The 54,781-nt window shown below is 45.5% G+C and carries 57 protein-coding genes, 2 tRNA genes and 1 rRNA gene; 1 reads left to right on the plus strand and 59 read right to left on the minus strand.

The genetic code is table 11. From position 1 onward, the window contains the following. From AS030_RS22370 to metG, 49 genes are all read right to left on the minus strand, one after another. Positions 1-483: ribosomal RNA gene (locus tag AS030_RS22370) — 16S ribosomal RNA — on the minus strand; the annotation flags it as partial. A gap of 372 nt (positions 484-855) precedes the next feature. Continuing rightward, the gene (gene lysS / locus AS030_RS22375) at positions 856-2,349 is read right to left on the minus strand and encodes a lysine--tRNA ligase (protein ID WP_061975900.1); all 1,494 of its coding nucleotides are present in this window, start codon (positions 2,347-2,349) and stop codon (positions 856-858) included. Positions 2,350-2,358: 9 nt separating this feature from the next. After that, positions 2,359-2,781: a GreA/GreB family elongation factor gene (locus AS030_RS22380; RefSeq protein ID WP_061975902.1), complete on the minus strand. Its 423-nt coding sequence runs from the start codon at positions 2,779-2,781 to the stop codon at positions 2,359-2,361. Positions 2,782-2,911: 130 nt separating this feature from the next. After that, on the minus strand, positions 2,912-3,907 hold the full coding sequence (dusB, locus tag AS030_RS22385) for a tRNA dihydrouridine synthase DusB (RefSeq protein WP_061975904.1): 996 nt from the start codon (positions 3,905-3,907) through the stop codon (positions 2,912-2,914). 15 nt (positions 3,908-3,922) lie between these two features. After that, on the minus strand, positions 3,923-4,138 hold the full coding sequence (locus AS030_RS22390; RefSeq protein ID WP_061975906.1) for a helix-turn-helix domain-containing protein: 216 nt from the start codon (positions 4,136-4,138) through the stop codon (positions 3,923-3,925). Further along, positions 4,090-4,620 carry a 2-amino-4-hydroxy-6-hydroxymethyldihydropteridine diphosphokinase gene (folK, locus tag AS030_RS22395; protein WP_061975908.1) on the minus strand — a complete coding sequence of 177 codons (531 nt, stop codon included), beginning with the start codon at positions 4,618-4,620 and terminating at the stop codon, positions 4,090-4,092. Before folK ends, AS030_RS22390 begins: the two co-directional genes overlap by 49 nt. Then, on the minus strand, positions 4,617-4,979 hold the full coding sequence (gene folB, locus AS030_RS22400) for a dihydroneopterin aldolase (protein ID WP_061975910.1): 363 nt from the start codon (positions 4,977-4,979) through the stop codon (positions 4,617-4,619). Before folB ends, folK begins: the two co-directional genes overlap by 4 nt. Continuing rightward, positions 4,972-5,835 carry a dihydropteroate synthase gene (folP, locus tag AS030_RS22405; RefSeq protein ID WP_061975912.1) on the minus strand — a complete coding sequence of 288 codons (864 nt, stop codon included), beginning with the start codon at positions 5,833-5,835 and terminating at the stop codon, positions 4,972-4,974. The genes folB and folP overlap by 8 nt, the downstream gene beginning before the upstream one ends. A 14-nt stretch (positions 5,836-5,849) precedes the next feature. Then, positions 5,850-6,710 carry an aminodeoxychorismate lyase gene (gene pabC, locus AS030_RS22410; RefSeq protein WP_061975914.1) on the minus strand — a complete coding sequence of 287 codons (861 nt, stop codon included), beginning with the start codon at positions 6,708-6,710 and terminating at the stop codon, positions 5,850-5,852. Next, positions 6,698-7,294 carry an aminodeoxychorismate/anthranilate synthase component II gene (gene pabA / locus AS030_RS22415; protein ID WP_061975916.1) on the minus strand — a complete coding sequence of 199 codons (597 nt, stop codon included), beginning with the start codon at positions 7,292-7,294 and terminating at the stop codon, positions 6,698-6,700. Before pabA ends, pabC begins: the two co-directional genes overlap by 13 nt. Positions 7,295-7,320: 26 nt before the next feature. Continuing rightward, a complete protein-coding gene (gene pabB, locus AS030_RS22420; RefSeq protein WP_082635938.1) occupies positions 7,321-8,778 on the minus strand; it encodes an aminodeoxychorismate synthase, component I in 1,458 nt (485 codons plus the stop codon). Positions 8,779-8,903: 125 nt separating this feature from the next. After that, positions 8,904-9,836 (minus strand): cysteine synthase A, encoded by a 933-nt coding sequence (gene cysK / locus AS030_RS22425; protein WP_061975918.1) that lies wholly within the window; start codon positions 9,834-9,836, stop codon positions 8,904-8,906. A 110-nt stretch (positions 9,837-9,946) separates the two neighbouring features. Then, on the minus strand, positions 9,947-10,828 hold the full coding sequence (gene hslO, locus AS030_RS22430) for an Hsp33 family molecular chaperone HslO (RefSeq protein ID WP_061975921.1): 882 nt from the start codon (positions 10,826-10,828) through the stop codon (positions 9,947-9,949). Positions 10,829-10,870: 42 nt separating this feature from the next. Continuing rightward, positions 10,871-11,641 (minus strand): type III pantothenate kinase, encoded by a 771-nt coding sequence (locus AS030_RS22435; protein WP_061975923.1) that lies wholly within the window; start codon positions 11,639-11,641, stop codon positions 10,871-10,873. A gap of 63 nt (positions 11,642-11,704) precedes the next feature. Beyond that, positions 11,705-13,612 (minus strand): ATP-dependent zinc metalloprotease FtsH, encoded by a 1,908-nt coding sequence (ftsH, locus tag AS030_RS22440; RefSeq protein WP_061975925.1) that lies wholly within the window; start codon positions 13,610-13,612, stop codon positions 11,705-11,707. Positions 13,613-13,681: 69 nt separating this feature from the next. Next, positions 13,682-14,221, minus strand: coding sequence for a hypoxanthine phosphoribosyltransferase (hpt, locus tag AS030_RS22445; protein ID WP_061975927.1), 540 nt, complete (start codon positions 14,219-14,221; stop codon positions 13,682-13,684). A 14-nt stretch (positions 14,222-14,235) separates the two neighbouring features. Further along, positions 14,236-15,636, minus strand: a complete 1,401-nt coding sequence (gene tilS / locus AS030_RS22450; RefSeq protein WP_061975929.1) for a tRNA lysidine(34) synthetase TilS — start codon at positions 15,634-15,636, stop codon at positions 14,236-14,238. Positions 15,637-15,750: 114 nt separating this feature from the next. Then, positions 15,751-16,728: a serine/threonine protein kinase gene (locus AS030_RS22455; RefSeq protein ID WP_061975931.1), complete on the minus strand. Its 978-nt coding sequence runs from the start codon at positions 16,726-16,728 to the stop codon at positions 15,751-15,753. Continuing rightward, the gene (locus tag AS030_RS22460; protein WP_061976009.1) at positions 16,694-17,440 is read right to left on the minus strand and encodes a vWA domain-containing protein; all 747 of its coding nucleotides are present in this window, start codon (positions 17,438-17,440) and stop codon (positions 16,694-16,696) included. The genes AS030_RS22455 and AS030_RS22460 overlap by 35 nt, the downstream gene beginning before the upstream one ends. Positions 17,441-17,523: 83 nt before the next feature. Beyond that, positions 17,524-20,019: a stage II sporulation protein E gene (gene spoIIE / locus AS030_RS22465; protein ID WP_061975933.1), complete on the minus strand. Its 2,496-nt coding sequence runs from the start codon at positions 20,017-20,019 to the stop codon at positions 17,524-17,526. 204 nt (positions 20,020-20,223) lie between these two features. Beyond that, positions 20,224-20,298: transfer RNA gene (locus AS030_RS22470), tRNA-Glu, on the minus strand. 24 nt (positions 20,299-20,322) lie between these two features. Next, positions 20,323-20,399 (minus strand) — tRNA-Met (locus tag AS030_RS22475). Between the two features lie 338 nt (positions 20,400-20,737). Then, the gene (locus AS030_RS22480) at positions 20,738-21,229 is read right to left on the minus strand and encodes a S1 domain-containing RNA-binding protein (RefSeq protein WP_061975935.1); all 492 of its coding nucleotides are present in this window, start codon (positions 21,227-21,229) and stop codon (positions 20,738-20,740) included. Positions 21,230-21,302: 73 nt separating this feature from the next. Continuing rightward, positions 21,303-21,683 (minus strand): FtsB family cell division protein, encoded by a 381-nt coding sequence (locus AS030_RS22485; RefSeq protein ID WP_061975937.1) that lies wholly within the window; start codon positions 21,681-21,683, stop codon positions 21,303-21,305. A 10-nt stretch (positions 21,684-21,693) separates the two neighbouring features. Then, entirely contained in the window at positions 21,694-22,296 is a 603-nt protein-coding gene (gene yabQ / locus AS030_RS22490; RefSeq protein ID WP_061975939.1) for a spore cortex biosynthesis protein YabQ, read from the minus strand. Continuing rightward, a complete protein-coding gene (gene yabP / locus AS030_RS22495) occupies positions 22,293-22,598 on the minus strand; it encodes a sporulation protein YabP (RefSeq protein WP_061975941.1) in 306 nt (101 codons plus the stop codon). Before yabP ends, yabQ begins: the two co-directional genes overlap by 4 nt. 99 nt (positions 22,599-22,697) lie before the next feature. After that, the gene (locus tag AS030_RS22500; protein ID WP_061975943.1) at positions 22,698-22,979 is read right to left on the minus strand and encodes an RNA-binding S4 domain-containing protein; all 282 of its coding nucleotides are present in this window, start codon (positions 22,977-22,979) and stop codon (positions 22,698-22,700) included. Continuing rightward, positions 22,980-23,252, minus strand: a complete 273-nt coding sequence (locus AS030_RS22505; protein WP_061975945.1) for an HU family DNA-binding protein — start codon at positions 23,250-23,252, stop codon at positions 22,980-22,982. 113 nt (positions 23,253-23,365) lie between these two features. Next, a complete protein-coding gene (yabN, locus tag AS030_RS22510; RefSeq protein ID WP_061975947.1) occupies positions 23,366-24,817 on the minus strand; it encodes a bifunctional methyltransferase/pyrophosphohydrolase YabN in 1,452 nt (483 codons plus the stop codon). Between the two features lie 2 nt (positions 24,818-24,819). Next, positions 24,820-26,409, minus strand: coding sequence for a putative polysaccharide biosynthesis protein (locus tag AS030_RS22515; RefSeq protein WP_061975949.1), 1,590 nt, complete (start codon positions 26,407-26,409; stop codon positions 24,820-24,822). A gap of 306 nt (positions 26,410-26,715) precedes the next feature. After that, positions 26,716-27,252: a stage V sporulation protein T gene (gene spoVT / locus AS030_RS22520; RefSeq protein WP_061975951.1), complete on the minus strand. Its 537-nt coding sequence runs from the start codon at positions 27,250-27,252 to the stop codon at positions 26,716-26,718. Between the two features lie 159 nt (positions 27,253-27,411). Then, positions 27,412-30,945 carry a transcription-repair coupling factor gene (mfd, locus tag AS030_RS22525; protein ID WP_061975953.1) on the minus strand — a complete coding sequence of 1,178 codons (3,534 nt, stop codon included), beginning with the start codon at positions 30,943-30,945 and terminating at the stop codon, positions 27,412-27,414. 163 nt (positions 30,946-31,108) lie between these two features. Then, positions 31,109-31,339 (minus strand): anti-sigma-F factor Fin, encoded by a 231-nt coding sequence (locus AS030_RS22530; protein WP_061975955.1) that lies wholly within the window; start codon positions 31,337-31,339, stop codon positions 31,109-31,111. Between the two features lie 77 nt (positions 31,340-31,416). Beyond that, on the minus strand, positions 31,417-31,977 hold the full coding sequence (gene pth, locus AS030_RS22535) for an aminoacyl-tRNA hydrolase (RefSeq protein WP_280513448.1): 561 nt from the start codon (positions 31,975-31,977) through the stop codon (positions 31,417-31,419). A gap of 147 nt (positions 31,978-32,124) precedes the next feature. Beyond that, positions 32,125-32,796: a 50S ribosomal protein L25/general stress protein Ctc gene (locus AS030_RS22540; protein ID WP_061975958.1), complete on the minus strand. Its 672-nt coding sequence runs from the start codon at positions 32,794-32,796 to the stop codon at positions 32,125-32,127. Between the two features lie 102 nt (positions 32,797-32,898). Continuing rightward, a complete protein-coding gene (locus AS030_RS22545; RefSeq protein ID WP_061975960.1) occupies positions 32,899-33,852 on the minus strand; it encodes a ribose-phosphate diphosphokinase in 954 nt (317 codons plus the stop codon). A gap of 51 nt (positions 33,853-33,903) precedes the next feature. Further along, positions 33,904-35,283: a bifunctional UDP-N-acetylglucosamine diphosphorylase/glucosamine-1-phosphate N-acetyltransferase GlmU gene (gene glmU / locus AS030_RS22550; RefSeq protein WP_061975962.1), complete on the minus strand. Its 1,380-nt coding sequence runs from the start codon at positions 35,281-35,283 to the stop codon at positions 33,904-33,906. Between the two features lie 461 nt (positions 35,284-35,744). Continuing rightward, a complete protein-coding gene (gene spoVG, locus AS030_RS22555; protein ID WP_053356264.1) occupies positions 35,745-36,035 on the minus strand; it encodes a septation regulator SpoVG in 291 nt (96 codons plus the stop codon). A 167-nt stretch (positions 36,036-36,202) separates the two neighbouring features. Next, positions 36,203-36,580: a RidA family protein gene (locus AS030_RS22560; protein ID WP_061975964.1), complete on the minus strand. Its 378-nt coding sequence runs from the start codon at positions 36,578-36,580 to the stop codon at positions 36,203-36,205. Further along, positions 36,573-37,412: a pur operon repressor gene (gene purR / locus AS030_RS22565; protein WP_061975965.1), complete on the minus strand. Its 840-nt coding sequence runs from the start codon at positions 37,410-37,412 to the stop codon at positions 36,573-36,575. Before purR ends, AS030_RS22560 begins: the two co-directional genes overlap by 8 nt. Before the next feature lie 118 nt (positions 37,413-37,530). Beyond that, positions 37,531-38,430, minus strand: coding sequence for a 4-(cytidine 5'-diphospho)-2-C-methyl-D-erythritol kinase (gene ispE / locus AS030_RS22570; RefSeq protein ID WP_061975967.1), 900 nt, complete (start codon positions 38,428-38,430; stop codon positions 37,531-37,533). A gap of 128 nt (positions 38,431-38,558) precedes the next feature. Next, positions 38,559-38,735 carry a small, acid-soluble spore protein, alpha/beta type gene (locus AS030_RS22575; RefSeq protein WP_061975969.1) on the minus strand — a complete coding sequence of 59 codons (177 nt, stop codon included), beginning with the start codon at positions 38,733-38,735 and terminating at the stop codon, positions 38,559-38,561. Between the two features lie 118 nt (positions 38,736-38,853). After that, the gene (veg, locus tag AS030_RS22580; protein WP_061975971.1) at positions 38,854-39,114 is read right to left on the minus strand and encodes a biofilm formation stimulator Veg; all 261 of its coding nucleotides are present in this window, start codon (positions 39,112-39,114) and stop codon (positions 38,854-38,856) included. Between the two features lie 241 nt (positions 39,115-39,355). Then, a complete protein-coding gene (yabG, locus tag AS030_RS22585) occupies positions 39,356-40,231 on the minus strand; it encodes a sporulation peptidase YabG (RefSeq protein ID WP_061975973.1) in 876 nt (291 codons plus the stop codon). An 86-nt stretch (positions 40,232-40,317) separates the two neighbouring features. Then, positions 40,318-41,193, minus strand: coding sequence for a 16S rRNA (adenine(1518)-N(6)/adenine(1519)-N(6))-dimethyltransferase RsmA (rsmA, locus tag AS030_RS22590; protein ID WP_061975975.1), 876 nt, complete (start codon positions 41,191-41,193; stop codon positions 40,318-40,320). Further along, on the minus strand, positions 41,190-41,747 hold the full coding sequence (gene rnmV, locus AS030_RS22595; RefSeq protein WP_061975977.1) for a ribonuclease M5: 558 nt from the start codon (positions 41,745-41,747) through the stop codon (positions 41,190-41,192). Before rnmV ends, rsmA begins: the two co-directional genes overlap by 4 nt. Before the next feature lie 140 nt (positions 41,748-41,887). Continuing rightward, complete coding sequence (locus tag AS030_RS22600; protein WP_061975979.1) at positions 41,888-43,120, minus strand: G5 and 3D domain-containing protein; 1,233 nt, start codon at positions 43,118-43,120, stop codon at positions 41,888-41,890. A gap of 198 nt (positions 43,121-43,318) precedes the next feature. Continuing rightward, on the minus strand, positions 43,319-44,086 hold the full coding sequence (locus AS030_RS22605; protein WP_061975981.1) for a TatD family hydrolase: 768 nt from the start codon (positions 44,084-44,086) through the stop codon (positions 43,319-43,321). Positions 44,087-44,291: 205 nt separating this feature from the next. Next, on the minus strand, positions 44,292-46,253 hold the full coding sequence (metG, locus tag AS030_RS22610) for a methionine--tRNA ligase (RefSeq protein ID WP_061975983.1): 1,962 nt from the start codon (positions 46,251-46,253) through the stop codon (positions 44,292-44,294). 592 nt (positions 46,254-46,845) lie between these two features. Here metG and AS030_RS22615 point away from each other — a divergent pair. Continuing rightward, positions 46,846-47,130 carry an AbrB/MazE/SpoVT family DNA-binding domain-containing protein gene (locus AS030_RS22615; RefSeq protein ID WP_061975985.1) on the plus strand — a complete coding sequence of 95 codons (285 nt, stop codon included), beginning with the start codon at positions 46,846-46,848 and terminating at the stop codon, positions 47,128-47,130. 34 nt (positions 47,131-47,164) lie between these two features. Here AS030_RS22615 and rsmI read toward each other — a convergent pair whose 3' ends face one another. From rsmI to AS030_RS22665, 10 genes are all read right to left on the minus strand, one after another. Beyond that, positions 47,165-48,067 carry a 16S rRNA (cytidine(1402)-2'-O)-methyltransferase gene (rsmI, locus tag AS030_RS22620; RefSeq protein ID WP_061975987.1) on the minus strand — a complete coding sequence of 301 codons (903 nt, stop codon included), beginning with the start codon at positions 48,065-48,067 and terminating at the stop codon, positions 47,165-47,167. Between the two features lie 20 nt (positions 48,068-48,087). After that, positions 48,088-48,831, minus strand: coding sequence for a tRNA1(Val) (adenine(37)-N6)-methyltransferase (locus AS030_RS22625; RefSeq protein WP_061975989.1), 744 nt, complete (start codon positions 48,829-48,831; stop codon positions 48,088-48,090). Positions 48,832-48,895: 64 nt separating this feature from the next. After that, positions 48,896-49,249 carry a DNA replication initiation control protein YabA gene (gene yabA / locus AS030_RS22630; RefSeq protein WP_061975991.1) on the minus strand — a complete coding sequence of 118 codons (354 nt, stop codon included), beginning with the start codon at positions 49,247-49,249 and terminating at the stop codon, positions 48,896-48,898. 15 nt (positions 49,250-49,264) lie between these two features. Continuing rightward, positions 49,265-50,092: a PSP1 domain-containing protein gene (locus AS030_RS22635; RefSeq protein WP_061975993.1), complete on the minus strand. Its 828-nt coding sequence runs from the start codon at positions 50,090-50,092 to the stop codon at positions 49,265-49,267. A 6-nt stretch (positions 50,093-50,098) separates the two neighbouring features. After that, complete coding sequence (gene holB / locus AS030_RS22640; protein ID WP_061975995.1) at positions 50,099-51,085, minus strand: DNA polymerase III subunit delta'; 987 nt, start codon at positions 51,083-51,085, stop codon at positions 50,099-50,101. Between the two features lie 9 nt (positions 51,086-51,094). Beyond that, positions 51,095-51,535 (minus strand): YaaR family protein, encoded by a 441-nt coding sequence (locus AS030_RS22645; protein WP_061975996.1) that lies wholly within the window; start codon positions 51,533-51,535, stop codon positions 51,095-51,097. A 17-nt stretch (positions 51,536-51,552) separates the two neighbouring features. Beyond that, positions 51,553-51,882, minus strand: coding sequence for a cyclic-di-AMP receptor (locus AS030_RS22650; RefSeq protein WP_061975998.1), 330 nt, complete (start codon positions 51,880-51,882; stop codon positions 51,553-51,555). Between the two features lie 25 nt (positions 51,883-51,907). Continuing rightward, entirely contained in the window at positions 51,908-52,549 is a 642-nt protein-coding gene (tmk, locus tag AS030_RS22655; protein WP_061976000.1) for a dTMP kinase, read from the minus strand. Continuing rightward, on the minus strand, positions 52,546-53,988 hold the full coding sequence (locus tag AS030_RS22660; protein WP_061976002.1) for an aminotransferase class I/II-fold pyridoxal phosphate-dependent enzyme: 1,443 nt from the start codon (positions 53,986-53,988) through the stop codon (positions 52,546-52,548). The genes tmk and AS030_RS22660 overlap by 4 nt, the downstream gene beginning before the upstream one ends. A gap of 106 nt (positions 53,989-54,094) precedes the next feature. Continuing rightward, the gene (locus AS030_RS22665) at positions 54,095-54,292 is read right to left on the minus strand and encodes a sigma factor G inhibitor Gin (RefSeq protein WP_061976004.1); all 198 of its coding nucleotides are present in this window, start codon (positions 54,290-54,292) and stop codon (positions 54,095-54,097) included. Positions 54,293-54,781: the final 489 nt, after the last annotated feature.

Here is a 54,781-nt window from a genome sequence, read left to right on the forward strand (position 1 = left end):
GTACCGGCAGTTACTCCGGTACTTGTTCTTCTCTGACAACAGAGCTTTACGACCCGAAGGCCTTCATCGCTCACGCGGCGTTGCTCGGTCAGACTTTCGTCCATTGCCGAAGATTCCCTACTGCTGCCTCCCGTAGGAGTCTGGGCCGTGTCTCAGTCCCAGTGTGGCCGATCACCCTCTCAGGTCGGCTACGCATCGTCGCCTTGGTGAGCCGTTACCTCACCAACTAGCTAATGCGCCGCGGGCCCATCTGTAAGCGTCAGCCGAAACCGACTTTCAAAAAAGAAGCAGGCGCTTCTCGTTATCATCCGGTATTAGCTCCGGTTTCCCGGAGTTATCCCCGTCTTACAGGCAGGTTACCCACGTGTTACTCACCCGTCCGCCGCTAAATCAGAGGAGCAAGCTCCTCGTCATTCGCTCGACTTGCATGTATTAGGCACGCCGCCAGCGTTCATCCTGAGCCAGGATCAAACTCTCCAATAAAGTGTTTGATATAGCTCTTAATGTTTAAAAATAAGAAATTGATGGGATTGTAAAATCCCCGACTTACTCTGGCTTTTGTTTGGTTTTCAAAGAACATTTTGCCGAACAACTTCGTTGTTAAAGCCGCTCGCCGTCGCTCATTGGCGACTTTATTATCATATCATGTCGTTCTAGGCTTGTCAACAATCTTTTTTAAAAGTTTTTTAAATCATTTTGTTGATGCTTTTTAGTAAAGCGCCTCAGCGACGAATACTAATATACCACCTATTTAATTCACTTGCAATACCTTTTTTGAAAAAAGTTTGATTTTCTTTTTAAATAAAGAAAAACAGCCCACAAGTCCTTGCAGGCTGTTCTGATCCCGTCGTGTTTTTACTTTTCACTATGGCGCATTTGCGGAAATAACAGTACATCACGGATGGATGGTGAATCGGTCAAAAGCATGATCAGACGGTCGATCCCGATCCCGAGACCCCCGGTAGGAGGCATACCATACTCAAGTGCTTCTACAAAATCTTCATCCATCATATGGGCTTCGTCATTTCCTGCCGCCCGCTCTTGGAGCTGTGCCTCAAAACGTTCTCTTTGATCGATTGGATCATTCAGCTCAGAGAAGGCATTAGCATGCTCACGGCCAACGATAAACAGTTCAAATCGGTCAGTGAACCGCTCATCCTGAGGGTTTTTCTTGGCAAGCGGCGAGATTTCTACAGGATGTCCGTAGACAAAGGTAGGCTGAATCAACGTTTCTTCAACAAAGTGTTCAAAGAACTCGTTGACAATGTGCCCGTAGGACATATTTTCTGTTACAGGAACCTTGTGCTCTTTTGCAAGAGCAAGAGCTTCTTCCCTGCTCATCTGAGGCCAGAAATCGACGCCTGTCGCTTCTTTAACCGCATCAACCATATGGATTCTTTTCCAGCGTGGTTCAAGGTTTACTTCATGCTCGCCGTATTTTACGGTTGTGCTTCCGTGAACATCCTTTGCAATGTGTGCGATCAGATTTTCTGTAAGCTCCATGATGTCGTGATAATCCGCATACGCTTCATATAGCTCGATCATTGTAAATTCAGGGTTATGGCGTGTAGATACACCCTCGTTGCGGAATACACGGCCAATTTCATAAACCTTTTCCAGGCCACCCACAATGAGTCGCTTCAAGTGAAGCTCAATAGCAATACGCATATAAAGTTCCATATCAAGCGCGTTGTGGTGGGTAATGAACGGACGTGCCGAAGCTCCGCCCGGGATTGAGTGCATGGTTGGAGTTTCCACTTCCAAATAGCCATGGTCATCCAGGTAGCGTCTCATGGAACGAATAATCTTACTTCGGGCAATAAAGGTATCCTTTACTTCAGGATTCATGATCAAGTCAACGTAACGCTGTCGGTATCGCTGCTCGACGTCCTTCAGGCCATGGAATTTGTCAGGAAGCGGACGAAGCGACTTTGTAAGAAGCTGAAAATCTTTTGCTTTTACGGAAAGCTCGCCTACTTTGGTTTTAAAAACAGTACCTGTAATCCCGACAATGTCCCCGATATCAATGGTATTGAACAGTTCATACTGTTCTTCCCCAACCGCATCGGTTCTTACGTAGATTTGGATTTGTCCTGTAAGGTCCTGAACGTGAGCAAAACCTGCTTTTCCTTTTCCGCGCTTGGTCATGATGCGTCCGGCGATTGTCACTTCAATACTTTTCTCATCCAATTCTTCTTTTGAGAGGTCCTGGTACTGCTCGAGTATGTCCTTGGCACTATGCGTACGGACATACTTTGTACCAAATGGATCTTTACCGCTTTCGCGGAGGTTGTTCATTTTTTCTCTGCGTACCCGCAGCAAATCATTTAATTCTATATCCTGGCTCATGGAATTCTCCTATCTTTTGCAGTTTTGTATATTAATGATTTCATATGATATTTGTCCCCCGGGAAGGGAGATATAGATTTTTGAGTTCAGCGGTTTGCCAAGAACAGCCTTGGCTACCGGAGAATCGGAGGCAATCTTGAATTCCCTCGGATCAGCCTCAAAAGGATGTACTATTGTATAGGTCATTTCGTCCTGAAATTCGAGTTCAAGCAATGTAATAGTGGAACCGACTTCAGCGGTATGGCCGGGCTCTTTCTGGTTTGAAAGAATTCGGGCATGAAGAAGCACATGCTCGAGCTGTTTGATTCTCTTATCCAAAAATTGTCCTTTTTCCTCTACTGTGCAGGCTTCCTTTTCGTCGATCAAGCTTTTCAGCTCATGTTTAAGCCTCCTGGTGCCTTCATTCGTAAGCAAAACCGTTTCTTGGGTCATTTGCTTCTCCTCCATATCATTAATAAATAATATCTTGTGAAAACACCAGGGAGCAGGATTTAGATAATATAAGTGCAACAAAAGCCAGAAATAGTTCTGGCTGGTGTTATTTCCTATCAGGGTTGAATGATCAGCTTACTTTGTCAGCCGGTTTTGCTTCTACTTCTTCAATATAATCATAAAGAAGCTTGCGCATTTCTTCCCTTGTTGTTTTTATATTCACTTCGTTACGGACAGAGCCGGTTTTTGGAAGTCCTTTAAGATACCATGCAGTATGCTTGCGCATTTCGCGAACCGCCACATACTCCCCTTTAAGGTCAATCAGGCGGTCCATGTGCAGCATGCAGATGTCGATTTTTTCTCTTGGCGTCGGCTCTTGAGGAATCTCTCCTGTTTCCAGGAACTTGATGGTACGGTACAGCATCCATGGATTACCGAGTGCTCCGCGGCCGATCATCACGCCGTCCACGCCGTACGCTTCAAGCGCATGCTTTGCATCATGCGGTGTAGCAATATCTCCGTTTCCGATGACCGGAATGGAAACATTGTCTTTTACTTGTTTAATGATATCCCAGTTTGCTCTTCCTTCATACATCTGAACACGGGTGCGTCCGTGAACTGCTACTGCGGCACCGCCGGCACGCTCGACCGCCTGGGCATTCTCGACGGCAAAAATGTGGTCCTCATCCCAGCCGACACGCATTTTAACGGTGACCGGTTTTTGTACCGCATCAACAGTGGCTGCCACCATCTCATAGATTTTATCCGGATCCAGCAGCCATCTTGCCCCGGCATCACACTTTGTAATCTTAGGAACAGGGCATCCCATATTGATATCTATAATATCGGCATTTGTGTTCTTGTCTACATACTTTGCCGCAGCAACAAGCGATTCCCGCTCCCCTCCAAAAATCTGAAGGCTTAGCGGTTTTTCCCGCTCATCGACATAGAGCATCTTCAGCGATTTTTCGTTTTCTAGCAGAATTCCTTTGTCGCTGACCATTTCGGCACAAACAAGTCCCGCACCAAAATCCTTTGCGATCAGACGGAAAGCCGGATTGCATACACCTGCCATTGGAGCAAGCACCACCGGGTTTTTCATCTTAATTCCGCCGATTTCTAACACGTATATCACCTCACCTTATCTTCGAACATAGTGTTGCGTTAATTCATCTATAGAAACCTGAAAGATTGTAGCAATCTTTTTGATCAGTTCTTCCTTCGGCTTCCTGTTTCCGCGCTCGATTTCTCCAAGTATGGAAACGGAAATGCCCAATTCCCTCGCAAGGCCCTCCTGTGTAAAGCCTTTTAACTTTCGAAAGGCCCGGATTCTTCTGCCCCACTTTTCTTCTTCCATCTGTGTACACCTTCTTTATTCTGCAGCTGTTTGAAGAGAACCCCGAGTGGTACTTTTTCTGTACCGGGGAATGTGAGATCTGGAGCAATCTCAAGCAACGGAATCAGTACAAAAGCACGTTCCAGCATACGTGGATGCGGAATGTGCAGTGTCTCTGAATGTATACGTTCACTATTATACAACAAAATGTCAAGGTCTATTGTTCTGGGCCCCCATCTGATTTCCCTGATTCTTTCCAGTCTGTTTTCAATTTTCTGGGTTATGCTCAACAGCTCTTCTGCAGAAAGGCACGTTTGCAGCTGAACCGCCACATTCAGGAAAGGGGGCTGATCGGTATAGCCCACAGGATCTGTCTCATACAGGGACGAAACAACGCTGACTTCGATGTCCGGATGGTTCTCCAGTTCTTGTACCGCCTGACGAATGTATTCCTCCCGGTTGCCAAGATTGGAACCGAGTGAAAGATAGACGGTGTTTTTCATGCTCTGCCCCTCGTTATTTCAACAGCAACCGAATCATAATGGCCTGGAATAGGAGGGTCGGGTTTGACTACTTTTACGGTGCATTGCTGAACGAGCGGATAACTGGAAAGAAGGGTGGTCGCAATGCTTTCAGTCACGGTTTCCACGAGCTTTTTCGGTTCGCCTTCCACGATCTCCTTCACCGTTGCATAAACCTCACCATAGTTGACCGTGTGCTCCAGATCATCGGTTGTTCCGGCAGATTGAAGATCCATCTGCAGGATCAGATCCACCTTGAACCGCTGCCCGAGCTTATTCTCTTCCGGAAAAACACCGTGATACCCATAAAACGAAAGACCGTTCATATATATTTTATCCAAGTGGGCTCATTCCTTTTCCAAGCATGGCATCCATCATCTTGGCCATGCGGCTCATTTCTTTAACATCATGAACCCGGACGATGGTACAGCCCCGCTCAATTCCGAGACAGACCGTGGCGCCTGTCCCTTCCATACGCTCATTGACAGGAAGGTCGAGAGCATTGCCGATCATGGACTTCCTCGACGTGGCGAGAAGGACCGGATACCCCATATCCACAATCTGATTTAGATTGCGCATCGTCTCCAGGTTTTGTTCATAGGTTTTGGCAAAACCGATTCCCGGGTCCAAAATGATATTCTCCGGGTTGACGCCTTCTTTCATACAGATAGCAATACTCTTATTTAAGTCAGCGATGATGTCGGGCATCAGCTCATCGTAATCGCGGTCAGGCCGGTTATGCATCAGGATGATCGGAACATTGAGGCGGGCCGCGGTTACAGCCATCTTGTCATCCGCCTTCGCTCCCCACACATCGTTGATAATGTGGGCCCCCGCCAGAATCGCTTTCTCCGCCACCTCCGCTTTATAGGTGTCAATGGATAAAGGAACCTGAACTGAACGGGAGACCGCTTCAATCACGGGAATGACACGGCGCAATTCTTCTTGTGCCCCTATCTTTTCACCGCCAGGTCGGGTTGATTCTCCGCCGATATCAATGATATCTGCCCCTTCAGCCACCATTTGCCGGGCGTGTTGTATGGCTGTTTCGATCGAGTTAAATTTTCCTCCGTCGGAAAATGAGTCAGGAGTCACATTCAAAATCCCCATCACATGCGTCTTTTTTGACAGATCAAGTGTATACGGGCCGCAGGAAATGAGATGGTTAAAACTCTTTGTTGTGATAGCTTGTCCCATTATAGGCTCCCCCTTTATGCTAATTCATCAATACTCCATAAATCCTTGCTGCATGAATGGTATAAAAACAATAGCGAATGCAACACCTTTCCCCCGGCACCCGGAAAGTCTTTTCCTTCAAATCTTTTAACCGGCACCATTTCCTGAATGGAGTTGGTGAGAAAAATTTCATCGGCAGCAAGCAAATCCTGTGGTGTGTAGAATCCTTCTTCTGCATCCATATCAAGCTTGGCAGCCGCAGCCATAATAAACTGCCGCGTAATGCCGTTCAATATGCCGGTGCCGAGCGAAGGAGTGTACAACCTCCCATCCTTTACCCAGAATACATTGGAGACCGTTCCCTCACTGGCAAAACCGTCCTCTGTTAAAAAAAGCCCTTCCTGTTCAACAGGCTCCTTCAGTTCCCTTTTTCCAAGAATGCTGTTCAGATAGTGATGGGATTTCAGGCGGATTCTGCCTTCCGGTGTATTTCTTCGCGTCTGCAGAACCACCAGCTCTTTTTCGTTAAATGGTCCTTGTTCAGGAAGCGGTTTTCCGTAAATGATAATGGTTGGTTTTGTGTAAGGCTCTGTTTGAAGACCAATTTCGCCGATTCCCGCCGAAATATTAAATCGTATATAGGCATTCTTCCATTTATTGCGCCTCATTAATCGCTTGGTCTCCATCCAGGCTGCCGAGCTGTCCAGCTCATGCTTGATGTTAAGCTCTACGAGTGCCTGCCGGAGACGATTCATGTGGTCTTCCCACAAAAACGGATGTCCATTATAGACCCGGACGGTTTCAAAGGCTCCAAGCCCATACATGTATCCGTGGTCAAACGGAGAGATTGATGCTTCATTTTTACTTACAAGTTTTCCATCTATTAAGAGGTACATACCTTGTTCCCTTTATTTTTGTATTGATCGATAAAATTACGGAGCAGCTGCTTGCCCGCTCCTGTCATTATGGATTCGGGATGAAACTGTACGCCTTCCACCGGCAGCGTTTTATGCCTGATGGCCATGATTTCATCGTCAGCCGTCCATGCTGAAATGTCAAAACAGTCAGGAAGCGTTTCTTTTTTTACGGTAAGAGAGTGATATCTTGTTGCTGTAAACCCATTCTCCACACCGCTGAAAATCGTATTGTCATCATGAAGGATCGCAGATGTTTTACCATGCATCAAACGCTCCGAGCGAATCACGTCTCCTCCGAACACCTGTGCAATGGACTGATGGCCAAGACAAACACCGAATATAGGAATTTTTCCTGAAAACCGCTTGATGACATCCATGCTGACACCTGCTTCATTCGGCGAGCAAGGGCCAGGCGAAATCATCAGGTAATCCGGTTTAAGTGCTTCAATCTCTTCAAGTGTAATTTCATCGTTTCTCTTGACGACCAATTCTTCTCCAAGCTCTCCCAAATATTGCACCAAGTTGTACGTAAATGAATCATAATTATCGATCATTAAAATCATTTCTCATCTTCCTCCTCTAAGCTCTGCTAAACTAATTCACAACTTTTTTCTTCGCTTAATTCCTTTGCCCGCCATAGCGCAGCTGCTTTTTTCAAGGACTCTTTATATTCCGCTTTTGGATCGGAGTCAATAACAATGCCGGCTCCGGCCTGGACATGTGCCATACCGTCCTTGCAGACCATCGTCCGGATCGCGATGTTCAATTCTGCATCTCCATCAAACCCAATCCATCCGATAGAGCCAGTATATACCCCTCGCCGCACAGGCTCAAGTTCTTCAATAATTTCCATCGTTCTGATTTTTGGGGCACCGGTAATTGTCCCCCCCGGAAAGGTTGCTGCAATGAGATCAAACGCGTCACATTCCTTGCGCAGTCTCCCTTTTACATTGGAAACAATATGCATGACATGCGAGTACTTTTCAATGGTCATGAACTCATCCACTTCAACACTTCCATATTCGCTTACTTTCCCAAGGTCGTTTCGTTCCAGATCGACGAGCATTACATGTTCCGCGCATTCTTTTTCATTTTCGATCAATGTCATCGCAAGCCTGCGGTCCTCTTCTTCTGTTTTGCCTCTTGAGCGGGTTCCTGCAATTGGGCGGGTGCTGATCTCATCTCCCCTTTTTTTGACCAGCAGTTCAGGTGAACCGCTAACGAGCTGTAAGTCCGGTGTGTGAAGATACCCCATGTAAGGAGAGGGATTGAAACGGCGAAGCTCTTCATAAATTTGAAAAGGCTGCGACATTAGCGGCTTGGACTGACGAACAGAAAGATTAACCTGAAACACATCTCCGGCAGCAATATATTCCTTTACCGTTTTTACAGCTTCCACAAAATATTCCTCAGACATTGAGACGGATTCCTGAAGAAACGGAAAATGAACTTTTTCCACCGCTGTTCTTTGCTCTTGCTGGTGCGGCGCACTCCATAGCTGCACATATTGCATCAATTTGCGTCCCGCGCTGCTTCGGTCCTTTTCCGCGGAATGAACCATAATAAAAAGCTGTTCCTTTTCGTGGTCATAAACAAACACATCGTCAAATACGAGAAGCGAAACATCGGGCAGGTTCAGATCATCCTCCGCCTGTTCCGGAAGCTTTTCGATTTCACGCGCAACATCATAACTGAAATATCCGATGGCGCCTCCTTTAAAATCTGGAAGGCCGGGAACAGCTGCAGTATGAAACGAGGATAGCCATTCTTTTATGATAGGGAGCATATTGCCTTTCTTTGTGATAGTTTTCCCTTTATACATAATGCTCACCTTGTTGTTTTTCCCTGAAATAAAAGCCACTGGCGACAGACCCGCGATGCTGTATCTTCCGCTCCGCCCGCTTTCGAGAAACACATGGTGTGGTTCTTCTGCCGAAAGAGCTTTATACCGTCTAAACCACTCATTTTTCGGCATGGCCAGCGTCTCAAAAATAACGTGCCGATCTGACTTGTTTTGGTTAGGCACACCCTTCACTCTCCTGATCATTCTTATGGATACTATTGTAACTGATGATGTCATGAAAGTGGTGATAAAAATCCTGCAATTTTATGGAAACCAAACGGGAAATTGTTCATAAAAAAAAGCCGACAATATGTCGGCTTTCAAGTGATTTACTCCGCTTCGTCAAATTGGTACAAAGGTGTGCTCAGATAACGTTCACCGTTACTCGGAATAATAGCGAGCACTTTCTTGCCCTTGCCAAGCTTTTTCGCCACTTTAAGTGCAGCTGCAATCGCTGCACCTGAAGAAATACCTCCGAGGATTCCTTCTTCCCGGGCAGCACGGCGTGCATATTCAAACGCTTCATCATTGGTAATTTGTAGAACTTCATCATACACGGATGTATTTAGCGTATCCGGTACAAATCCTGCACCGATGCCCTGAATCTTATGAGGCCCCGGCTTTCCGCCTGAAAGGACAGGTGAATCTGTTGGTTCCACTGCATAAACCTTGATATCAGGGAAAGATTCTTTTAAGACTTCACCGGCACCCGTAATCGTTCCGCCAGTTCCAATCCCTGAAATGAACCCGTCAAGACCATCCGGGAATTGAGCAATAATCTCTCTACCTGTTGTCTTGCGGTGGATTTCCGGATTCGCCTGGTTTTTAAACTGCTGAGTCAAAAAGTATCCATTTTCCTGGGATAATGCCTCTGCCTTACGGATGGCTCCTCCCATTCCTTCAGCTCCCGGAGTTAAAACAAGCTCAGCTCCAAAAGCGCGAAGAAGGTTTCTGCGTTCCATACTCATTGTATCCGGCATAACAATTACCGATTTATACCCTTTGGCTGCCGCCACCATGGCAAGACCGATTCCCGTATTGCCGCTCGTTGGTTCAATCAATGTATCGCCAGGCTTTAATGCGCCTTCTTCTTCAGCTTTTTCAATCATGGCGAGAGCAATTCGGTCCTTTACACTGCTTCCCGGATTCATGAATTCAAGTTTCAGATAAATGTCTGCAGCATCTTCACCTGCCAAATGGTTCAGTTTGACAACGGGTGTTTCTCCGATTAGTTCTGTAATTGAATTTGCTATTCTTGCCAACTTAATCACGCTCCTAAAATAATCCCGAGTATTTTTATTGGATTAAGTTTACCAATAATACAAATCGTCTGTCAATTATTCTGCCCATCTTTAGACCTGCAAATTTCAAACTATTTGCTTTCGGTATAGAGCTCCTCAAGATCTTCAGCAGAGAACAAGTACGTCTCATTGCAAAATTGGCAGTGAGCTTCTGCCTGGCCGTCTTCTTCAATCATTGCCCTGATTTCCTCTTTACCTAATGATATGAGCGCATTGGCAATGCGGTCACGCGAACAAGTACATTGAAACGACACCGGCATCTTTTCAAGCAGCTTCACATTTTCTTCTCCAAGCAGTTCAAAAAGAATTTCTTCCGGGGTAAGCCCCTTTTCCACCAGCTTTGAGATCGGGGGAATGGCTGATATCCGCTCTTCCAAAAGGTCGATGATCGTATCTGAAGCATTCGGCATCACCTGTATCACAAATCCGCCAGCTGCCAGAATGCTGTTGTCCGGATTAACCAGCACACCCACTCCTACAGAGGAAGGCACCTGTTCGGATGCAACAAAATAGTACGTGAAGTCATCCCCGATTTCACCGGAAACCAGGGGCACCTGCCCTGTAAAGTTATCACGCAGTCCCAAATCCTTAACAACGGAAAGAAAGCCATCTTTCCCTACCGAACGGGCAACATCCAGTTTGCCATGCTGGTTCAAATCAAAGTGGACCTGAGGGTTTGTAACATACCCCCTTGATTGCCCATTTGGATGAGCATCCACAATGATCGCTCCGATGGGGCCTCCCCCTTCTATCTTTACCGTAATTTTGTGCTTGTCGCTCTTCAGCATGGAGGCCATCATAGTGCTTGCCATCATCGTACGGCCAAGTGCCGCAGACGCGGTCGGCCATGTTTGGTGCCTGCGCTGAGCTTCACCGACCATTTCTGTTCCTCTCATTGCGTAGGCACGAATTTGCCCGTCAAAAGCCAGAGCTTTGATTAAATAATCCTGCATTTTTATCACCTGTCCTTATCTTTTCGCTCAGAAGTTTTGCTATTACGTTCTGCGGTTTTTTGTATATATGAGTTGAAGCCCTTTTAACGTCAAATAGGGGTCAACAATATCGATTTGCTGGCATTCCTCGGCAATCAGACCGGCCATTCCTCCGGTAGCCACGACCTTTGGATTGCTTTTTTCCTGAGCTTTTATTCTTTTAACAATTCCCTCAACCTGTCCAACATATCCAAATATAAGTCCCGACTGCATGGCACTGACTGTATTTTTCCCAATAATATTATCCGGCTTGGCGAATTCAATTCTAGGAAGCTTGGCCGCATTTTTATACAAACCCTCTGTAGCAACATTGATGCCCGGGGCAATTGCGCCGCCCATGTATTCCTTTCGCTCATTGATGTAGCAATACGTGGTGGCGGTGCCGAAATCCACGACAACAAGCGGTGACCCATAATAATGGATCGCCGCCACCGCATTGACAATCCTGTCGGCTCCCACTTCCCTGGGGTTTTCGTATTTAATGTTCAGCCCTGTCTTGATGCCAGGACCGATAACAAGTGGCTTTTTATGAAAAAACTTGATGCACATCCGCTCCAGGGTTGCCATAATATGCGGCACTACCGATGAAAGAATAATGCCTTCCACTGCTTCCGGTTGAATTTCAGCGTGGTGAAAAAGGCTTAGAATCAGCATGCCGTATTCATCCTCGGTTTTTTCCCGGGAGGTGCTGATCCGCCAATGACGCTTCAATTCATTTGCTTCATACAAGCCCAGCACGATATTCGTATTTCCTACATCAAAACACAAGATCATGGAAAATCCCCGCTAACTTTCAAAAAGGATGCCTCTGCGATGAGAGACATCCTTTTTGTGATTTTAATCTTCTTTGTGTTCTTCTTCTTCCTTCTTGTGGATGGTAACTTTCACATCATTTTCTGGAGAAGAGATCACTTTTCGCTCAGGTAGCTTACCGGTTTTTACAAGCTCCTTGATTTGCTCCTCGTCAAGTGTTTCTACGTTGAGTAGCGTTTGAGCAATGATTTCGAGCTTTTCGTTATGCTCTGTAAGAATTTGCTTACAACGCTCATAAGAGTCCTTGATAATGTTCTGGATTTCCATATCAATCTCATGGGCGATCGCATCACTGTAGTTTTGCTCGTTGTTAAAGTCGCGGCCAAGGAATACCTGTCCGCCGGAGCTGGAACCAAACTGCATTGGCCCCAATCGGTCACTCATACCGAATTCGGTTACCATGCGGCGGGCAATGCCTGTCGCACGCTGGAAGTCGTTATGAGCACCAGTGCTGACTTCATTAAATGTGATTTCCTCTGCTACACGTCCGCCAAGGAGACCAACAATCTTATCAAGCAGCTCAGGTTTTGTCATAAAGTAGCGGTCCTCTTTCGGAAGCATAACGGTGTATCCGCCCGCCTGGCCGCGAGGAACTACAGTTACTTTATGAACGGTGTCTGCGCCTTCAAGCACAAGGCCGATAACGGTATGTCCCGCTTCGTGGTAGGCCACAATATTCTTTTCTTTTTGAGAAATAACACGGCTTTTCTTTGCAGGACCTGCGATAACGCGATCAATCGCCTCATCCACATCGTCCATATTGATTTTCTTTTTATTCTGCCTTGCCGCGACAAGTGCCGCTTCATTCAGCAGGTTCTCGAGATCCGCACCTGAAAAACCAGGTGTGCGCATCGCGATGGTTTTCAGGTTCACTTCTTCACTTAGAGGCTTGTTCCGGGCATGTACACCAAGCACCTCTTCGCGTCCTTTTACATCTGGGCGGTTAACCGTAATCTGGCGGTCAAAACGTCCCGGACGAAGAAGGGCAGGGTCCAGAATATCCGGACGGTTGGTTGCGGCGATGATAATGATACCTTCATTGGCACCGAATCCATCCATCTCAACAAGCAACTGGTTAAGCGTTTGTTCGCGTTCATCATGTCCGCCGCCAAGTCCAGCACCACGCTGGCGTCCTACTGCATCGATCTCATCAATGAAGATAATACAAGGGGCATTCTTTTTGGCGTTTTCAAACAAGTCACGTACACGGGATGCACCGACCCCGACAAACATTTCAACAAAATCAGAACCTGAAATGGAGAAGAAAGGAACGCCTGCTTCCCCTGCAACTGCACGGGCAAGCAATGTTTTACCTGTTCCCGGAGGTCCCACAAGGAGAACCCCTTTAGGAATACGTGCGCCAAGAGCGGCGAATTTGCGCGGATCTTTCAGGAACTCAACTACCTCAACAAGTTCCTGTTTCTCCTCATCCGCTCCGGCAACGTCTTTGAACGTTACCTTTTTCTTTTCTTCATTGTACAGTTTCGCTTTGCTTTTACCGAAGTTCATTACACGGCTGCCGCCGCCCTGAGCCTGGTTGAGCAGGAAGAAAAACAGGATGAAGATGATGACAAACGGGATAATGGATGTGAAGAATGTTACCCACCCGCTTGTTTGTTCTTCTGGTTTGAAATCAATTTTCGCTTTGTTCGTAAGCGCAGTAAGCTGCTTCATGGATTCATCTGAATCCGGGGTATAGGTTTCAAAAACCTCTCCCTGCTTGTAGTTGTCCAGCTTACCCCTGACGACGAAAACGCCGCCTTCAGGCTGGTATTCAATGCTTTCCACACGTCCATCCTGAATGTACTGCGTTAACTGGTCATAACGAATTTTCTTTACTTCATTGTTGGTTCCGTTAAAAAAGCTGACGACACCAACTACAACTAAAAAGATCAACAAATAGAATATGGTGTTCCGGAAGATCCGATTCATTCCTTACCTCCTCAACGACAATGAGACGATCCATTACATTTATTATTGCATGTTAAATAAAACACAGAATTACTTTTCATATACTTCAGGTTTTAATACCCCGATATATGGCAGGTTGCGGTAGCGCTCGATGTAATCCAGCCCGTAACCGACTACAAAGGCATCAGGTACGATAAATCCGGTCAGATCCGGTTTAATGTCCACTTTTCTGCCCGTCGGCTTATCCAGCAAGGTCACAATCTTCACCGAATTGGCATTGCGGTGTTTAAAGAGCTGGACAAGATAGCTCAGCGTAAGGCCGCTGTCTATAATATCTTCGACAATGATGACATCGCGTCCTTCAAGGGATGTATCAAGGTCCTTAATAATTTTGACCTCTCCTGAAGAAACGGTTGATGCCCCATAGCTGGATACCGCCATGAGATCAATTTCAAGATGAATATCCATCCGTTTGATCAGATCTGCCATAAAAGGCAGGGCACCCTTTAACACTCCGACTACAAGCGGAAACCGGTCCTGATAATCCTCAGATAACTGCTTTCCGAGATCCTTAATCTTTTCCTGAAGCGCTTCCTCGGAAATTAATACTTCTTTAATTTCATCATGCATGCTGCTTTGGCCTCCTAGACGTCCTGGCAGAAATTTTGAAACTGTAAGACTAACCATTGCTTGGGATCGCCTGATGGTCGAACTTCGCCATGCTTTATACCCGGAATCCAGATAATGTTCCCCTCCCCGTCTTGCAGGATGGGCCACACATCGCGTTTCTCCCTTTCAAGCTTCTGGTCAATAAAAATATCTTTTACCTTCCGAGTCCCGCCCTCTCCCGGCAGCGCCATACGGTCACCGGGTTTGCGTGTTCTCGCAATGATTGGCAGACTTACACTTTTTACATCACATACAAAAACATCTTTTCCCCTTTTCTCATTCGGATACTCTTCTTTATACCCAGCGGTAATCACTCCAACAGGAAACTCCAGCTTTCCCGGGATCTTCAATTCCAACTGATAGCCTGCTTGTCTTTCGGACGGGCTAAAAGCGAGCCTGCAACGGTCATAGGAACGGATGACGTGTAAATCCTGCGGAAAATGAAGTCGGCCGGAAGGATGGTCACTCCTGAGTAAAGTTAAAAAGCTTTCCTTATGTATGGAGGAAAGAGATGAAGGTGTTTGCTTATATAGATAGTTTAATATTAGTGTAATCGCCCTTTTTTGTAAAGGAATTGGCATGCCCAGAAATTTGCTTACAGAGACCTCGACCAAGGAAGCATCTTTCTCTGAAACAACCGCTTCCAGGCCTTTTCCGGCCTGCTCGGTTAAATACGTTTCATCCTCATAAAAAGTTTCACTTATTTGTTGAAAACGAAGATGAACATTTGGATTTTCTTTTTTTAAAAAGGGAAGAACATGGTGCCTGAATCGATTTCTGACATAATCGTCCGTTTCGTTGCTCGGATCCCTTCTTGGGAAAATCTTATGTACTCTACAATAGTGCTCTATTTCGGCCTTTGTTATTCCTAGAAACGGCCGAATAATGCGCGAGTCTCCAAATGGCCGGCTGGCCCGCATTCCGCCAAGGGCGGTTCCTGAACTTCCTCGTGTCATCCGCATCAGAACGGTTTCCGTCTGGTCATCGCCATGGTGAGCAAGTGCAACCGAATCTGCACCAAAGCGCGAAACGACTTCCGCATAGAAGGCATACCTGCATTCTCTTGCGGCTGATTGCGTACTGGTCAGGCCATTCTCCTTTTTATAGGCTGCTACATCCACCCGGGTGCTTTCGAACGGAATGCCGTTCTTTTCGCAATACGTCTGGACGTACAGAAGGTCTTCGTAGGATTCATTGCCTCTCAGCATATGATCCACATGCACAGCAACGATCTTCAGGCTCTCCCCCTTTCCCCTGTTCCATAAATAATGAAGCAGTGCCATGGAATCCGGTCCGCCGGAAACGCCGACCGCTATCGTCTGCCCCTGCTTGATGAGCTGATGTTTTTTAATAAATTGATCGACGGCCTGAAGCATTTCCTTTCTCTCCTTATCCGGCGTATCCTGATATGCTTCGCCCATTTTTTTTACTTTAAACCTTCCGTAAGTATAACAAAAGGAGACCGGGGCTTAAAGGATTTGCCATTTGCGTTACATGGATTGGCTGATGAGATAAAACAGATAAACAATAAACAGAAATGAGCCCAAAAGAACGGTTTCAAACATCATCGCTCTTTTTTTCTTCTTTTTTATTTTTTTATGAACCGACCGCCGGCTTGCGCCAGACGACGTCTGGGAGGGAGCTGACACTTTGAATCTTCCCTTATTATTCAGGGAAGAAACCAGATCATTTCGCATCTCTTCAGCACTTTGATATTTACCGTACAGCCCTTTGAACAAGATGGATTGATAGTTTGCAAGAAGAGGGTTGCTGCGAATAACTTCCTTCAGCTGCTGCCGCCCGTCTTTCTTTTTTTCAAAGCGGCTTGGAAAAGCCAGGTTGACCATGATCATACAGGCGGAAAATAAATCATAGGAAGGTTCTGCCTTACGTGTGCCCATGCCCCAATAGCCTCTGTCGAAAAACTCTGTATACTCTTTGATCGACCGTCCGATCTGCGTGGTTCCCCCAACGTCGATCCAACGAATGCGTGACGGAGGGCCAACCACCAAAAGATTATCCGGTTTAAGGTCACCAAACACCCATCCGGCGCGGTGAAGCATACTCAAATCAGTCAGCAGCTGCACGAGGAGAATTCCTGCCCATTCCTCACTGTGGTTTTTCATAAATTGAAAGAGAGAGTCTCCCTTAAGGTATTCCATAACATAAAAGGGAACCTGCCTGCCGTTCATCACATAATCATCCACATCGATTAAAGAAGGCCCAAGGATTCTGCCCTGGACCCTCGAAAAATGCTTTAACACGTTCACTTCTGAGATGATTGCCATGCTGTCATGGCCGGTTTTGACCGCTACTTTTCCGCCCTTACCTGAAGCAAGATACACTGTGCCTGTGGCGCCCGAACCAAGTTCTCTGATGATGGAATACTCGTTGCGGTGCCATTTCCCGGAAATAATGTCTCCGGAATTAAGTTTAGAAACCTGACCCTTCGGAGTATTCTTCTTCATCACCTGTGATCAATCTCCTTCTTGAACGTCTGTTCGTAAATTCATTGATCGCAGCCTTAATGGCCGGACCAGTCGGTGTAATGCCGCCTGACGAAATTTTGGTGAAGGCCTGGGTCAGTGAATTCAGCTTGGGCGTCCAATCTATCAAAAGCTCGGTTTCGTCTCTTTTACCCGGGAACGCAAACAGCGCAAATTGATTGTAGCCGATCCTCGAGTTCAGCGAGATGGAAAGATCAATAAGTGATTCCTGAACCGTGGCAAGCTTCTTTTCCATGCTGCCTGATGCATCCACGAGAATAATCAGCTCCAGGTCCATGGTTTCACCAAGATCATCCACCACTTCCATTACCTCTCCCCGCTTTTCAGGAGGCAGGTCTTCGATGGTCGATTCTTTACCCAGTATCTGCTGAAGCTCACTGTTGATGACACCGTGAATGGTCTGAGTCATTCCCTTTTTGGTTACCATCTGCACGGTCTGCGACAGCTGGGTCGTATACACAATTTGGCTGACGCCGCCTCCGGACAAAGCAATCTCCTCTACTTCCCGAAGCCCTTTCTGATGGTATTCAGGGCTGTTTTCTTCCAAGATTCCAATTACATTTATCGTAATGCCATGCTCACGCGCGAGCGCCGCCATGGCGATGGGGTCCTCTCCGTGATTGGAGCAGCCATCGGTAATCAGCAACACTTGACGCAGGGTACCTTTTTTCATTTCCATTTAAAAAACTCCTCTCATCGAATGCTGTTATCATCCTTGTCATCGATCAGAGGAAATATACTTTTGTTCTTTGAAATTTATTGCGCTTTTGGCCGTTTGATGTTGATTTTCGGGAAATGGGGGATGGAGGCCCATTTCGGAATGTTCCGGTTGATTTTGGTGACGACAACGGTCATATCGTCTTCTATGGTGTTGGACCCAGTGCGTATGACTTCCTCCATCAGCAGGTCTGCAACCACCTGGGGATCATCGGTGCCAATCTCCTTGATTTTACGCTTCATCCAAGCGTTGATGTTCTCAACATGCTTCGGACCTTCATAAATGCCGTCACTCATCATGATGAGCAGATCCCCGGCTTTTAACTGATCGCTCACAACATCCACATCAAACTCCTCAATAATGCCGATCGGAAGGTTGCTTGCCTCGATGATCCTCACCTGGTCTCCCCGTTTCACAAAGCTTGGCGAAGAGCCGATCTTTAAAAATTTCAGCGAGGCATCCTGCAGATCGATCATGGCGAGATCCAGTGTCGAAAAAATCTCATCGGTTGTACGGAGTGAAAGCACCGAATTAACTGACTTAATTGCCACCTCCTCATCAATACCCGATTTGAGAATCTTTTGCAGAAGCTCCAGTGTCTCATTACTTTCCCTGAAGGCCCGTTCGCCATTGCCCATTCCATCAGAGATCGCCACCGCATATTTTCCGCCGCCTAGCTCCATGGTTGAATGGCTGTCTCCTGAAAGCCATGCTCCTCCCTTTGCCGCAGACGCAATACCGGTTTCGATGACAAATTCGCGCGCCGAACCAAACGCCACATGGCAGTAGCCATTCGGATAAAAATTACAATCCTCTTTTTTCACCACAATGGTTTCCTGCAAAATATCAGACAGAAGAGGAGCAATTATTTTTTCGCACTCTCCGCTGCCGTTGCAACTGGGGAGACTCATCTCAATATCTACATTCGAAGCTTCCAAACTGTAGACATCAATATGTCCCAGCTCAATTCCCGCACTCTGAATCGCCTCTTTGATCTGCTCTTCCTGCACCTGGTGATTGATATGTTCCCGCTGGATTTCTTTGGCGAAGTCCCCCATTACCTGTGACACGCCGAGCAACTGGTTGGCCACCAGCTTCCGGCTTTCCTGAACCTGCTGCTTCAGCTTCTGGCTTGCCTGGTATTGTGAAAGCTCTTTGGAGATGGCTTCTGTAATTTTTTGTGGTTTCACACAGTGCTTCTCCCACTCCAGCTTTAGCCTTCGGTCTTTAATTTCCTGATATTGTTCCTGCTCAGTCATAATCTGGGTCATCATTTCATAGGTTTTAGTAAAATTCACAGCCCAGCACTGTTCTTTTTTAAAACACGTCTGGCAGGTTTTTTCGGTCACATTGCTTAAAAACAAATCCACCTCATGATCTTGATATTCATCATAGGCACTTTCATTGTACGAAGCAAAGGAGTGGGAAAGAGCCTGAAACATGCTCGAGAACTGCTCCACCCGGTTAGCTGTGACATCCCTGATTTTTTTTACATATTGCTGCTGTTCATTGGAATGCTCCCTTGTACCCGGAACATAGCGGGCAATGCTGTGTATTACCGCCTGGGGCGTCAGCAAAAAGACCCCAATTGCAATGGCAGATTCAATCAGCGTTTTGGCTATGGCAACATTCCCTTCCCCATAGAGGCCGATCAGCAGCGTTCCGATTAACAGCCCGATGCCCACACCGAGCCGCTTTCCTTCCTTCAGCAACCCGCCCAGCAATCCTGAAAAGGCCAGGAGGCTCATCTGATAGAGGCTGCCTACATTTGCCAGACTTAGAATCAAGCCTGTTACCACACCAACAGTTGAACCAATGGCAGCTCCGCCCACAAACGCGAACATCAGTACCAAATATCTAGAAACTATATGTTCCACAGAATAATGATGGATTTCCCACCCGATGGTCCCGGTCATGACAGAAGCCAGCAAAATCATAAAACAGATAATTTCCTCGTTCTTTAAGGATTGAGGGATCCTTTTTAAATTCAATAAAGGAATGCTTTGTAAAAAGATCAAGGTCAGCACAAGAGAAAGACCCGCCTCTACTGCACCCATCATATATTCACTGATCTGAGGAGGCCCAGAAGTAAAGAAGACGGTTCCGATCCTGGCCGTAAAACTGCTCAGGAATACAACAGCCGGCGCCCATCTCATGCGGTTCTTTGTAAACATGTCGGCCGTTTTCTGATAGACTGCATACACCACAACACCCGCCAATATGTAAAATGCATTCATGGGGACATGAGACAATGCGCCGGCTACGAGCGCCAATATAGCAAATCCAGTTCGCTCCTTGCGCAAAACAAATACAGAAGCGATCAATGGCAGAGCAAAAGGAGTGATTTCTGATAATATCATGGCTCGTCCAAGTAAGAAGCCGATTGCAAACAACAACAGTCTCCAATTCAACAGTACGCCTTCCAGCTTGCTCATGAAGCCCTTGCAAATACCGTTTGACACACTTTGTGTTTTCTCCAGCCAAACCATCGCCCGCATGGGTTCCATTACATTCCTGTCCGCCTTTTGATACATCCTCCACACCACCCGTTTAGTTTTGTGTGTCCCATTATAACCACAGGGTATTCACATTTTTTGTCAAACGGTTAGAGCATCCCCCAAAAACTTCTCGACGAACAAATACAAAAATCATGTATTTGCATTGAACAAATACAAAAAACCCTGCATTTGCAGAGAAGGGCTTCTCCTCAAAATGCAGGGTGTATCATTCTATATGTATGGTGACCCGTACGGGATTCGAACCCGTGTTACCGCCGTGAAAGGGCGGTGTCTTAACCGCTTGACCAACGGGCCAGCTTGTGCTTTTTGTAGAAAAAATGGTAGCGGCGGAGGGGATCGAACCCCCGACCTCACGGGTATGAACCGTACGCTCTAGCCAGCTGAGCTACACCGCCATGTTAAAGACACAAATAGTATATTACAAGAAGGGGCCCCCCTTGTCAACGCTTTTAAAAAAGAATTAAATAAAAAGTTGAAACAGCACAGTTTTTGGCACAGGAATTTTTAAGATTTTTAAAAAGTTCTCTAATGGTGAGGCTTTAAAATCATCGTTGATCCGTAGTTTGTAATGCAAGATGCGAGAGATGCGGGTAAAAACGAGCATCCTGAAACGTAAATCAACAACTCACAATTACAAAGGTTAGCGCGAAAAGAAAAGGCCTCTCTTTTTCAAGAGAAGCCTTGGATATATAATATAAGGTCGTGAAGCTTGAGCATTCAAATCAGCAGCTTGCTATCCTCGGCGCGCTCCGCGTCCGCCGCGTTTTGACTCAGTTTGGCGTTTTAATGTTGCCAGACGGTCTTCACTGTCTTTTAAGAATTTACTCATTTTATCTTCAAATGTTACAGCCGTGTTAAAACCACCATTGCCGCGAGGTGAACCTTTGCGCTGTTTATTGAATCCGCCTTTTGACGGTCCAAACCCACCGCTTTTCGGTGCGCCATAGTTTCCTTTGTTCGCTCCGTAGTTGCTTCTCGTCGGTGCCGGGTTATCCTTTGCTTTTTTAATGGATAAGCCGATTTTGCCATCTTTTTCGATATTCATGACTTTAACTTCGACTTCATCTCCGACTTTTAAGTGGTCATTGATGTCTTTAACATAATTGTCTGCAACTTCACTAATGTGCACAAGTCCGGTAGTTCCTCCTGGCAGCTCGACAAACGCTCCAAAATGAGTAATCCCTGTAACCTTACCTTGCAACTTGCTGCCTACTTCAATTGACATGAAGAAAATGCTCCTCCTTAGGTATTCATAAGTTTACTTTATTATACATTATACATGTGTAAAATTCGGGATGTCAATCCGACGAAGATCCGTGTGTTTTAAACACGATCTCCCCCTTCTTGGACATGAATAAATCACGCCGCGCGATTTCCCCGATATAATCAACGTCTTTTAGTTTATGCGCTTCCTCTTTCAGTTGTGCCTTCTTTTCCTTAGTTTGCGCTAACTTGGACTTCATCTGCTTTTCCTGCTTCCCCTTCTCGGCAAGGGTAGACATTTGTGATGTGATGGTTGAAAGCATGGCAAACGCAAGAACTGAAAAAATGACCAGGAAAGCCGCCAGCCTGCGGTATAAACCACGTTTCCTCTTTGCGTCAATCTTTTGCTGGAGATGATGTTCCTTTACGTAGCCCGTATTTAATTCAGTGATGTTCTCTTTACTAAACTGGACCATGTACAACCTCCTATTTCTCCTTCTTGCGGAACCAATTTTTGACTGTATTCTTCAGAGAAATAAGAATCCCTGCTTTTTTTAGCCATTTACCTTTTAAATTATACCATGTTTGCTTGGGAATGAAACGTAAAATCAGGCTGAATAACCATTTTACCGGTAAAAAAATGATTTTAAGAACAAGCCGGACGAGGGCCCAGACCCACCGTACAGCCAATAGAACCAGCGCAAAAATGATCGAGATGACCCATTTTACGGGATGGACGATAAGAGCAAAGAGCAGCCGCACAATAAAACGATACAAATTGCTTATTAACGTGATCAGGACTTCCAGTGACTTTTTGTAGCTTGTCTGAAAAAGGGCCTTGTACATACTAAAACCGCACAGAAGGGCAATAAAAATATACAAACGGAGATTGGCATGGTTTACATGAAGCAGCACATAAAAAACGATCAGGGCCTGCAGCAGCCAAAAGATGGTGTCATTGATGAAATGCAGCCAGTACCATTTCCTGCGTTCATGGACGAAGCGGCCATAGGTATCAATGGCCATTCCGATCCAAATTCCCGCGGCTGCCATGGCCAGCATGGTTTGAAACTGTACAGAAAGAGTCATTTGAAGAGCTTGCCAAAGAATCCTTTAGTTTTTTCTCCGCTCTGCTGGTCCAGGTAAACCAGATCGAACACTTTTCCTTCAATGGACACCATGCCGGACTCCACATCCAGGTTTTTCATTTTCAAGTTTGTACCCCGAATAGCCAGAAACCCCATCGTTGTCTCGAGAAGAAATTCTTCGTTATCAAAGCTCTCCACCTGTTTCACACCGGTGATCTCCAGCTTTTTCCGTCCTACCATCTTCACATCGTGATCCGGGTTCGTGTTTTTATTTAATGAGCCATAATCATAGTGTTGGTCCATTTTAATCCCCCTCTTTCGCTATATGTTTATGAAAAGGGGGACAACTTTAGAACAGACCACATTTTATGAATCAAAAACCTGCCCAATAAAAAGAAGAGCCTAAAATTTAGGCCCTTCTTCCGTTGATTGAAGTGATTCTTCATTGATGATGGTATACATCCCGGCAGCGTCCTCTTTTTTCGTGAACTCTTTCAGCTCATCCACACGGACCGTGACAAGCTTCTGGCCAAAGCGGATCTTGAGTTCATCCCCGGCTTTCAGAACCGAAGAGGACTTTGCCTGTTTGCCGTTAACGGCAATTCGCCCTTGATCAGAAATTTCTTTTGCCACCGTCCTGCGTTTAATCAGTCGGGAGACTTTAAGAAATTTATCCAGACGCATTTACTTTACAGCTTCCTTCAGTTTATTTCCCGGACGGAAAGCAGGAACCGTTGACGCAGGGATGCTGATCTCTTCCCCGGTCTGAGGATTGCGTCCTGTACGGCTTGAACGCTCTCTCGTTTCGAACGTTCCGAATCCAACAAATTGTACTTTATCTCCGCTCTTAAGCGCTTCTGTAATCTCATCAACAAGTCCACTTACAACCACTTCAACGTCTTTCTTTGTTAAACCTGATTTTTCAGCAATATTGGTAACCAGTTCATTTCTGTTCATTTTAATAGCCTCCTTAGCATTCTTTCAAAAGATTCGGATAAAGTCCAGAAAACTTAAGGGTTCCGCTTGCTCTGAACAATATTCTCTAAGAAAAAAGGGATTCCTTCCGGGTTTTATAAATTTTCTTTTGCTTGATCCCAGAGTTTATCCATCTTTTCCAGCGTTGTGTCCTGAGGGGTTAGCCCTTCCTTAGCAAGCTCCGTTTCAATGTACCGGAACCGCTGGTAGAATTTTTGATTTGTTAGGGACAGGGCCTCTTCTGGATCAATGCCATAAAAACGGCCAAGATTGACCATGGTAAACAGCATGTCCCCAAATTCTTTTTTGCGTTCCTCATCAGACTGGGCAGTTTTCCATTCGTCAAATTCTTCCCTCAGCTTGTCTATGACAGGTGTAATCTCATCCCAGTCAAAGCCCGCTTTTGCTGCCTTTTTTTGATAATCATAGGCTTTATGAAGGGCAGGTAGTCCTTTGGCCACGCCATCCAAAAGAGAGGTCCGGTGGGCGTTGCCTTTTTCGGCCGACTTGATTTCCTCCCAATTTTTCAGCACTTGATCCGCTGTCTCTGCTTCAACATCTCCAAAAACATGGGGATGACGCCGGATCATTTTCTCAGCCAGGACGGAAATCACATCATCAATGGAAAAATAACCCTCATCTTCTCCGATTTGGGCGTGCAGCAGCACCTGAAGCAGCACATCTCCCAACTCTTCCACCAGATGCTCATCGTCTTCTTCGTCGATGGCTTCAATGACTTCGTACGCTTCTTCTATTAAATAGCGTTTAAGGGATTCATGTGTCTGCTTTTTATCCCATGGGCAGCCGTCGGGCCCGCGCAATGTGGCAATAACGCCCCGCAAATGTTCAAAATCCTTGAGCAGCATGATGTTATCCCGAACAGGCGGAACATAAACCGCTGTCAGATTATTGAGTTCCACCGAACGGTCCAATTCGTGCAGCGGAACATAGTGAACGGACTCGCTGGTACTTCCCGCAGCCGTTACGACCGCAACTTCAAAATCGTCTGGGTACTTATCCATCAGCGTAAGTTTTACATCGGACGCAATAAACCCGTCATACACCTGAACAATAATAAGGTGGTTGCGAACCTGGATCTGTTCTTTCTTCAAACTAGTTCCATCGAGTATTTGGCACCCTTCGATTGGATCGATTTTCAGAGCCGTGTACATTTCATCCAGAAAGCTTTTTCCTCCGGCGACTTTCACCTGGATTTCCTTGCCCTCTGCTTCTTTTAGCAGGATTTGAACGGTCTGCTCGGCAACAAGCGGGTGCCCCGGCACTGCATAGACGATGTCGTCTTCCAGTGCTTTTTCAAAAAGGACAGAGGTAATCTCCCGGTAAACCGCTTCAAAACCATCATGCTTTTCATAGATATCATCAAAAAACGTCATGTGAATTTCTTCTTTTTGAAGCTCCTCTACTGCCGGATGATCTTTTGTGCGGACATACAAATGATCCGTCTTCTGCAGCAGACGGTACACTCCCATGGTGAGCTGATCAAGATCCCCTGCTCCTAAACCAACGATCGTAATCGTACGAGACACGTTTAACTCCTTCTTTCTTTCCAGCGGCTCAATATATGCCGGATTTTTTGTAATTTTGGAATACGCATAAGGTCATCGGCTCTAAACACCTTGGCCAGCAGCAATGCGGCCAACAGCACGATTCCCCCGCCTGCACTGGCACCCAGGGAAATCACGGCGCTCGCTGTACGGGTCTCGGGCAGCGCTGCAGCTAGTCCTGATTTGATAAGCCAGGCGGACAATGCCATAAGGGCGACTGCACTTCCGATGCGCATGCCGTAAAACTTTTCCGCTGCGGCAAACCCGGTCCTTTTTTCAAGAAAAACAAGATTTATGCCTGCTGCTAAAAAGGAAGCAAGAACGGTAGCTGCACTTGCTCCTAGCTCGTGAAGAGATGACATTAGAACCGCGTTTCCCGCAATTTTAAGTAGAAACGCCAACAAGACACTGATGACAGGGTATATGGTCGATCCAAGCCCCTGGAGCAAACCGGTTGAGGTCAAGAACAGGGAAACCGGCAAAATCGACAGGCCGAGCACGGCGATTTCCAGAGATCCTTCTTTATTTTCAAACAGCATCATATTGACCGGCTCAATAATCACGGCAAGGCCGGCAGCAGCAGCCAGTCCAATAATAAAAACAACCTTGATCGACAGGCCGCAGATTTTGCGTACACTCGTAGCATCTCCACGCCTTTTTGCTGCTGCCACCGCCGGAACAGCGGCGAGGGAAAGCGACGTTGCGATCACCGTTCCAAGCTGAAGAAGCGGCTGTGCTCTGTCAAATATCCCTTTGATTTTCCGGGCACTCTCTAAAGCGATACCGCTTTTACTGAGAAAATTGACAAAGGTAAACGCATCTGCGAGCTGAAACAGCAGCAGAATCATGGAGCAAAGGGACAGCAGCAATCCTGCAGACAGCAGTTGAACACTGCCTTTTCCTGGCGTGATGAAGCGAGGGCGCATCCATCTTCGTTCCTTTTGCTCTCTACTGAAAAAGAGGAATAAGACGAGCAGTCCCGCCAGTGCCCCCACAACCGAGCCTGAGGTCGCAGCCGCACCTGCTGTATAAACACTGTATCCCTGTGACATGAAGTAATAGGAAAACCCAATAATGCACAAAACACGGATCGACTGCTCAACCACCTGGGAGTAGGCAGTCGGCTTCATCTGTTCCACTCCCTGAAAAATTCCTCTGAACACGGCGACAAAAGGCACAAGCAAGTAAATAAAGGATGTAGCTTGAATCGGCAGCTGCAAACGGGCATCACCCATCCAGCTGGCAATGTGAGCCGAACCGAAGAAAAGCAAAACAAACAAAAGGATACCTGCAGCGAAAAACGCAGTAAACGCCTCCTGAACCCTCTTTTTTCGATGGGTGGCCATCTCTCCCGATTCAGACAATATACGGGAAAGCGCGACCGGGAAACCGGCCAATGCAAAGATTGAAGCTATTCCGTAAAAAGGGTACACCTGCTGAAACACATAAAACCCGGTATCCCCCGTTATATTCTGATAAGGAATGCGATAAACCACACTCAATATTTTTACAATAACCATGGCAAGCGCCAGCACAACCGCACCCTGCAATATCCGTTTCGATTGATCGTCCATACCTTCTCCTAACAAAAAACAACATAACGTACAACGTATTATAGCATGGAAAGGCTGAAGTGGCCGTTTAGAGATGAAAAGCGCTGGAGTTCTCCCGTCACAACACGCTTTTTGTGTTGAATCGGGAGAGCGAAGCAATCGAATCTCTGGTCACTGAAGCTGGATCAGGAAAGGCTGAGGCCGCTGTTCAGAGACGACAGGCATTGGAGGACTTCTGCACAACACACTTTTTGTTTTCTGCAGGAGGCCGAAATGATCGAGTCCAACAAGGACGAAAAAAAGAAGGAGCCGAGGCACCCTTCTTTTTTAATGTTCCATTTGCCTGGCAAGAAAGCCGGCTGCTGTTTCTGCAAGCTTTTGCTCTAGCTCTGTCATTTTTTTGCCTTCTTTGGAGAGAAGGGTGACGACACCAATAGGGTCGCCGCTGGCTACGATGGGAGCAATAACATAAGATGAAGACTCTGTATTTCCATCAACCATTTCCACGGTCGTGCTGTTGGCCTCAAGCACCGACTTGCGGTCGTTCATGGAAGTCTCTACGACTTTTCCGATTCCTTTGTTCAAGTAATCTTTCTTGGATCCTCCTGCCACAGCAATATAAGAGTCGCGATCGGCGATAAGAACGATATGTCCGGAGCTGTCAGCCAGAGATTCTGCATATTCTTTCGCAAAATCGCCAAGCTCATTAATCGGCGAATACTTTTTCAGTATGACTTCCCCGTCCCGGTCCACAAAAATCTCAAGAGGATCGCCTTCTCTGATACGAAGCGTGCGGCGAATCTCTTTTGGAATAACAACCCGGCCAAGGTCATCAATACGGCGTACAATGCCTGTTGCTTTCATTGAATAGTGCCCTCGCTTTCATGAGATGTAATCACTGGATGTATTGCATAAATGAAACCTTCTTTTGAAGATTGTTCCATTCTCTGCTGTTATTATTTGTTTCCTTGCGAGTTCTATTCATGAAATGCACTTTTGTTTTTTAGCCGGGGGTTATCTCGTTTATGACCTTGCCTTCGCTTTATCTTTTTTTGCGCTTTTTAACTTTTTCAATACTTTCTCCATGGCTTGGAGCAGTTCTTTATCGGAAATACGTTTTTTATTAAATACGATTTTGAGCTTTTCTTTTTCCACACCCAGGTTAATGAAGCGGCCGATTTTATTGACGATTTCAAACAGCTTGGCTCCATCTACTTTTTCTGTTGCTTCCTCTGACAGGAGTATCGTAACTGTATCGCCTTTTTGTTCAATGCTTTCTGCTTTCTCCCGCTTGGCGAGCTCTTTAATGCGTGCAATGAAAAGCAGGCATTCCACTTCCACCGGATAATCGCCAAAACGGTCGATCAGGCTGTCATGCAGCTCATCCACATCCTGCAGGGAGCTTGCTGCTTTAAATTGCTTATACATATCAATCTTTTGCTTGCTGTCTTCAATATAGGAAGCCGGAATATAAGCATCCACTTCCACGTTAATATCGATAACGGGCGCCGCTGCCTTCGGTGTTCCACCTTTTCGTTCTTCAATGGCTTCCTGCAGCATTTGGGAATAAAGATCGAAACCAACAGAATCAATGAACCCGTGCTGCTGTGCTCCAAGCAGGTTACCTGCTCCGCGGATGGTTAAATCCCTCATGGCGATTTTGAATCCGGAACCGAGTTCAGTAAATTCCTTTATGGCCTGAAGTCTTTTTTCTGCTACTTCCGTCAGCACTTTATCCCGCTGGTAGGTGAAGTAGGAGTAAGCGACACGGTTTGAACGGCCGACACGTCCTCTTAACTGGTACAGCTGGGAAAGTCCCATTTTATCCGCATCATAAACAATCAATGTGTTCACGTTTGGAATGTCCACACCGGTTTCAATGATGGTCGTTGACACCAGAACATCTGTGTTGCCTTCAAGGAAATCAAGCATAACGGATTCCAGTTCGTTTTCCGACATTTGGCCATGGGCGACACCGACTTTAACATCCGGTATGAGAGACGAAATCTGCTCGGCCATCCGGTCAATGGAATCGACACGATTATATAAAAAGTAAACCTGTCCTCCGCGCCCAAGCTCGCGTTCAATCGCCTCTCTGACCAGCGACGCATTATATTCCACCACATACGTCTGAACCGGGAAACGGTTTTCCGGCGGAGTTTCAATAACCGACAGATCTCTGACACCCAGCATCGACATGTGGAGGGTTCTCGGGATTGGCGTCGCCGTTAACGTTAATACGTCAACATTGGCTTTTAGCCGTTTAATTTTTTCCTTGTGGGTCACACCAAACCGTTGCTCTTCATCAATGATAAGAAGACCAAGGTCATGGTATTGGACATCCTTGGAAAGAAGGCGATGTGTACCGATGACAATATCGACCGTCCCGTTCTTCAATCCTTTTGTCACTTCCGTTTGTTCTTTTTTTGAGCGGAACCGGCTGAGTGATCCGATCGTTATTGGGAATTCGGCAAACCGCTCGCGGAAGGTTTCATAGTGCTGCTGCGCCAGGATGGTCGTCGGTACCAAAAAGGCTACCTGTTTGCCGTCCATAACCGCTTTAAATGCAGCACGGATTGCAACCTCAGTTTTTCCATAGCCCACGTCTCCGCACAGTAGGCGGTCCATCGGCCGGGTCCGTTCCATATCCGTTTTGATTTCGTTGATGGCCCGGATCTGGTCGTCTGTTTCCTGGTACGGGAATGAGGACTCAAATTCCTGCTGTTCGGCCCCGTCTTTTCCGAAGGCATAGCCGACACTTGCTTCCCGTTCCGCATACAGCTTGATCAAGTCATCGGCAATATCCTGCACCGAGGACTTAACTTTGTTCTTAACCTTCTTCCAATCGCTGCCGCCCAGTGCGTAAATTTTCGGTTCCTTCGCTTCGGACCCGACAAATTTCTGTACCTGGTCGATTTGCTCAACCGGCACGTAAAGTTTATCGTTGCCCGCGTACCGGATATGCAGGTAATCTTTGTGAACACCTTTGATCTCCAGGGTTTCAATCCCCAGATATTTTCCGATCCCGTGGTTCACGTGGACAACATAATCTCCGACCTTAAGCTCGGAATAGCTCTTGATCCGCTCGGCATTGGACATTTTCTGAGAGCGGACGGGACGCCTGGCTTTCTTTGTGAAAACTTCCTCTTCCGTAATCACCGCTAGCTTTTGCTTTGGTGATTCGAAGCCGCTGGAGAGGTCTCCAATCAGAATTTGGTTCACTTTTGGCTTCAATGCTTTGTCGCTTGAAATCAGACTTGCATCCATATCGTAATCCGCAAGCACCCGTTCCAGACGCTTTGCCCGTTCTTCACTCGCCGCAAGAAAGACAATCGTATAGTTCGTTTTTTTCCATCGTTCCAGCTCACCCTTCAGTACATTAAGCTGTCCATGGAAATTTTGCATGCTTTTACTTTCAACATTCAAGATGTTTTGCGGATTCGTATGTGGAACATGGCGCAGGAAAAGAGAAAGGTAGATTTTTTGATAAGGCGTATGCTGAAGAATGTCGCGGTCTTGAGACAGGCGGATATCTGTAAGAATCTCACCTTGCATCAGCATGGAAGTATGCCATTCGGCTTCTTCTTTTTCAAGCTGGTTGGACATTTCCTCCACACGGCTCACTTCATCCATGACAATAATGCTGTCATCCGGTACATAATCCAATAGACAGGCAGGCTCATCATAAAACAGGGAAATATATTTATACATCCCCTGAAACCGCTGCCTTTCCTTGAATTGCCCCATTTCGTAGTTCATGTGCTCGACAAGGGATTCTTTCACGTGCTTGTCTTTTACCTTTTTCAGCGTGGATGCGAGGCCCGCTTCCATCTTGTTAACGACCCCATCAAATTGTTCATCATAAAGCAGGATTTCCTGTGCTGGCCCGATGGTGATTTTTTCTGTTTTTTCATCCGACCGCTGTGTATCTGCTTCGAAATAGCGTATGGAATCAATCTCCGTATCAAAGAGCTCAATCCGGATGGGCATCCGTTCGGTTAATGAATATATATCAAGAATGCCGCCCCGCATGCTGAATTCACCGGGGGCCGATACCATGCTCACCCGTTCATAGCCGATGGCTACCAATGTATTTAAAACGTGTTCAACGTCTATATCCATTCCGGTTTCAAAATGCAGTTGGGACGTTTTCCAAACCTCTTTTGGCGGTAAAAAACGCCGTACTCCCGCGATCGGCGCAACAACCACACCTTTGTCACGAGAGGTTAAAAAGTTCAATACTTCCAGGCGCTGTGCCTTTAATTCCGGGCTCGCAATGGCTATTTCCGAAGAAATAAGGTCATTGACGGGATATAGAAGAACATCTTCTTCCGGAAGAAGGCTGCAAAGGTCTTCATATAGCTTTTGAGCCTGGTACAAATTATGAGTAATCACAAATTGGGTTTTGCCTGTCTCTTCATACAAAGAGGCAATCAGCAGTGTTCTTGCCGATCCGGACAGTCCCGCCACAAGCTGCTCTTTCAAATTCTCCTTCAGGCCGGTCAATACCGCCTGAAAATCATCGCCCTGGCGATAATGCTGCTTCAATCCTAACATGTAAACCTCCCCCCTGACGAAATACTATTCTCCGTATTCCTCAGTACTATGTTGTATATGCTTCTTCTTCGTATTTCTTGCTTTTTTCCCCTTTTACACGCCAAGTATGCTCAACCGTCCTGAAAATAGAAAAAGGCCTTGGCTTGCTGCCAAAGCGTCTTTCTTATTGAATAAAAGAATGGAGCGCGTAATAATCCGGGTTTCTTTCGAGCGCTTCATGACAATCCTCGCAAATGGTTTTGACGTGAATTTCACCTTGCTTGTCATACTCGATCATCGTCTGCCTGTCTTCTGCGGACAGCTCATGAAAGCCAAGCTGCTCAGCCGTCAGACTGTTCTGATCCAAACGCCCGACGTGTTTTCCGCAATGGCGGCACTGGTAATGAATGGCCACGTTTTTTCAGCCCCCTTATCCGGTTCACTAGCATAAGATATGTTACTACCATTATGAACGGAACAGGGGGATTCTATTCAGCCGTTGTACTTATTCATGACACGTATAAATGGCATGGAAAGAAAGGCTTCGCAGGCATCAGCAGAGCGTTCCACTGTCTTCTCGACAAAAGGAACATCTTCCTTTGAAAAAGGGCTCAGTACATAGTCGGGAACAGGCTGGGCATTTTTCGGACGGCCAATACCGAACCTGACCCTGTTGTACTCCTGCGTGCCGATATGGGCAATGATGGATTTCATTCCGTTATGCCCTCCGGCGCTTCCTTTTTCCCTTAGCCTGAGTTTCCCTGCCAGAGTATCCAAATCGTCGTAAATCACAACCATATCCTCGACCGACAGTTTAAAATAATCCATAAAGGGACGAACGCATTCACCCGATAAATTCATATATGTTAAAGGCTTCAACAAATAAACCTTTTCTCCGTTTATAACGCCCGATCCATATATCCCTCTAAACTTAGATTGGTTTAAGGGAATATTGAAACGCCGGGACAGTTCGTCAATTACCCAAAACCCGACATTGTGGCGGGTTTTTTCATATTCTCGGCCTGGGTTGCCGAGACCTACAAACCATTTCACCATGAAATCCTCACTTTCTGAAACAAAAGCCCTTTTTGCTACTTTTATTATACACGAAACTCTGTCACTCATTAATTAAGACGCCTGTTATCATAAACAAACGGTGCAGCCTGTAAGCTGCACCGTTCGAGTAGATTTGAGGCTATCTTATTCCTTTGTTTCGCCGCTGTTATCTTTATCCTCTTCGTCCACGGCTTTGCCTTCTGCATCTCCGCCTGCATCCGCTTCAGCTTCTTCCGCATCTTCTGCGTTCTCATCTTCGGTTTCAGCAACGGTCGGAGGTGTTACGGTAAGAACCACTTCTTCCTCGTCATCGATAATTTCGTAGGAAGATGAAGTTGGAAGATCTTTCACGAGGTAGGAATCGCCGATGTTAAGATTTTCAGCATTAACTTCGATGTGATCCGGGAAGTCATTCGGTTTGGCTTTAACCGTTACCGTATGAAGGATACGCTGAAGAACGCCGCCTTCTTTTACTCCCGGTGATTCTCCTGTAACCGTAAGAGGCACATCGGACTCAATTTCCTTCTTAAGGTCAACCACGATGAAGTCAACGTGGGTCACTTCATTTTTCAAATGGTCCCGCTGAATCTCCTGAACCATAACGGACTGCTTTTTACCATCGGTATTAAGGTCAATTACCCCGTTCAGTCCCTGTTCTTTTAATACTTTTATAAATTCGGTCTCAATAACCGCTACTGACAGAGGTTCTGTGCCGCTTCCATACACTACTGCAGGCACATTTCCTTTTTGCCTTAGTTGAGTGATATAAGAACGTTTTGTGGTATTTCGTTGATTGGCTTTGAGTTCTGTTGCCATATTATTTCACCCTTCCTAAATATAAGTCTCTATAAGAATTACCCTATTTATCCAAGTTTAAAACAAGCAAGCAAAAAACCTTGACCTAAAGATTACCTGGCCTTAATCAAACAATTTGGAAACGGAAAGCTGCTCATGCACACGAATAATTGCTTCACCAAGCAATGGCGCCACAGAAAGCTGTGTCACTTTGTCTGTGCGTTTTTCTTCCGGCAATACGATCGTGTTGGTAACTACAAGCTCTTTGATGCGTGAGTTTTGAATACGCTCAATGGCCGGACCAGAGAGCACCGGGTGGGTACAGCAGGCATATACTTCCTTCGCCCCATTTTCCACAAGTGCATTTGCTGCAAGCGTGATCGTTCCGGCGGTATCAATAATGTCATCAATCAAAATGGCTGTTTTGCCTTCAATATTACCAACAATATTCATGACCTCTACCACATTCGGGCGCGGACGGCGCTTATCAATAATGGCGATCGGAGCTTTCAGGCGATCTGCCATTTTACGGGCACGTGTCACACCACCGTGGTCCGGTGAAACGACAACAATATCTTCAAGTTTTTTATCTTCAAAATAATTGGCAAGAATCGGAACACCAAGAAGCTGGTCCACCGGAATATCGAAAAAGCCTTGAATTTGGGTAGCATGAAGATCGATCGTAATCAATCTTGTTGCGCCAGCGGTTTCAAGAAGGTTTGCTACTAGTTTTGCTGTAATGGGTTCACGGGCGCGCGCTTTACGATCCTGTCGTGCATATCCGTAGTACGGAATAACCACATTGATCGTTTTCGCTGAAGCACGCTTGAGTGCATCAATCATGATAAGAAGTTCCATCAGATGCTCGTTCACCGGGTCGCTTGTCGATTGAATAATATAAACCTCACTGCCACGGATGCTTTCTTCAATATTAATTTGAACTTCGCCATCACTGAAGGTAGTGACGGAGCTTTTTCCAAGATCAATACCGATATGCTTTGCAATTTCCTGGGCGAGTTCGATATTGGAATTTAACGTAAAAACCTTTAACGTAGAATCAACATAACTAGTAGCCATTAACACCTATTCCTTCCGTTTTTAACTGCTTGCTCAATTATTTTGAAAGCATTACGCTTTATTGTTGTTTCTGGATTTGGAAACATAATTTTCTTTGTTCGTCTGACGGCTTCTGGCAATTGAAAGTGCCTCCGCGGGAACATCTTCCGTAATGGTAGATCCAGCGGCTACATACGCATTTTTCCCCACTGTCACAGGAGCAATCAAATTGGAATTGCAGCCAATGAATGCGCCGTCTTCCACTTTGGTGAGGTGTTTGTTTACCCCATCATAGTTTACCATAATTGTGCCGCAGCCAAGGTTAACATCTCTGCCAATTTCTGCATCTCCCACATAGGTAAGGTGGGATGCCTTGCTGCCTTGAGCCATTACTGATTTTTTCACTTCCACAAAGTTCCCGATTTTCACTTGATCTTCAATGGAAGATGCCGGACGTACATGGGCAAATGGCCCGATACTGACTTTATTCCCCACTTCACTGTCATGGACCACTGATTGCTTGATGGTGTTGCCATTTCCAATCGTGCTGTCCTTGATCTCGCTGTTTGGGCCAATGATGTTGTTATCGCCAATTCGCGAGGTTCCGGTAATCATGGTGCCTGGATAAATAACGGTATCCCTGCCAATGACAGCATCTGCAGAAATATAGGTCTGATCCGGGTCCACGAGTGTGACACCATTTCTCATGTGGTTTTCATTAATTCGTTTTTTCATCGTTTTCTCTGCTTGCGAAAGTGCGACACGGTCATTAACACCAAGCGTTTCATCAAACGAAGGTGTTTGGTAAGCCGCTACGGTTTCACCCTGCTTCTGAATGATTTCAATGACATCCGGAAGGTAGTATTCGCCTTGGGAATTATCATTGTTGACAGAAGAAAGAGCCTCAAATAAGGACTTGTTATCGAAGCAGTAGGTTCCAGTATTGATTTCTTGCACCAATTTCTCTTCATCTGTTGCGTCTTTGTGCTCTACGATCCGCTCAACCGTCCCGCTTGCATTGCGAAGCACCCGGCCGTAGCCTGCAGGATCTTCCGCTTTTGCAGTCAAAATGCTGACTTTTGCTCCGGCAGCCTGGTGTTCATCAATCAGTTTTTGCATGGTCTGTGCAGTAATCAGAGGCGTGTCTCCGCATACCACGAGCGTAATGCCTTCCTCGTTGGACAACGTTTCTTCCGCTTGCATTACAGCATGTGCCGTTCCAAGCTGCTCTTCCTGAAGAACATACGCTGAAGCGTCTCCTAGCTGGTCTTTTACTTTTTCAGCTCCGTGGCCTACCACTGTTACGATCTTCTTCATGTCCAGCTGAGAGATCTGATCGACCACATGTTGTACCATCGGTTTGCCACAGACAGGATGTAGTACTTTATATAGACTGGATTTCATTCTTGTTCCTTGACCTGCAGCTAACACTACTGCATAGCGATTACTCATAAATGACCTCCACTAGTATTTACTATTATTCTGGTAATATTCCATTACGAATATATCTTATAATCAAAGCCATTTCAAGGAATGTGCAGAAGTTGTCAAGGGATTGTTAAAAAGCGGAAGCGCCTTGCTCAAAAGCGACAGACGTCGGAGTTTTCGAACACAATACGTTCTTCTGTATTTTGTGAGAAAGCGAAACGGCAGAGCTTTTAGGCGCTGAAGCTGGATTCGTTAAAAAGCGGAAGCGACCGTTTAAAGCCGATAGACGTTGGAGGACTCACTCATCAACACGTTCTTTGTGTTGTGTTGGGAGTGCGAAACGGCAAAGGCTTTGGGCGCTGGAGCTCGATTCGTTAAGCGGAAGGCCGCTGGCACAGTCTGGAAGGCGGACGGCAAAAAGGGCGTAAAGAACACTAAAAAAAAGAACCCCCATTTTGGTAAGGAGTTCTTTTAATCATTAATTATCAGGACGCTCCTGCTTCTTCAAAAGCAGATTCCATTTCACCCATTCTGTGATACTCCGTCAATACCGCGTTTTGAATCTTCTCGCGTGTACTCGACGTGATTGGGTGAGCAATATCTCTAAATTCCCCATCCGGGGTTCTTTTGCTAGGCATAGCAACAAACATTCCGTTGTTTCCATCAATCACACGTATATCATGAATAACAAACTCATGATCGATTGTAATTGAAGCAATCGCTTTCATTCGGCCCTCAGTGTTCACCCTTCTTAGTCGTACATCAGTCACTTCCATTCCAAACACCACCTTTTTCCATAAATAAGAACGTATAACAACATTTCTTCATTTCCTTGCAAAATCCTTCTATTAATATGATAATTTTTAAAAAATTTTGTGAAATAAAAAAACAGCACCTTTTCAAATGAAAAGGTGCTATTTTCCTATCTTCTAGATCATCTTTTTTAAGACCTGACGAGTGCAATGACTTCGATTTCAATTTGAACGTCCTTTGGCAGGCGTGCCACTTCCACGCAAGAGCGGGCAGGTTTATGGTCCGAGAAATATTCTCCGTAGATTTCGTTGATTTTACCGAAGTCATCCATATTTTTAATAAAGACGGTCGTTTTCACAACCTGGTCAAAGGAAGAGCCTGCTGCGTCCAGCACAGCAGCCAAATTTTTGAATACCTGGTGAGTTTGGACTTCAATACCTCCCTCAACGATTTCCCCCTCTGCGGTCAATGGAATTTGTCCCGAACTGTAGAAAAGATTGTTCACAACCATTCCCTGTACATATGGACCAATGGCTGCTGGTGCTTTTTCAGTCTGTACCTTATTCATTTTTATTCGTCTCCTTTTGGTTGAAATAGTTCCCTTCTTCGACCTCTATTCGCTGTTCTTTTTCATTAACACTTGCCAGTCTGGTGAGTGACACATAATCGTCCACCAGTCGTTCTGCCCCATCCTGTGCTTCCACAAGCACGCCAATTCCCGCAACTTCAGCCTGAAACTCTTTGATCAGACTAATCATGCCACGAATCGTTCCGCCGGCTTTCATAAAATCATCAATGATCAGGACATTTGCGCCTTTTTGGATGCTTCTTCTCGCCAGCGCCATGGTCTGGATGCGCTTTGTGGAACCTGAAACATAATTGATGCTTACCGTGGAGCCCTCTGTAACCCTGCTGTTGCTTCTTACGATCACTACAGGAACATTAAGCTGCGAAGCCACTGCATAGGCGAGTGGAATTCCCTTTGTTGCCACGGTCATGACTGCATCAATCTTTTGGTGGGAAAAGACAGAGGAAAACAGGCGCCCCACTTGATTGACCAGGTTGGGATTACCGATGATATCTGTTAAATATAAATATCCTCCTGGCAACAGCCGTTCCGGATCCTCAAGCATATCAATGATTTCATGGATGATACCTGACGCTTCTTCCTTTGAAATCGACGGAATGTATTTAACACCGCCTGCCGCACCGGCAACGGTAATGATTGAGCCGATTCCCTGGTATTCAAAGTTTTCCTTGATGATGGCCAGATCCTCACTGATGGATGATTTGGCAGATTGATACCGTTCTACAAAATAAGACAGTGGAATTAACTGATGCGGATGCTGCAATAAATAAGTGGTGAGATCAACCATTCTTCCGCTTCTTTTTAATTTCATCCTTTTCCTCCAAAAACCGAATATTTGAAGTTAATATACCATTTTCATACGGTTTTTATCAACAAAGAAATGGAAATCCTTAAAATTAAGCGGGAATTTAAATGGTTGTTCTGCTTCACTATTTTTCCCGAATGGAGTCCTTAAAGTCTTCCTGTCCTTCACCCAATAGACGTACAGCATATACTTCCGTACAAAATCCTCTCAGTCCGTTATAGACACGGTTCACACGGGATTCATGCTGAAACAGCCCAAATACGGTAGGGCCGCTGCCGCTCATCAGCACTCCGTCTGCGCCGAGCCGGTGCATCTGATCCTTAATTTGCTTTACTTCCGGATACAGTGGAAGAGTGACCGTTTCAAGAACATTCCCGAGCTCCCTGCAGATGGCCTCGTAATCATAGCCTTCGATCGCCTGAACCATTGCATCAATGTCGGGATGCTCGATATTTTGAACATTGAGCTTGCGGTAGACCTCAGCTGTGGAAACCCCGATTGGCGGCTTGGCCAGGAGCACCCAGCAAGGCGGCGGCGGTTTAATATGCTGAATATGCTCTCCTCTTCCGGTTGCAATGGCTGTGCCTCCATACACGCAAAAAGAAACATCAGAACCGATTTTCGCGCCGAGAACAGCCACTTCGTCAATCGTCAGTCCCAGATCCCAGAGTTCATTCAGGCCCTTCAGTGTTGCGGCGGCATCACTGCTTCCCCCTGCCAATCCTGCGGCCACCGGAATATTTTTGGAAATATGTATTCCGACACCTTTCTTTACCCCAAACGTCTCTTTCAGCAGCATTGCTGCCTGATATGCTAAATTCCGCTGGTCAAGAGGCACAAATCCGCCTGTGGATTCGATCGTAATTTTATTTTCCTCAAGGAGGGTCAGTTCCACACGATCCGCCAGATCCACTGTAGTCATAATCATCTTAACTTCATGGTACCCATCTTCCCGCTTACCGAGAACATCAAGAGACAAATTGATTTTTGCCGGAGCTTTGATGGATATCTTTTTATCATTCATAAAGATTCCCCTATATCATTAATATATAATTTGATACTATCACAAATCCGGAGCAGCCTCTATATGGAAAAGAGACTGCGGCAAAGGGTCTACAAAAAAACCGGAGCATGGCTCCGGCACTCGCGTATTTATTGCTGTCGGGACAGGTTCTGCTGTGCGATCTCAATTGCACGCTTCACCATATTGCCTGCATCCTTGGCCTTGATGCCGCCCCAGCCTTCCTGCTGGACCGTATTATAAAACCCAAGGTCTTTGGCAAGCTCCATCTTGAATTGCTCAGACATCATTCCACGTCTTCTGCTCATGATGCAAACCCCTCTCATATAAAAAATAAGCGATATGGATTAGTATTTTACGATTGGGGTATGGTTATGTATGAATAGGCGGCTTGAAAAAAAGCATAAAAAAAAGCAGTAAGAATTCTTACTGCCCGCTAACCACCTGGGATTCTTCTAAGAAAGTAAGTTCAACGGTTTCCGTTAATACGTCAGCGTAGCTGTAAGAAACACGTTCAAAAGCGTTGGTGTCCTGATCCAGTTTAATAATAAATACGGCAGGGTATGTTTCTTCCAAGGTACCAAGTCGTTCAATCGTTTTGCGACGACCTCCGTTAGCTCTCAGAGAAAGTCTTTTACCCACGTTAGACTCCAAAATTCGTCTAATGTCCACTATTGTTTTACCCATATCGGCTCCACCTCACTTAGACAAATTGTAACATAAATCGCTACTTTTTGTCAAATTAAAACTAAAATTATAGCAATTTTGAAGTTCGAATGTCAATGAAAAATTATCCTTTTTTTCACTTTTATTATGTGGACAAATGTAAAAATTATGTATGAACACCAAAAAACTTTAAAAAAACACAAAAAAGCCTCCAGCGAGGAGCAGCATAAGTCAGGCCGCTCTTTGCAGGCTGGAAGCCTTTTTATTGCATATAGGTCTGTGATTTGATCGGCATGCCAGTCCTCAAGAAGCCTTTCGTTTCGACCCCGCCCAGACCTTCCCTTCCCGTAAGGGTGTTTCTCAGGACGTCCATCACATTCACATGATCCATAAACGACGTAAGACTGATCTTTGAAACAATATAGACCGGGTCCAGAGCATGAATATTAATTCGTGCGGGTGAACTTGCAAAATTGCTGCCGGCTTTGATCAACGATTCAAAATGGGACTGACAGGCACCGGCAAATATCATGAGATGGTCCAGTTGCGGGTATTTCCGGCGGATTTCCCTAACCGTCCGAACAAAGAACTTAGTATGGCGGTAGGCCTGCATATCCTCAATGGAGCCTTTGCTTTTCATATACGCATCATGTCCGGTAATGACAAGAATATCAGGACGGACCTCATCCACAAGGGCCGGAACTTTCTCCGGCATCTCCGTCTCTTTGATATGAATTCCGTACACCGGCACACCCAGCCGTTTATATAATTCCAGGCATTTGCTGAGGTAAAGAGGATCACCATCCACATGCAGCACTCGTCCGGGCAGTTCAAAATAAGATTGATCATATTCGTAACCGTTCGTCGAGAGGTACTCCCTTTTTTGCCGGAGCAGATAATAATCCTGCCGGAACAGCTTGTAAGAAGACTCTTCCTTTGCCTGGCCCTCCTGACGCCTCTCATGCTGCTGCTGCTGCGACATGGTCACGAGATCAGCGACAGGAGCATCGGCCAAGAGACGCATTTCCTCTCCTGCCAGGTCAGCTACTGTTTTATCTTCATTAAAACCTACGATGCGGAACAACAAATCACAATTATAAGATGTTCTGCCAACCACTGCACCAATCTCAAGTTTCATCAAACTCCCCCTGTTTGGGAAAAAGTACAAATCCCAGTTACCATATTCTTATTAAAGATATGTAACCGGGATTCGAAACATGAGTCTCATTTTAAAAGAGGAGCCAACGCATCTGCGAGCTTGGCAAACTCCTGAATGGTCAGGGTCTCGCCCCTTCGTTTAGGGTCAATCTCAATGTGTCCGAACACCTTTTCGAGCTCTTCACGCTTCTCTTTTAGTGGAAGGTTATTGAGGAGATTGTTCCAAAGAGTTTTCCGTCGCTGTGCAAAGGAAGAACGAATGACTTCAAAGAGGAAATCTTCATCCTGCACCTGAACCGGAGGCTCCTTACGCAGCGTCAGACGGATCACAGCCGAGTCCACATTCGGTGCAGGCACAAAAACCGTTTTCGGCACCTTCAGGACGGTCTCAGCTTCCGCATAATACTGGACGGCGATGGACAGGGAGTTGTACTCTTTTGTCCCCGGTTTCGCCGCAAGCCTGTCCGCTACCTCCTTTTGAATCATGCAGACAATCCCCCTGATGGGCAGCTTTTCGGTAAGCAATTTCATGATGATGGGCGTAGTCACATAATAAGGAAGGTTCGCCACCACCATAATATCCTCAATGCCGGAAAACTCTTCCTGAATCACTTTATTCACGTCAGCTTCCAGAATATCCGAATGAATGACTTTAACGTGAGGATAAGGTGCGAGTGTTTCACTTAAAATAGGCAACAGCCGCTGGTCAATTTCAAATGCTACGACCTTTTGTGATTGACGGGCAATATGCTCGGTGAGCGAACCAATTCCAGGTCCGATTTCAATCGCTCCGGTATGTTCCGTCAGGTTTGCCTGAGCAACGATGTTATTCAATATATTGCGATCGATCAAGAAATTTTGACCGAGACTTTTTTTAAATGTAAAGCCATGCTTCTTCAAAATGGCTTTCATGCTTTGCGGATTCGAGATATCCTTCATTATTCCCGCTCCTCCTGTTGTATTTCAAGTATGGCATCAGCAAACTGCTCTTCCGTGATCTGAAACATCATCAATCGCTTGTGAAGCTGCTTGCCATTCATATAGCCAATCCTTAATCGCCTTCCCAGTTTTTCTCTTCTGGCCTTTGCCTTTGGTCCGCCGATCAGGCCGGCCGAAACAAGATCATTCCAGGTGATCCGTTCCACTTCTTCAATATATTCTTCCTTTACATTATCGAGCGCTTCCCTGATGGATTCCTTGGATGCATGCTCCACACCGAGCCCTCTTTTATTCTTTGCGATGGCCTCTTGTTTCGGAAGAAAGGCATGCTTGCAGCCTGGTACGTTGTTTGAGATGATTTTTCGAATGCGTTCACCGGGGTAATCGGGATCGGTAAAAATGATCACTCCCCGCTTTTCCTGGGCAAGCCGGATTTGCTCAATCGTCTCCTCACTGATTTCAGAGCCATTTGTTTCAAGGGTATCCGCATTGACTGCATTCTGTATCACAGTGGTATCACTTTTTCCTTCTACCACGATTACTTCTTTAATTTTCATAATTTCCTCCCAGATGATGCAAAAAACTACTTTCTAGTATACCCTTACTTTCCTTTTAGGAAAATAAAAAGCAGAGGATTGCCGCCCGTGCCCGCCGATCCGGGTTGGACGCCTCTCCCCTGCTTCCTTTTGTTTATTATCTATTTAATAACTTTTACTTTTACTGATTTTCTTCCCCATTGTTCGGCTTGAGACTGAGAGGAGAAGAATACATCGATTCGGTTTCCGTTGATTGCTCCGCCTGTATCAGCGGCAACCGCGTAACCATAACCTTCTACATATACTTTACTGCCAAGCGGAATCACGCTCGGGTCGACCGCAATTACTTTCGCATTCGGGTTCGCATGCAGGTTCACGCCTGTTGCGGTCTTACCGGTGCACCCTGCACAGTTTGCTGTATATGCTGTGCTTGTTACATACAGCTCCTTATCTCCAGAGGAAGATGGGCTGCTTTTTCCGCGGGATACAACAACCGGTTTTGCTTTCGGCTTCGGTTGTGGTTTTGGTGCGATCTTTGTTCCCACAGCGATCACTTTGTCTTTGCTATCTTTCAGGGTTTTTTTGCTTTTTAGTTTGCGGGATACTTCCTTCCCGTTTTCAAGTACGACCTCATACTTTTTGGAAAGCCGGCCCTTTGAGCCCTCTTTCACTACTTTTTCCTTGCCCTTTGCCAACTTTCCGTCTTGGTGTTTAACTGTGGCAAACGGTGTATCTTCCTCCACTACATCGGTGACCTTTTTCACCCGGGTTACATTAATCTTCAATCCGTCTTTAAGTTTGGTCTTTTTCGCAGGTTTCACGCGATCAAGATCTCCCAATTTTACTTTATCTTGCTTTAAAAGGTCAGCGACCGTAGTCGAGGTGGTCCAAACTTGTTTTTTCTTGCCTCCCACAACAAGGTCCACAGAGACAGCTTGCTGCAGGTTGATTTCCTGCTTGTCTTCAATTGGTGTATTTAATGCAGGTTGTAATTTATCGTGCTGGTTTACGCTGATTTCTCGTTCACCAAAAAATTCTTTTACTGTATCGGCTGTTGACCACACGGACTGCTTTTCCCCGTCAACTGTAAAGTTCACCCGGTGTGCAGGCGTGTATTCAATCTGCATGCCGTCTTTGAGCGGCTCATTTAATCCTGGCGTGACCGCATCATGGCGGTTTAGTTTAATTCCATAATCAGAAAGTGCATCCCTAACATTTTCAGCGTGCGAACTAAACGATTTCTTCTTTCCGTCAACCATGATGGAAACATCTGTTTTCGAAGTTTCATAGCTTACGAAACCTGTTGTCACAGCCAGAACGATGATAGCGGCAGCAGCCAATACGAGCTTTTTCGTCAAAAATTCATAAAAAAGCTTTCCTTTGCTCCTGTTCATGTCACCTTTTCCCCCTTCACAAAGATTGAAGTATAATCGCAGATTTTTTCGTTGTCAAATCCCTCCTCATATTCAATTGATTGGCAAATATCCACTAATCGATTGAATCAGGGCAGGAAGAGCGGGGAAACCTCCCTATCGTTTCCTTCACTCATCCCTTGCTATTGCTGGATTTTCAACGTTGATGTGACCGAGCACTCAGTCGCTGATCTGATACAGGCGCTTCGCATTTTCGGTCGTTTTTTTAACTAAATCTTCCAAAGGTATTTCTCTTAATTCTGCTATGGCCTCCGCCACATACTTTACATAGGATGGTTCGTTTCGTTTTCCCCTGAGCGGGTGAGGACTTAAGTAAGGGCAATCCGTTTCAATCAAAAGCCTGTCAATCGGAATCTCCTTGGCTACTTCCTTTGGCTTCTTCGCGTTTTTAAAGGTCACGGGACCGCCAAACGAAATATAAAAGTTCATATCCATGCATTCCTTTGCCACTTCAAGACTGCCACTGAAGCAATGCATGATTCCGCCGACTTCTTCGGCTCCTTCTTCTCTCAGAATATCAACCACGTCCTGTGTCGCCTCGCGGTTATGAATGATAATCGGTAGCTTCACTTTTTTCGCCAGTTGAATCTGCTGCCGGAACACGCGCTTCTGCACGTCCTTCGGTGATTTGTCCCAATGATAGTCCAGCCCCATTTCGCCAATGGCTACGACCTTCGGATGGTCCGCAAGCTCTTCAATCCATTGCAGATCCTCCGGTGTCATATCCACTGCATCAACAGGGTGCCATCCTACAGCTGCATAGATAAAATCATATGTATCAGCCAATTTTAGAGCGCCTTTGATTGTCGGCTGATCGAACCCGACAACCACGATATGTGAAATTCCTTCATCCAAAGCTCTTTGAATCACGTCTTCAAGATCTTCTTCAAACTGAATTGCATTTAAATGTGCGTGTGTATCAAACATGAAGATAACCCTCCCATAACACTTTCACAGTTTATCATACCTTTGTCCTATAACACCAAGTCGTACGTATAACAATTGCATTACAGAATGATTACATACTGGAAATTCAGCGGTAAATATAGGGATTAATCTGCCCTATCCCTTCTTTTTCTTCGTTTTTATACAAAAAAAGGAAGCCCTTTTAGGCTTCCCATTCGACGCTGTTCTATTTTACTTTTGCACCGTTCGGCAAATTTTGATCAACGGTTGCCAATGTAAGCTGGTCACCGGCCGAACCGGCAAGGATCATGCCCTCTGACAATTCCCCGCGCAATTTAACCGGTTTGAGATTTGTCACACAGATGACTTTTTGTCCAACAAGGTCTTCAGGACGGTAGAATTTTGCGATTCCTGATACAACCTGTCTTTTTTCATAGCCCAAGTCAAGTTGAAGCTTTAAAAGCTTGTCCGCCTTCTTTACCGGTTCTGCTTCAATGACCTGTGCCACCCGAAGATCGACTTTCATGAAATCATCAATCGAAATCTCAGCGGATTCTTCTTTTTCAACTACAGGAACCTCTGCTTTTTCTTCCTCTTTCGCTGCAGGAGCACCACCCATTGATTGTTTAATGTAACTGACCTCTTCTTCTGTTTCCAGGCGAGGGAAGATCGGGTTTCCTTTTTGGACAGTAGTTCCTCCAGGAAGCTTACCAAACTCAAACACTGTATTCCATTCTGTCAGCTCTCCTTCCTGGATGCCAAGCTGGTTCCAGATCTTTGCAGGCGCATTGGTCAGGAATGGCTGAATAAGGATGGAGACGATACGGATGGATTCCGCCAGGTGGTACATTACTGAACCCAAGGCTTGCTTGCTTTCTTCGTTCTTAGCCAAAATCCAAGGCTGTGTTTCATCAATATATTTATTCGTACGGCTGACTAGCTGCCAAATATTGCTTAACGCTACTGAGAATTCCATGTTTTCAAGAGATTCTTCCGTTTTCCTGATGGCTTCCTCAGCAAAATCAACAAGGCTCTGATCAAAATCCGTTACATTGCCCTGATAGGCAGGAAGTGCTCCGTCAAAATACTTGTTGATCATGGCAACCGTTCGATTGAGAAGGTTACCAAGGTCATTGGCAAGGTCGTGGTTGATTCGGTCTACGAAGCTTTCCGGTGTGAATACCCCATCGGAACCAAACGGAACTTCGCGAAGCAGATAGTAGCGGAGCGCATCCAGGCCATAGCGGTTGATCAGCGTAACCGGATCCACCACGTTCCCTTTGGACTTGGACATTTTTCCGTCCTTCATTAATAGCCATCCGTGCGCAAACACTTTTTTCGGAAGCGGCAGATCGAGTGCCATCAGCATGATCGGCCAGTAGATAGTATGGAAACGCACAATCTCTTTACCCACCAGATGGACATTCGCCGGCCAGAATTTCTTATACTTCTCGTCATTTTCAGAGCCGTACCCAAGAGCTGTAATATAGTTGGACAATGCATCAATCCACACATAGATCACATGCTTCGGATTGCCCGGAACCTTCACGCCCCAATCAAAAGACGTACGGGAAACCGCCAAATCCTCCAGACCCGGCTTGATAAAGTTATTAATCATTTCATTTTTTCGGGATTCAGGCTGGATAAATTCAGGGTTCTCTTCATAAAAATGAAGGAGCCGGTCGGCATATTTGCTCATTTTAAAGAAATAGCTTTCTTCTTTTACACGTTTAACTTCTCGCCCGCAATCCGGGCATTTTCCGTCAACAAGCTGAGTCTCCGTAAAAAAGGACTCACACGGCGTACAGTACCAGCCTTCATACTCGCCAAGGTAAATATCTCCCTGATCAAGCAGCTGTTTGAAGATTTTTTCGACACTTTCCTTATGTCGGACTTCCGTGGTGCGAATGAAATCATCGTAGGAAATATCAAGCTTTTCCCACAGCTCCTTGATTCCTGTAACAATCTCATCCACATACTGCTGCGGACTTACATTGTTTTCTTCTGCCTTTTGCTGAATCTTCTGGCCGTGTTCATCGGTTCCTGTCAAATACATGACATCGTAGCCTTTTAAGCGCTTGTACCGTGCAAGAGCATCACCCGCAACGGTTGTATATGCATGCCCGATATGGAGTTTTCCGCTAGGGTAATATATAGGCGTTGTAATATAAAATGTTTTTTCTCCCATAATAAATTCCTCCGGTATAAAAATTTAATAAACTATGAAAAAAGCCCCTGCAGAAGGAGGGACATGTTATTTACAGGAAAAGTGAGGATAAAGCGCACCTATTCGATTGGGTAAATAAGAAAAAGTGTAAAAAAATGTTTCTTCTGGGACATAAAATACAAAGCAGGTGCGAAATCACTTTATGTAAATATCTTCATTATGCTCTTTTCTTCACTCAAAATATACCTAATACCACAAAGTGATGTCAAGGTAAACAGGATGAGCAGGGAAGAACAGGCTAAGAGGGTATTTTTTAAAAGTCAGTTTTGTCGAAAAATGACGAATTTATCAAGCGTAATTTCCAGTAATAATTTTGAAAATAAAACATAAAATTCTAAGCCTTTTTTTACCTTTTTTCTTCAACATTCTGATATGATTGAATCTATAGAAAACAAGGTAAATAGATAGAGAAATTTTTATTTACAAAATAGTTGACCTAATCTGGAAATATTGTTATGATGAATCCGTAAGATTTTGTCGAATTCTGACGATTATATAAATATAGATAAAAATTAGGTTTAGATATTCTACTATTCGGGAGGAGATTACTAAAATGAAATCTACAGGTATTGTTCGTAAAGTTGATGAGCTAGGACGTGTGGTAATTCCAATCGAATTACGCCGTACTCTTGGAATTGCTGAAAAAGACGCATTGGAAATTTATGTTGATGATGACCGCATCATCCTCAAAAAATATAAGCCAAACATGACATGTGCTGTTACAGGTGAAGTTTCTGATGATAACTACTCACTAGCTGGCGGGAAAATCATTCTTAGCCCAGAAGGTGCAAAAGAAATCATGAACGAACTTCAAAAACAACTTCAAACTTCAAAATAATAAAAAATGGCCTCCTGTCGATCAGGAGGCTTTTTTATATACCGTTATTTTGTTCTTGTTCGACGTGATAAGCCTGATAGACTTCTCTCTTGGATACGTTCCTGTCTGCGGCGGCCCGTTTGATCGCATCTTTGCTTTTTAGCTGTTCCTGTTCGATGTAATGCTCGACATGCTCAACCATAGTGAGCGGTTCCCACCATTCGGTCTCCCCATTCTCTTCACCCGGTTCATTTTCCGAGCCTTCTACAATGAGGCAAAATTCCCCTCGGATCTCTGTGTTTTTCGCCCATTCCAGAACTTCCGTCAAAGTACCTCTGATAAACTCTTCATATTTCTTCGTTAATTCTCTGGCCATCGAAAGCTGGCGATCTCCGAGCACTTCATGCAAAACTGAGAGCGTTTCTTTTAATCGATGAGGAGATTCATAAAAGATTATGGTAAACGGATAGAACTTCAACCGCTCCAGCTGTTCCCGCTTCTCTTTTTTTCCGCGTGGAAGAAATCCATAGAAGTAAAAGTCCTTTGTATCCAGCCCCGACGCAATCAAAGAGGACAGAGCCGCATTGGCTCCAGGCAAAGGAATCACAGGAATGTTCTCCTTTAAGGCGCTGACCACCAGCTCATAGCCTGGATCCGAAATGGCGGGCGTTCCCGCATCGGATACGATCGCGATGGTCTTCCCTTCCTTTAACCGGTCGATCATCTTCACGCCGCTTGCTTCTTTATTATGCTCATGATAGCTGAGAAGCGGTGTCTGTATCTCGAAATAATTGCAAAGCTTTTTGGTCTGCCGTGTGTCTTCCGCCCCTATGTAATCGGCTTCCTTCAAAATCCGAATGGCACGGTATGTTATATCCTCCAGATTGCCGATCGGTGTGGGAACCAGGTAGAGTACGCCTGTTTCATGTTGTTCCTGATAGCTCTTTTGCTGCCACATGACTCATTCCTCCTTCCTTCTTATTTTCCGTAAAAGACAGTTTTCAATTCTTCCGTGTACTGGCCGTCTTCTCCATAAACAGTAAGCGGCGAATGAATGTGAAGATCCGGACTGCCATCCTTCATGCCTTCAATCAGCAGCATATTGGCTTCACTGCCTTTTTTCGGATGGATGAATTGCAGTCTCTTTGGCTCCAGCCGGTACGTCCTCATGGTGCTTAAAATATCCATTAAACGCTGCGGCCGATGTACAAAGGTGACCTTCCCGCCCTGTTTCACGAGTTTACTGCTGACCGAGACGACATCTTCCAGCGTACAGTAAATTTCATGCCTGGCAACAGCTAGGTGTTCATTTTCATTATGGTCTTTTCGATTAGCTGATGGAAAATAGGGAGGATTGCATACGACGGCATCAAACCGGCCGTGGCCCAATTTTTCCGGGAGATTGACAATGTTGTCCGTCACCATGCTGACCTGATCCTCAAGGCCGTTCAGCACAATACTTCTTTTTGCCATATCGCTCAGCCGCTCCTGGATTTCCACGCCTGTAATTTGGGCTTTGGAACGCTGGGTTAAAAGCAGTGCCACGGCTCCATTCCCGCTGCAAAGGTCAATAATTCTTCCTTTTTGGATGGGAATATAGGCAAACCTGCTCAGCAATACAGCATCCAGGGAAAAAGAAAAAACGCTGGGGCTTTGAATAATTTTAAGGGACTCATCCACCAGATAATCCAGACGTTCGTCTCCTTGTAACCGGCTCTCCATTTCATCACTCTTTTCGTAGTTTTACCCTTACAACAGAAAAGAGTCTTCCCCATTGGAAAGACTCTTATTTTTTATTAAGGAAGGAAAGACAGAACAGACAGTCGCCCTCTGTTCGTACACTTCCGTAATGCAGATTGCAAATATGAAATCCTTCTTGATACAGCCTGGCCAAGTTGTCATAGCCTTCCCCGATATCTGCCGATTCTTGTGACAGTGACCGCTTTTTAACAGAGGATTTGGATCCCTTTTTTTCCTGTGGTTTCAGAGCACTTCGCAAATTGTAATTTTCCATTTGCAGGTTGTGATTCTGTTCCAATAAGGCGACAAGGTCTGCTTTTAAGTCTCCAATTTGCTCCGTTAAAGCTGCCAATTGCTGCTCCATATGGGTCACCCGGGAAAAAATTTGATCTTTCTCCACGTGCTTTCCACCTCATTATTCTGTAGCTTGCGTAAATAATTCCTTTTCTTTCATGAGCTCATCAATTGTGTATTCTGTTACTTTTTCAAGTTCAGGCAGATCGACCTGCACAAGTTTCTCGAGCATATTCAATCCTACCACGCGACCTCTTCCGTCAGGAGTAGCAATATACTCTCCAACATCCGGAAGTTCTTTTTTGACTTCTTCATAGTAGTCGTTTTCATACTTCAAACAGCACATTAAACGGCCGCAAAGTCCGGAAATTTTCGCTGGGTTCAGCGAGAGATTCTGATCTTTGGCCATCTTGATTGAGACGGGTTCAAAGTCACCAAGAAAAGTTGAACAACAAAGCATTCTTCCGCATGGACCGATTCCGCCAAGCATTTTGGCTTCATCGCGAACACCGATTTGACGAAGTTCAATCCGTGTTCTGAAAATGGAAGCAAGATCTTTAACAAGTTCACGGAAATCGATGCGTCCATCCGCTGTGAAATAAAAAATAACTTTATTTCGGTCAAATGTATACTCAACATCCACCAATTTCATATCCAGCTTATGCTCGGTGATTTTCTCAGTGCAAAGATGAAAGGCTTGTTGGGCAGCTTTTTTGTTTTCTTCCACTGCAAGAGTATCTTTTTCGTTTGCATTTCTTACGACTCTTTTCAAAGGAAGTACAACATCATTCTCCCCAACTTGCTTCTTGTCTATAACGACTTTCCCGTACTCAATACCGCGTGCTGTTTCGACAATTACGAATGAATCCTTTAAGATTTCAAGGTCGCCAGGATCGAAATAGTATATTTTTCCCGCTTTTTTAAAACGGACACCAACTACTTCATACACAGGCTTTTATCCCTCCCGTAATCGTAAAACCAGCTGCTCCATGAGGAGCTGTGGGTTTACGTTTGCACCTAGACGTTGCTTGGCTGTTAATACCGCCAGCATGTTCTCACTGATTCGTTTCTGTGAGGTATGTAGAGCTTGTTGCTCCAACGCCTGCCGCTGATCGACAAATACCAGGTGCTCCGGCTCCGAAAGCTGTATAAATAAAAGATCTTTGTACCAGATCAATAAAAGGCTTAATGCGTTGTCGAGTTGATCTTTTTCCTTAAAAAACGACAACCAGTTTTCCTGTAATGAAACAAGAGCCTGGTTGGGACGACTCCTCAACTCTTCAGTTAATTGTATCACTTTGTCTCGTGCTTGTGCAAACCACTCTTCCCTACAAATTTCGAGCGCTTCTGACGTATCATTCGTCAGAGCCGCTGCCATGGATGCCATCGGCAGGGAAATTCCCTCGTTCTGAAGAACACCGATCAGCTGGTCGGAGGGAAGCGGTGAAAAAGAAAGCACCTGTGAGCGTGACATAATCGTTTCAAGCAACCGGTGCATCTGTTCAGTCAGCAAAATGGCGATAGTGGAAGACGTAGGCTCTTCCAGAAATTTCAGCAGACTGTTGGCTGCCTGGACCGTCATTCGGTCGGCATGTTCGACAATATAAACCTTCTTTTCCGATTCCATGCCATGATAGGCAAATTCTTTTTGCAGACCGCGTATTTGATCGATCTTAATAGATTGCCCGTCCGGCTGAACCACATGAACGTCGGGATGATTGCCTGAATCGATCCGTCTGCAATCCCTGCATTCTCCGCAAGGTTCAACATCTGTTTTCTCCCTGCATAAAAATGTCTTTGCAAGCTGCAGGGCCACGTACATCTTGCCGGTGCCATGGCCCCCCTCAAATACATAAGCATGAGCAAGACGGTCTTTCCTGACAGTGTTTGTTAACGTTTTAACAACCCTTGGCTGACGCTTACTTAATTGTTCCCAGCTCATTTTTTCCACCTACATATATAGATTAATCAATAGCCCTTTCATTTCGCCAACCTGATCAAGGAGGCTGATTGATTTTTCTTCTTTCTTTATCATCGTATCGGTCATTTCGAGCAGTTTCGTGTCAATCTCCTGAACCAGCCGTGATGTCTGCAATCTTCCCTGGCAGTCCCACCCTTTGTGTTGTTTAAGATTCATGCCAAAACTTACGGCTTCTTTGACAAATCGCTGAACAAGCCGCTTGTATTGCGTGAAATCTTTCAATGTCTGGCTCCGAATGAGCCGCTCGCCCTGTTTTTCCACATCTTTAAAAAGCGTTCCCAATTGCTCTCTTTGAAGCTTTTTCTGTTGAGTCGCTACTGCTTCCCTAAACGAAAGACCGTTTTTCCCGTTTTCTCTGGTTTCTGCAATCCTGGTCTCAACCACCGTACGGGAATCCTGGCCGATTTTCATTTCCATTCCTCCATTGTTTAAAACTGCTGAAAACTTTCGATCGGAAGAACAAACACCGTTGCGCCTCCAACTTCAACTTCAACAGGATAAGGGACATACGCATCAGCATTGCCGCCCATAGGAGATACAGGAGCAACCAGCTGATTGCGGCTCTTGCAGTTTTCTTTGATAATTTCCATGACGCGATCAACCTGCTGATCTTCCACGCCAATCATAAACGTCGTGTTGCCTGCCTTCAGGAACCCTCCTGTGGTCGCAAGCTTGGTCGCACGAAATTCATGTTTGACAAGGGCATCTGCCAACCGGTTGCTGTCTTTGTCCTGTACAACTGCAATGATCATCTTCATCCTTTGTATCCCTCCTGCTTTTGTATTATTTATATCGGTTCGCTAGAAGCAATTTAATATCCTTTATGATTTCATCAAAAACTTCGTCTACCGTCTGATTTCCAGCGACAAGCAGGAAACGCTCCCTGTTTTCTTCATAAATCTTTTGAAAACCGGATCGGACCCGTTCATGGTAATCAAGCTCTTTCTGCTCAATACGGTCAAGCCCTTCCCCTGAGTAACGGCTTACCATGCGCTGTCTCCCGATCTCGGGTGCGACATCAATAAGATAGCTGCGGTCCGGCTTTAATCCCCCTGTTGCAAATCGGTTGATGCGGGTCACATCCTCTACAGGAATACCGAGGCCATACGCCTGATAAGCGACCGAAGCGTCCACAAACCGGTCGCACAGAACCAATTTTCCTTCCTGAAGTGCGGGGACGATTTTTTCCTTTACGTGCTGTGCACGCGATGCGGCGTACAGCAGTACCTCCGTTTCATCCGCCATCTCCGGATGGGCCGGATCCAGGATTAATGACCGGATTCTATCGCTTACCGCGGTTCCCCCCGGTTCCCGGGTTAAAATAAAGGGAATTGAATTTCCCTGTAAAAACTCCGCCAACTTTTTGATTTGAGTGGATTTGCCTGAGCCATCAGGTCCTTCAATGGTTATAAATAATCCGTTCACAAGCACTCTTCCTTCTGTTCTGCAAATACGTATATTTTATGTTCCTGTCCTCCATGAAACCTTGCACCCTGGCTGGACAAGTACTGATATTCTTTAATCATAGCTTCTGTGATCCGTTCACCTTTGGCAATCAAAGGAATGCCTGGCGGGTACGGTATAATCGCTTCTGCTGCAATAAAACCTGCTGCCTCTTCAAGAAACACAAACTGGGTCTCCATTTGCGCCAATTCCTTGTAACTCTTTTCAAGAGCACTAATCTCAGCCGACCGGACGGTTACCGGAGTTTGTCGAAATTGTTCCTTGTGAAACATTTCTTCCGAAAGAGCATCCTGTATCGTTTGAATGATTGTCGTTGAATCCTGAACCTCTTTCAATGGTAGAACAAACAATACATTGAAGGGATCAGCAAGTTCAGTGTAAATTCCCTTTCTCTCAAATATATGCTGTAGTTCATATCCCGATAATCCCATCGTACTCTGTACCGTAACTTTCAATGGATCCACTCTGCATCCTGGTGAAGCCTCCAGCACATGAAGTCCAGAAAGATCAGTTAAGGAGCGGCGAAAATGATCTGCATTCTGCCTGATTTTTTTAAAATCACCAGTAGAAAGATTCGCGGTATACGCTCTGGCCAGATCAAGAGAGGCCATAATGGGATAGGAAGGTGAACTTGACTGAAGGGCTTGTAAGTAATGTTTTACCCTTTTTTCGTCAATTCGAAAACTGTTGGAGTGCAGGTACGCGCCCATTGTCATCGCCGGGAGGGTCTTATGAGCCGAATGCACAACCATATCCGCTCCAGCCCTTATCGCACCCTCCGGAAAGTATTGACTGTGCCCCAAATGAGCACCATGCGCCTCATCCACTAGCACAACCAGATCTTTATGATGCATATACTCAACGATTTCAGTCAGATCAGGAATCATACCATAGTAGTTTGGAGAAGTGAGAAGGATTCCTTTGGCAACTGGATACTTGTCCAGTGCCTTCTTCACACTTGCAAAGGAAATACCTGTCGCAAACTGCCCTGCCAGGTCTACTTCAGGAGATAAAAAAACAGGCTTCAATCCAGCCAGCTCAAGCCCGTTTAACACGGACTTATGGCAATTCCGCTGAATGAAGACAACATCCCCTTCCTTAAAAGCCGAAAACAGCATGACTAGATTTCCTGCGGTACTCCCACCAACAAGGAAGTAACTGTGCTTCACGCTGTAAAAAGAAGCGGTCAGCTGCTGTGCCTCATGGATCGCTTCTGTCGGTTCATGAAGATCATCCAGTCCCGACAGTTCTGTCACATCAAAGGGAAGCACAGATGAAAACGCCTCGGTCAGCTGAAATCCTACAGTCCCGTTCTTGTGGCCTGGTACGTGAAAAGACCATTTTGTATGTTCACGATGCCGCACAAGGGCATCGTACAATGGTGTTTGTTGTTGTCGCATCCTGTTTATTCCTTTGGTCATTAAATGTTTTGCTTAGCTTTATTTTAGCATAACTTCATATCGTCTGCTTTACGTCCAAAGAGAAAACAGGCCGTTGGCGGCCTGTTTAGACAGAGGATTTTACCAGTTTCAGTTTTCGTAATTGATTCAGATAGTGCTTATAATACTCGTCATTGGTCTCGGCAGAAACTATTTTTTCTTCGCAATCCATACAAATGTACTGATGTAAAATGTGAATGCCTATTTGCTTCCTTTCTTCGCAAACTAAGCACAGTTCCCCTGCTTGCTGTTTTGATGATTCCATTGTTTATCCACCTCCGTTACTCCCATTCTTCCCAGGGCGAAGCTTCTCTATACTCTCGTACCTTACTAAACTCGTTTTTTCTTCTTGGGCTCTAGTTCAATGTATGTAACCCGGAATTTGTTCGTGTCTGTCTCCGAAAATTAAAGCCTTTTTCAGGTTTTATGCTGATTCTTTTTTCTGATGGTTGGTGCGGATTTGAGGTTTTGGATAAGGAAAGGTTTGGACAAGTCAGGGCTCTCTGAGATAAGTTTTTAGTTTTTTTGAAAAGGAAAGGACTAATTGAGGGGTTTTTTGGTGAGGGCGAAGCCAGGATCGGGGTGATCCAGGACTTTGGAGACTGGTTTTGTTCTCCTCGTGGCGGCGTTACTTGCGGTTTGACACGATTTACTTGCATATCACGTCATTTTCATCTTTCGACAAAACAAAAAAGCACGGCTGAATGTTCAGCAGTGCTTTCATTTGCCCGGCAACGTCCTACTCTAACAGGGG

The sequence above is a fragment of the Fictibacillus enclensis genome (assembly GCF_001457035.1).
In the GTDB taxonomy this organism is placed as follows: Bacteria; Bacillota; Bacilli; order Bacillales; family Fictibacillaceae; genus Fictibacillus_C; species Fictibacillus_C enclensis.

Coding starts and splice junctions, on each gene's coding strand:
- lysS (WP_061975900.1), bottom strand. CDS start 2,349: ATGAGCCAGGATATAGAATTAAATGATTTGCTGCGGGTACGCAGAGAA.
- AS030_RS22380 (WP_061975902.1), bottom strand. CDS start 2,781: ATGACCCAAGAAACGGTTTTGCTTACGAATGAAGGCACCAGGAGGCTT.
- AS030_RS22390 (WP_061975906.1), bottom strand. CDS start 4,138: ATGGAAGAAGAAAAGTGGGGCAGAAGAATCCGGGCCTTTCGAAAGTTA.
- folK (WP_061975908.1), bottom strand. CDS start 4,620: ATGAAAAACACCGTCTATCTTTCACTCGGTTCCAATCTTGGCAACCGG.
- folP (WP_061975912.1), bottom strand. CDS start 5,835: ATGGGACAAGCTATCACAACAAAGAGTTTTAACCATCTCATTTCCTGC.
- pabC (WP_061975914.1), bottom strand. CDS start 6,710: ATGTACCTCTTAATAGATGGAAAACTTGTAAGTAAAAATGAAGCATCA.
- pabA (WP_061975916.1), bottom strand. CDS start 7,294: ATGATTTTAATGATCGATAATTATGATTCATTTACGTACAACTTGGTG.
- pabB (WP_082635938.1), bottom strand. CDS start 8,778: ATGATCAGGAGAGTGAAGGGTGTGCCTAACCAAAACAAGTCAGATCGG.
- hslO (WP_061975921.1), bottom strand. CDS start 10,828: ATGCAGGATTATTTAATCAAAGCTCTGGCTTTTGACGGGCAAATTCGT.
- AS030_RS22435 (WP_061975923.1), bottom strand. CDS start 11,641: ATGATCTTGTGTTTTGATGTAGGAAATACGAATATCGTGCTGGGCTTG.
- ftsH (WP_061975925.1), bottom strand. CDS start 13,612: ATGAATCGGATCTTCCGGAACACCATATTCTATTTGTTGATCTTTTTA.
- hpt (WP_061975927.1), bottom strand. CDS start 14,221: ATGCATGATGAAATTAAAGAAGTATTAATTTCCGAGGAAGCGCTTCAG.
- tilS (WP_061975929.1), bottom strand. CDS start 15,636: ATGCTTCAGGCCGTCGATCAATTTATTAAAAAACATCAGCTCATCAAG.
- AS030_RS22455 (WP_061975931.1), bottom strand. CDS start 16,728: ATGAAGAAGAATACTCCGAAGGGTCAGGTTTCTAAACTTAATTCCGGA.
- AS030_RS22460 (WP_061976009.1), bottom strand. CDS start 17,440: ATGAAAAAAGGTACCCTGCGTCAAGTGTTGCTGATTACCGATGGCTGC.
- spoIIE (WP_061975933.1), bottom strand. CDS start 20,019: ATGTATCAAAAGGCGGACAGGAATGTAATGGAACCCATGCGGGCGATG.
- AS030_RS22480 (WP_061975935.1), bottom strand. CDS start 21,229: ATGTCAATTGAAGTAGGCAGCAAGTTGCAAGGTAAGGTTACAGGGATT.
- AS030_RS22485 (WP_061975937.1), bottom strand. CDS start 21,683: ATGGTCCAGTTTAGTAAAGAGAACATCACTGAATTAAATACGGGCTAC.
- yabQ (WP_061975939.1), bottom strand. CDS start 22,296: ATGACTCTTTCTGTACAGTTTCAAACCATGCTGGCCATGGCAGCCGCG.
- yabP (WP_061975941.1), bottom strand. CDS start 22,598: ATGGACCAACACTATGATTATGGCTCATTAAATAAAAACACGAACCCG.
- AS030_RS22500 (WP_061975943.1), bottom strand. CDS start 22,979: ATGCGTCTGGATAAATTTCTTAAAGTCTCCCGACTGATTAAACGCAGG.
- AS030_RS22505 (WP_061975945.1), bottom strand. CDS start 23,252: ATGAACAGAAATGAACTGGTTACCAATATTGCTGAAAAATCAGGTTTA.
- AS030_RS22515 (WP_061975949.1), bottom strand. CDS start 26,409: ATGGACGATCAATCGAAACGGATATTGCAGGGTGCGGTTGTGCTGGCG.
- spoVT (WP_061975951.1), bottom strand. CDS start 27,252: ATGAAAGCAACAGGCATTGTACGCCGTATTGATGACCTTGGCCGGGTT.
- mfd (WP_061975953.1), bottom strand. CDS start 30,945: ATGTTAGGATTGAAGCAGCATTATCGCCAGGGCGATGATTTTCAGGCG.
- AS030_RS22540 (WP_061975958.1), bottom strand. CDS start 32,796: ATGGCAACAGAACTCAAAGCCAATCAACGAAATACCACAAAACGTTCT.
- AS030_RS22545 (WP_061975960.1), bottom strand. CDS start 33,852: ATGGCTACTAGTTATGTTGATTCTACGTTAAAGGTTTTTACGTTAAAT.
- glmU (WP_061975962.1), bottom strand. CDS start 35,283: ATGAGTAATCGCTATGCAGTAGTGTTAGCTGCAGGTCAAGGAACAAGA.
- spoVG (WP_053356264.1), bottom strand. CDS start 36,035: ATGGAAGTGACTGATGTACGACTAAGAAGGGTGAACACTGAGGGCCGA.
- AS030_RS22560 (WP_061975964.1), bottom strand. CDS start 36,580: ATGAATAAGGTACAGACTGAAAAAGCACCAGCAGCCATTGGTCCATAT.
- purR (WP_061975965.1), bottom strand. CDS start 37,412: ATGAAATTAAAAAGAAGCGGAAGAATGGTTGATCTCACCACTTATTTA.
- ispE (WP_061975967.1), bottom strand. CDS start 38,430: ATGAATGATAAAAAGATATCCATCAAAGCTCCGGCAAAAATCAATTTG.
- AS030_RS22575 (WP_061975969.1), bottom strand. CDS start 38,735: ATGAGCAGAAGACGTGGAATGATGTCTGAGCAATTCAAGATGGAGCTT.
- veg (WP_061975971.1), bottom strand. CDS start 39,114: ATGGGTAAAACAATAGTGGACATTAGACGAATTTTGGAGTCTAACGTG.
- yabG (WP_061975973.1), bottom strand. CDS start 40,231: ATGAAACTTGAGATTGGTGCAGTGGTTGGCAGAACATCTTATAATTGT.
- rnmV (WP_061975977.1), bottom strand. CDS start 41,747: ATGAAAATTAAAGAAGTAATCGTGGTAGAAGGAAAAAGTGATACCACT.
- AS030_RS22600 (WP_061975979.1), bottom strand. CDS start 43,120: ATGAACAGGAGCAAAGGAAAGCTTTTTTATGAATTTTTGACGAAAAAG.
- AS030_RS22605 (WP_061975981.1), bottom strand. CDS start 44,086: ATGTTTGATACACACGCACATTTAAATGCAATTCAGTTTGAAGAAGAT.
- metG (WP_061975983.1), bottom strand. CDS start 46,253: ATGGGAGAAAAAACATTTTATATTACAACGCCTATATATTACCCTAGC.
- AS030_RS22615 (WP_061975985.1), top strand. CDS start 46,846: ATGAAATCTACAGGTATTGTTCGTAAAGTTGATGAGCTAGGACGTGTG.
- rsmI (WP_061975987.1), bottom strand. CDS start 48,067: ATGTGGCAGCAAAAGAGCTATCAGGAACAACATGAAACAGGCGTACTC.
- AS030_RS22625 (WP_061975989.1), bottom strand. CDS start 48,831: ATGGAGAGCCGGTTACAAGGAGACGAACGTCTGGATTATCTGGTGGAT.
- holB (WP_061975995.1), bottom strand. CDS start 51,085: ATGAGCTGGGAACAATTAAGTAAGCGTCAGCCAAGGGTTGTTAAAACG.
- AS030_RS22645 (WP_061975996.1), bottom strand. CDS start 51,535: ATGAAAATCGGCCAGGATTCCCGTACGGTGGTTGAGACCAGGATTGCA.
- AS030_RS22650 (WP_061975998.1), bottom strand. CDS start 51,882: ATGAAGATGATCATTGCAGTTGTACAGGACAAAGACAGCAACCGGTTG.
- AS030_RS22660 (WP_061976002.1), bottom strand. CDS start 53,988: ATGCGACAACAACAAACACCATTGTACGATGCCCTTGTGCGGCATCGT.
- AS030_RS22665 (WP_061976004.1), bottom strand. CDS start 54,292: ATGGAATCATCAAAACAGCAAGCAGGGGAACTGTGCTTAGTTTGCGAA.